Source organism: Neorhizobium sp. BETTINA12A (assembly GCF_023006485.1).
GTDB lineage: Bacteria > Pseudomonadota > Alphaproteobacteria > Rhizobiales > Rhizobiaceae > Neorhizobium.
Window position 1 is genome coordinate 1 of the sequence record NZ_JALBGW010000013.1, and the last position, 56695, is coordinate 56695.

The 56695-nt window shown below is 62.1% G+C and carries 55 protein-coding genes (1 of these 55 cut by a window edge); 26 read left to right on the forward strand and 29 right to left on the reverse strand.

Features of this window, described 5'->3' with window-relative positions; genetic code table 11:
• Positions 1–564: carbohydrate kinase family protein (locus MOV61_RS05965; protein ID WP_247135933.1), on the forward strand; the 564-nt coding region annotated here is incomplete at its 5' end.
• Positions 565–566: 2 nt separating this feature from the next.
• Here the strand turns inward: MOV61_RS05965 and MOV61_RS05970 are convergent.
• From MOV61_RS05970 to MOV61_RS05995, 6 genes are all read right to left on the reverse strand, one after another.
• Positions 567–1568: an ABC transporter ATP-binding protein gene (locus tag MOV61_RS05970; protein WP_247135934.1), complete on the reverse strand. Its 1002-nt coding sequence runs from the start codon at positions 1566–1568 to the stop codon at positions 567–569.
• Between the two features lie 27 nt (positions 1569–1595).
• Positions 1596–2657: a Gfo/Idh/MocA family protein gene (locus MOV61_RS05975; RefSeq protein WP_038547797.1), complete on the reverse strand. Its 1062-nt coding sequence runs from the start codon at positions 2655–2657 to the stop codon at positions 1596–1598.
• Positions 2658–2847: 190 nt separating this feature from the next.
• Entirely contained in the window at positions 2848–3687 is an 840-nt protein-coding gene (locus MOV61_RS05980; RefSeq protein ID WP_038547796.1) for a carbohydrate ABC transporter permease, read from the reverse strand.
• Between the two features lie 14 nt (positions 3688–3701).
• Positions 3702–4652, reverse strand: coding sequence for a carbohydrate ABC transporter permease (locus MOV61_RS05985; protein WP_038547794.1), 951 nt, complete (start codon positions 4650–4652; stop codon positions 3702–3704).
• A gap of 206 nt (positions 4653–4858) precedes the next feature.
• A complete protein-coding gene (locus MOV61_RS05990) occupies positions 4859–6127 on the reverse strand; it encodes an ABC transporter substrate-binding protein (RefSeq protein ID WP_247135935.1) in 1269 nt (422 codons plus the stop codon).
• A gap of 26 nt (positions 6128–6153) precedes the next feature.
• Complete coding sequence (locus MOV61_RS05995) at positions 6154–7068, reverse strand: N-acetylmuramic acid 6-phosphate etherase (RefSeq protein ID WP_247135936.1); 915 nt, start codon at positions 7066–7068, stop codon at positions 6154–6156.
• A gap of 207 nt (positions 7069–7275) precedes the next feature.
• On the opposite strand from MOV61_RS05995, the gene MOV61_RS06000 reads away from it, so the two are divergent.
• The 4 genes from MOV61_RS06000 to nagA are packed head-to-tail and all read left to right on the forward strand — an operon-like array spanning position 7276 to position 11130.
• The gene (locus tag MOV61_RS06000; RefSeq protein ID WP_247135937.1) at positions 7276–8163 is read left to right on the forward strand and encodes an N-acetylglucosamine kinase; all 888 of its coding nucleotides are present in this window, start codon (positions 7276–7278) and stop codon (positions 8161–8163) included.
• Positions 8160–8924: a GntR family transcriptional regulator gene (locus MOV61_RS06005; RefSeq protein WP_046600428.1), complete on the forward strand. Its 765-nt coding sequence runs from the start codon at positions 8160–8162 to the stop codon at positions 8922–8924. The genes MOV61_RS06000 and MOV61_RS06005 overlap by 4 nt, the downstream gene beginning before the upstream one ends.
• Before the next feature lie 17 nt (positions 8925–8941).
• Positions 8942–9973 carry an SIS domain-containing protein gene (locus MOV61_RS06010; RefSeq protein ID WP_247135938.1) on the forward strand — a complete coding sequence of 344 codons (1032 nt, stop codon included), beginning with the start codon at positions 8942–8944 and terminating at the stop codon, positions 9971–9973.
• Entirely contained in the window at positions 9970–11130 is a 1161-nt protein-coding gene (gene nagA, locus MOV61_RS06015; protein WP_247135939.1) for an N-acetylglucosamine-6-phosphate deacetylase, read from the forward strand. The genes MOV61_RS06010 and nagA overlap by 4 nt, the downstream gene beginning before the upstream one ends.
• Before the next feature lie 178 nt (positions 11131–11308).
• On the opposite strand, the gene MOV61_RS06020 is transcribed toward nagA, so the two are convergent.
• The 3 genes from MOV61_RS06020 to MOV61_RS06030 all read right to left on the reverse strand — a co-directional run bounded on the left by MOV61_RS06020 (position 11309) and on the right by MOV61_RS06030 (position 13976).
• On the reverse strand, positions 11309–12721 hold the full coding sequence (locus tag MOV61_RS06020; protein ID WP_247135940.1) for a sensor histidine kinase: 1413 nt from the start codon (positions 12719–12721) through the stop codon (positions 11309–11311).
• A complete protein-coding gene (locus MOV61_RS06025) occupies positions 12718–13395 on the reverse strand; it encodes a response regulator transcription factor (protein WP_247135941.1) in 678 nt (225 codons plus the stop codon). Before MOV61_RS06025 ends, MOV61_RS06020 begins: the two co-directional genes overlap by 4 nt.
• A gap of 71 nt (positions 13396–13466) precedes the next feature.
• Positions 13467–13976, reverse strand: coding sequence for a DUF1993 family protein (locus MOV61_RS06030; RefSeq protein ID WP_247135942.1), 510 nt, complete (start codon positions 13974–13976; stop codon positions 13467–13469).
• A 183-nt stretch (positions 13977–14159) separates the two neighbouring features.
• On the opposite strand from MOV61_RS06030, the gene MOV61_RS06035 reads away from it, so the two are divergent.
• The 4 genes from MOV61_RS06035 (at position 14160) to MOV61_RS06050 (ending at position 18444) form a co-directional block, all read left to right on the forward strand.
• Positions 14160–15230: an ABC transporter substrate-binding protein gene (locus tag MOV61_RS06035; protein ID WP_247135943.1), complete on the forward strand. Its 1071-nt coding sequence runs from the start codon at positions 14160–14162 to the stop codon at positions 15228–15230.
• Positions 15231–15468: 238 nt separating this feature from the next.
• A complete protein-coding gene (locus tag MOV61_RS06040) occupies positions 15469–16413 on the forward strand; it encodes a tripartite tricarboxylate transporter substrate binding protein (protein ID WP_247135944.1) in 945 nt (314 codons plus the stop codon).
• Complete coding sequence (locus tag MOV61_RS06045) at positions 16410–16904, forward strand: tripartite tricarboxylate transporter TctB family protein (protein WP_038547767.1); 495 nt, start codon at positions 16410–16412, stop codon at positions 16902–16904. The genes MOV61_RS06040 and MOV61_RS06045 overlap by 4 nt, the downstream gene beginning before the upstream one ends.
• A gap of 22 nt (positions 16905–16926) precedes the next feature.
• Positions 16927–18444 (forward strand): tripartite tricarboxylate transporter permease, encoded by a 1518-nt coding sequence (locus MOV61_RS06050; RefSeq protein ID WP_247135945.1) that lies wholly within the window; start codon positions 16927–16929, stop codon positions 18442–18444.
• 48 nt (positions 18445–18492) lie between these two features.
• Here MOV61_RS06050 and MOV61_RS06055 read toward each other — a convergent pair whose 3' ends face one another.
• The 8 genes from MOV61_RS06055 to MOV61_RS06090 form a co-directional block, all read right to left on the reverse strand.
• Positions 18493–19422: a glutaminase gene (locus MOV61_RS06055; protein WP_247135946.1), complete on the reverse strand. Its 930-nt coding sequence runs from the start codon at positions 19420–19422 to the stop codon at positions 18493–18495.
• 39 nt (positions 19423–19461) lie between these two features.
• Complete coding sequence (locus MOV61_RS06060) at positions 19462–19974, reverse strand: MarR family winged helix-turn-helix transcriptional regulator (protein ID WP_037080105.1); 513 nt, start codon at positions 19972–19974, stop codon at positions 19462–19464.
• A gap of 2 nt (positions 19975–19976) precedes the next feature.
• Positions 19977–20660 carry an ABC transporter ATP-binding protein gene (locus MOV61_RS06065; protein ID WP_408962356.1) on the reverse strand — a complete coding sequence of 228 codons (684 nt, stop codon included), beginning with the start codon at positions 20658–20660 and terminating at the stop codon, positions 19977–19979.
• On the reverse strand, positions 20660–21409 hold the full coding sequence (locus MOV61_RS06070; protein ID WP_046637895.1) for an ABC transporter ATP-binding protein: 750 nt from the start codon (positions 21407–21409) through the stop codon (positions 20660–20662). The genes MOV61_RS06065 and MOV61_RS06070 overlap by 1 nt, the downstream gene beginning before the upstream one ends.
• Entirely contained in the window at positions 21402–22391 is a 990-nt protein-coding gene (locus MOV61_RS06075) for a branched-chain amino acid ABC transporter permease (protein WP_247135947.1), read from the reverse strand. Before MOV61_RS06075 ends, MOV61_RS06070 begins: the two co-directional genes overlap by 8 nt.
• Positions 22384–23307: a branched-chain amino acid ABC transporter permease gene (locus MOV61_RS06080; RefSeq protein ID WP_210010247.1), complete on the reverse strand. Its 924-nt coding sequence runs from the start codon at positions 23305–23307 to the stop codon at positions 22384–22386. The genes MOV61_RS06075 and MOV61_RS06080 overlap by 8 nt, the downstream gene beginning before the upstream one ends.
• Before the next feature lie 9 nt (positions 23308–23316).
• On the reverse strand, positions 23317–24453 hold the full coding sequence (locus tag MOV61_RS06085) for an ABC transporter substrate-binding protein (RefSeq protein WP_247135948.1): 1137 nt from the start codon (positions 24451–24453) through the stop codon (positions 23317–23319).
• Positions 24454–24595: 142 nt separating this feature from the next.
• Positions 24596–26221 (reverse strand): AMP-binding protein, encoded by a 1626-nt coding sequence (locus tag MOV61_RS06090; RefSeq protein ID WP_247135949.1) that lies wholly within the window; start codon positions 26219–26221, stop codon positions 24596–24598.
• Between the two features lie 164 nt (positions 26222–26385).
• Between MOV61_RS06090 and MOV61_RS06095 the strand changes: the two genes are divergently transcribed.
• Positions 26386–27249, forward strand: a complete 864-nt coding sequence (locus MOV61_RS06095; RefSeq protein ID WP_247135950.1) for an alpha/beta hydrolase — start codon at positions 26386–26388, stop codon at positions 27247–27249.
• On the opposite strand, the gene MOV61_RS06100 is transcribed toward MOV61_RS06095, so the two are convergent.
• Genes MOV61_RS06100 through MOV61_RS06115 form a run of 4 tightly spaced genes read right to left on the reverse strand, consistent with a single transcriptional unit; the run spans position 27246 to position 30739 of the window.
• Positions 27246–27767 carry a winged helix DNA-binding protein gene (locus MOV61_RS06100; RefSeq protein ID WP_247135951.1) on the reverse strand — a complete coding sequence of 174 codons (522 nt, stop codon included), beginning with the start codon at positions 27765–27767 and terminating at the stop codon, positions 27246–27248. The genes MOV61_RS06095 and MOV61_RS06100 overlap by 4 nt on opposite strands.
• 56 nt (positions 27768–27823) lie before the next feature.
• On the reverse strand, positions 27824–28804 hold the full coding sequence (locus MOV61_RS06105; RefSeq protein ID WP_408962357.1) for a TRAP transporter substrate-binding protein: 981 nt from the start codon (positions 28802–28804) through the stop codon (positions 27824–27826).
• 31 nt (positions 28805–28835) lie between these two features.
• The gene (locus MOV61_RS06110; RefSeq protein WP_038547739.1) at positions 28836–30152 is read right to left on the reverse strand and encodes a TRAP transporter large permease; all 1317 of its coding nucleotides are present in this window, start codon (positions 30150–30152) and stop codon (positions 28836–28838) included.
• 2 nt (positions 30153–30154) lie between these two features.
• Positions 30155–30739 carry a TRAP transporter small permease gene (locus tag MOV61_RS06115; protein ID WP_247135953.1) on the reverse strand — a complete coding sequence of 195 codons (585 nt, stop codon included), beginning with the start codon at positions 30737–30739 and terminating at the stop codon, positions 30155–30157.
• Between the two features lie 204 nt (positions 30740–30943).
• Between MOV61_RS06115 and MOV61_RS06120 the strand changes: the two genes are divergently transcribed.
• The 4 genes from MOV61_RS06120 to MOV61_RS06135 all read left to right on the forward strand — a co-directional run bounded on the left by MOV61_RS06120 (position 30944) and on the right by MOV61_RS06135 (position 37434).
• On the forward strand, positions 30944–34570 hold the full coding sequence (locus tag MOV61_RS06120) for a hydantoinase B/oxoprolinase family protein (protein ID WP_247135954.1): 3627 nt from the start codon (positions 30944–30946) through the stop codon (positions 34568–34570).
• 19 nt (positions 34571–34589) lie between these two features.
• Positions 34590–35798: a TIGR03862 family flavoprotein gene (locus MOV61_RS06125; RefSeq protein WP_247135955.1), complete on the forward strand. Its 1209-nt coding sequence runs from the start codon at positions 34590–34592 to the stop codon at positions 35796–35798.
• A gap of 109 nt (positions 35799–35907) precedes the next feature.
• Positions 35908–36627, forward strand: a complete 720-nt coding sequence (locus tag MOV61_RS06130) for a YoaK family protein (RefSeq protein WP_038547731.1) — start codon at positions 35908–35910, stop codon at positions 36625–36627.
• An 18-nt stretch (positions 36628–36645) separates the two neighbouring features.
• Positions 36646–37434 (forward strand): YdcF family protein, encoded by a 789-nt coding sequence (locus MOV61_RS06135; RefSeq protein WP_247135956.1) that lies wholly within the window; start codon positions 36646–36648, stop codon positions 37432–37434.
• 18 nt (positions 37435–37452) lie between these two features.
• Here the strand turns inward: MOV61_RS06135 and MOV61_RS06140 are convergent, their stop codons facing one another.
• Complete coding sequence (locus tag MOV61_RS06140) at positions 37453–37929, reverse strand: hypothetical protein (RefSeq protein ID WP_247135957.1); 477 nt, start codon at positions 37927–37929, stop codon at positions 37453–37455.
• 116 nt (positions 37930–38045) lie between these two features.
• On the opposite strand from MOV61_RS06140, the gene MOV61_RS06145 reads away from it, so the two are divergent.
• Positions 38046–38699 (forward strand): trimeric intracellular cation channel family protein, encoded by a 654-nt coding sequence (locus MOV61_RS06145; RefSeq protein ID WP_247135958.1) that lies wholly within the window; start codon positions 38046–38048, stop codon positions 38697–38699.
• Positions 38700–38705: 6 nt separating this feature from the next.
• Here MOV61_RS06145 and irrA read toward each other — a convergent pair whose 3' ends face one another.
• Complete coding sequence (gene irrA / locus MOV61_RS06150; RefSeq protein WP_038547722.1) at positions 38706–39122, reverse strand: iron response transcriptional regulator IrrA; 417 nt, start codon at positions 39120–39122, stop codon at positions 38706–38708.
• A gap of 316 nt (positions 39123–39438) precedes the next feature.
• Here irrA and fabA point away from each other — a divergent pair, with 316 nt between their 5' ends.
• The 5 genes from fabA to MOV61_RS06175 all read left to right on the forward strand — a co-directional run bounded on the left by fabA (position 39439) and on the right by MOV61_RS06175 (position 42702).
• Entirely contained in the window at positions 39439–39954 is a 516-nt protein-coding gene (gene fabA / locus MOV61_RS06155; protein WP_038547719.1) for a 3-hydroxyacyl-[acyl-carrier-protein] dehydratase FabA, read from the forward strand.
• Positions 39955–40001: 47 nt separating this feature from the next.
• On the forward strand, positions 40002–41225 hold the full coding sequence (fabB, locus tag MOV61_RS06160; protein ID WP_247031890.1) for a beta-ketoacyl-ACP synthase I: 1224 nt from the start codon (positions 40002–40004) through the stop codon (positions 41223–41225).
• Between the two features lie 4 nt (positions 41226–41229).
• The gene (gene fabI / locus MOV61_RS06165) at positions 41230–42036 is read left to right on the forward strand and encodes an enoyl-ACP reductase FabI (protein WP_038547712.1); all 807 of its coding nucleotides are present in this window, start codon (positions 41230–41232) and stop codon (positions 42034–42036) included.
• Between the two features lie 79 nt (positions 42037–42115).
• On the forward strand, positions 42116–42310 hold the full coding sequence (locus MOV61_RS06170) for a type II toxin-antitoxin system HicA family toxin (RefSeq protein WP_247135959.1): 195 nt from the start codon (positions 42116–42118) through the stop codon (positions 42308–42310).
• A complete protein-coding gene (locus MOV61_RS06175; RefSeq protein ID WP_247135960.1) occupies positions 42307–42702 on the forward strand; it encodes a type II toxin-antitoxin system HicB family antitoxin in 396 nt (131 codons plus the stop codon). The genes MOV61_RS06170 and MOV61_RS06175 overlap by 4 nt, the downstream gene beginning before the upstream one ends.
• A 7-nt stretch (positions 42703–42709) precedes the next feature.
• On the opposite strand, the gene MOV61_RS06180 is transcribed toward MOV61_RS06175, so the two are convergent.
• From MOV61_RS06180 to MOV61_RS06205, 6 genes are all read right to left on the reverse strand, one after another.
• On the reverse strand, positions 42710–43717 hold the full coding sequence (locus tag MOV61_RS06180; RefSeq protein ID WP_247135961.1) for a class I SAM-dependent methyltransferase: 1008 nt from the start codon (positions 43715–43717) through the stop codon (positions 42710–42712).
• Positions 43718–43807: 90 nt separating this feature from the next.
• On the reverse strand, positions 43808–45940 hold the full coding sequence (gene pnp, locus MOV61_RS06185) for a polyribonucleotide nucleotidyltransferase (protein ID WP_247135962.1): 2133 nt from the start codon (positions 45938–45940) through the stop codon (positions 43808–43810).
• A gap of 334 nt (positions 45941–46274) precedes the next feature.
• A complete protein-coding gene (rpsO, locus tag MOV61_RS06190; protein ID WP_038547700.1) occupies positions 46275–46544 on the reverse strand; it encodes a 30S ribosomal protein S15 in 270 nt (89 codons plus the stop codon).
• A gap of 151 nt (positions 46545–46695) precedes the next feature.
• Positions 46696–47625, reverse strand: a complete 930-nt coding sequence (gene truB / locus MOV61_RS06195) for a tRNA pseudouridine(55) synthase TruB (protein ID WP_038547697.1) — start codon at positions 47623–47625, stop codon at positions 46696–46698.
• Positions 47626–47637: 12 nt separating this feature from the next.
• Positions 47638–48045: a 30S ribosome-binding factor RbfA gene (gene rbfA, locus MOV61_RS06200; RefSeq protein WP_038547695.1), complete on the reverse strand. Its 408-nt coding sequence runs from the start codon at positions 48043–48045 to the stop codon at positions 47638–47640.
• Between the two features lie 173 nt (positions 48046–48218).
• Positions 48219–49922, reverse strand: coding sequence for a chemotaxis protein (locus MOV61_RS06205; RefSeq protein ID WP_247135963.1), 1704 nt, complete (start codon positions 49920–49922; stop codon positions 48219–48221).
• A 365-nt stretch (positions 49923–50287) separates the two neighbouring features.
• Between MOV61_RS06205 and MOV61_RS06210 the strand changes: the two genes are divergently transcribed.
• The 6 genes from MOV61_RS06210 to MOV61_RS06235 form a co-directional block, all read left to right on the forward strand.
• Complete coding sequence (locus tag MOV61_RS06210) at positions 50288–50617, forward strand: hypothetical protein (protein ID WP_247135964.1); 330 nt, start codon at positions 50288–50290, stop codon at positions 50615–50617.
• Entirely contained in the window at positions 50614–50982 is a 369-nt protein-coding gene (locus tag MOV61_RS06215) for a response regulator (protein ID WP_038547692.1), read from the forward strand. The genes MOV61_RS06210 and MOV61_RS06215 overlap by 4 nt, the downstream gene beginning before the upstream one ends.
• Complete coding sequence (locus MOV61_RS06220; protein WP_247135965.1) at positions 50979–53000, forward strand: chemotaxis protein CheA; 2022 nt, start codon at positions 50979–50981, stop codon at positions 52998–53000. Before MOV61_RS06215 ends, MOV61_RS06220 begins: the two co-directional genes overlap by 4 nt.
• The gene (locus tag MOV61_RS06225) at positions 52997–53512 is read left to right on the forward strand and encodes a chemotaxis protein CheW (protein WP_038591915.1); all 516 of its coding nucleotides are present in this window, start codon (positions 52997–52999) and stop codon (positions 53510–53512) included. The genes MOV61_RS06220 and MOV61_RS06225 overlap by 4 nt, the downstream gene beginning before the upstream one ends.
• Before the next feature lie 24 nt (positions 53513–53536).
• Positions 53537–55243, forward strand: coding sequence for a methyl-accepting chemotaxis protein (locus MOV61_RS06230; RefSeq protein ID WP_247135966.1), 1707 nt, complete (start codon positions 53537–53539; stop codon positions 55241–55243).
• Between the two features lie 186 nt (positions 55244–55429).
• On the forward strand, positions 55430–56695 hold the 5' portion of the coding sequence (locus tag MOV61_RS06235) for a methyl-accepting chemotaxis protein (protein WP_247135967.1). It continues 546 nt past the right edge of the window; 1266 of the gene's 1812 nt are visible here — the first part of the coding sequence; its start codon is at positions 55430–55432; the stop codon falls past the right edge of the window.

Consider the following 56695-nt stretch of genomic DNA (forward strand, 5'->3'; position numbering starts at 1 on the left):
GCCTTCCTCACCCGCCGCGCCGGCCCTGCCCTGCCCGCCACGCTCGACGCGGCGCTCGACTGGGACGAAGCCCGCCACCTGCACATCGCCGAATATGCGACGCTGCACGAGATTCCGGACCTCGTTTCCCGCGCCAAGGAAAAGGGCCTCACCGTTTCGCTCGATCCGAGCTGGGATGCGACGCTGATCTATGACCGCGGCCTGCTGCAAGCCTGCGAGGGAGTCGATCTCTTCCTGCCCAATCTGGAAGAGGCGGAAGCCATCACCGGGTCGGCCGATCCTGAAGCCGCGCTCGCCAAGCTGTCGCCGGCCTTTCCGCTGGTCCTCCTGAAGGGCGGTGCCAAGGGCGCCTGGGCAATGTCGAACGGCCGGATGCTGCATGCGCCGGCGGAGACCGTGCCTGTGGTCGACACGACCGGCGCCGGCGACGCCTTTAATGCCGGCTTTATCGATGCCTGGCTGAACGAGGCGTCGGAAGAAGCCTGCCTCAAGGCAGGCATCCGGTTCGGCAGCCGGGCCGTCCAGGCGGCCGGCGGCGCCAAGCTGCTCGCGAGCGGCGATTAACCTCAAACCATCGCGCGATCGTTGGCGTCAAAGCGGTGCAGGCTTGCCCTGTCCGGCGTCGCGAACACCACGTCGTCGGGCGCATAAGCATGTTCGCCGAACAGGCGGACGGTCAGGAGGCCGGTCGCTTCGGTTTCCAGGTAAACGATCGTGTCGGCACCGAGATGTTCGACATGGATGACCTTGCCCTTCCAGTCGCCGCTTTCGCGGGAGAGGGCGATGTGTTCGGGCCGGACGCCGATTGTCTTGGCGCCGATTTGGCTGAGCTTTTCGGCGGGGATGAAATTCATCTGCGGCGAGCCGATGAAACCGGCGACGAAGACGTTAGCCGGTTTGTTATAGAGCTCCATCGGCGAACCGATCTGCTCGATCGCGCCGGCATTCAGCACGACGATCTTGTCGGCCAGCGTCATTGCCTCGACCTGGTCGTGGGTGACGTAGATCATCGTCGCCTTCAGCCGCCGGTGCAGGCCGGCGATCTCCAGTCGGGTCTGGACGCGCAAAGCTGCGTCGAGGTTCGAGAGCGGCTCGTCGAACAGGAAGAGTTTCGGTTCGCGGACGATGGCGCGGCCAATCGCGACGCGCTGGCGCTGGCCGCCTGAGAGTTCCGCCGGGCGGCGGGCGAGATAGGGGTCGAGCGACAGCATGCCGGACGCCTTGGCGACGCGGGTGTCGATCTCTGCCTTTTCGGTGCCGGCCTGCTTGAGGCCGAGGCCCATATTGTCCTTGACCGTCAGATGCGGGTAAAGCGCGTAGGACTGGAAGACCATGGCGATGCCGCGCTTGGCAGGCGGTGTATTGATGACTTCGGCGCCATCGATCTTGACGCTGCCGCTGGTCGCATCTTCAAGTCCGGCGATGACCCTGAGCAGCGTGGACTTGCCGCAGCCCGAGGGACCGACGAAGATCACGAACTCGCCGTCCTGGACCTCGAGATCTATGCCTTTCAGCACCTCGTGAGGACCGAAGGCCTTGCGGATGGATTTCAGTTGAAGCGAACCCAAGGGCGTTTTCCTTAATAAACCGAGCTTTTAGAGGCGGACGGGTGCGCCGGTGCGCACGCTTTCGTCCGCCGCAAGGCAGATGCGCAGCGACTGGACGGCGTCGTCCATGTGCCGGGTGAGATCGATATCTTCGCGGATCGCTTTCAGCACATAGGCCTGTTCGAGATCGCAGAGTTTCTGGTGATCCGGCTCGCCGGTCATGGCGAGGTCCTCGTCGCGGCGGACGAACTGGCCGTCGGCGCCGGTCTCGGCCGAATGGACGCGGATGACCGAGGTCTTGGTGTGGGTGTCGATATCGTCGGACTTCGCCTTGGCGTCGACGAGGATAGACACCGAACCCTTCGGCGACATCACGTCCTTCACGAAGAAGGCCATTTCCGACATCATCGGACCCCAGCCGGCCTCGTACCAGCCGACCGAACCGTCTTCGAACAGAACCTGCATATGGCCGTAATTGTACATGTCCGGCGCGACCTCGTCGGTCATCCGCAGGCCCATACCCCGCACTTCGACGGCCCTGGCATCGGTGATCTGGCACCAGACATCGACATAATGGACGCCGCAATCGACGATCGGCGGGGTGGTCTGCATCAGCGCCTTGTGGACGTCCCACTTGGACCCCGAGGACTGCTGGTTGAGATTCATGCGGAAGACGTAGGGCGGGCCAAGCTTTCGTGCTTCGGCGATCAGCCGCATCCAGGAGGGATGATGGCGGAGGATATAGCCGACCACGAGTTTGCGGCCGTGCTTTTTCGCCGCCGCCACGACGCGTTCGGCATCGGCTACAGTGGTCGCCAGCGGCTTTTCGACGAACACGTCGCAGCCGGCCTCGAAGGCCATGACCGCATAGTCGGCGTGGGTATCGGAATAGGTGTTGATCGAGCAGAGATCGGGCTTGGTCTCGCGCAGTGCCTGCTCGAAATCGGAAAACATCGGATAGGCTTCGAGCCCGGCCGGCAGGTCGCGCTTCGAACGGTTGACGAGGCCGACGATCTCGAAGCCCGGATTGTCGTGGTAGGCGAGCGCGTGGCTCCTGCCCATGTTGCCGAGACCGGCGACGAGGACGCGGATGGGGCGGGTGGAATTCATGTGTTTGTCTCCTTGTTTGAGACAGCGTGCCGGGTCGCCCCCTCATCCGCCTGCCGGCACCTTCTCCCCGCTGGGGAGAAGAGGATATGCCGCGACGTGGCTATTCCCTCCTCTCCCCTTGGGGAGAGGGTGGCCGAGCGGAGCGGAGGCCGGGTGAGGGCGCGCACCTTGTCCTCACATGCGGACACCATCACTTCACCGCCCCAGACGTAATCCCGCGGATCAACTGCCGCGAGAAGATGACGTAAAGAACCATGACCGGCAGGATCGCCAGCGACAGGGCCGAGAGCACGGCGTTCCAGTTGGTGACGAACTGACCGATGAACATCTGGGCGCCCAGGGTCACTGTCTTGGTCGATTCGCCTGGCGCCAAGATCAGCGGGAACCAGAGGTCGTTCCAGATCGGGATCATGGTAAAGACCGCGACCGTCGCCATGGCGGGGCGCACCAGCGGCAGGACGAGGCGGAAAAAAATCGCGTACTCCGAAAGCCCGTCGATGCGGCCGGCGCTCTTCAGGTCATCCGAAACAGTGCGCATGAATTCCGACAGGATGAAGATCGCCAGCGGCAACCCTTGAGCCGTGTAGACCAGGATCAGCGAGGTCAGCGTATTGACGAGGCCGGCCGCGACCATGCCCTGCAGGATTGCGACGGTGCCAAGACGGATCGGAATCATGATGCCGAGCGCGAGATAGAGCCCCATCAGCGTGTTGCCGCGGAACCGGTATTCGGACAGCGCGAAGGCGGCCATGGCGCCGAACAACAGGACGAGCGCAATCGAGGCGACGGTGACGATCAGGCTGTTCTGGAAATAACCGACGAAATCGCCCTGTTGCAGCACCGTCTGGTAGCCGATCAGACTGAAGGTCGAGGGCGACGGCAGGGCCATCGGCGCGCTGAAGATCGCGCTGCGGCTCTTGAACGAATTAACCAGCGTCAGGAACACCGGAAACAGCGCCACCAGCGTATAGGCGATCAGCGCCAGGTGGATAAACGCGGCACGGACAGGGGCGGAGCGGGCTTTCGACATCGTTCAAGCTCCCTTCAGAACTGGTAGCGGCGCATGCGCCGCTGGATGACGAAAAGATAAAGCGCGACGCCGGCGAGGATGATCAGGAACATCACCGCGGCGATGGTGGCACCCATGGAACGGTCGCCCATCTGGTTCTGGAAACCGAAGAAGGTGCGATAAAGCAACGTGCCGAGAATGTCGGTCGAGCCGTTAGGTCCGGCAAGCGCGCCCTGGACGGTGTAGACCAGGTCGAAGGCGTTGAAATTGCCGACGAAGGTCAGGACCGAGACGATACCGATCGACGGCAGGATCAGCGGCAGCTTGATCTTCCAGAATTGGCTCCAGCCGGTAATGCCGTCACATTCGGCCGCTTCCAGCACTTCATCGGGGATGTTGAGCAGTGCCGCATAGATCAGCATCATCGGGATGCCGACATATTGCCAGACGGAAATCAGCGAGACGGCGATGAGCGCGGTCTCGGCCTTGCCGAGCCAGGGCGCAAAGGCCCATTTCAGGCCGACGAGATCCATCAGGCTCGGCGCGATGCCCCAGATCGGCGAGAGGATGAGCTTCCAGATGAAACCGACGATGACGAAGGAAAGCAGCGTCGGCACGAAGATCGCCGACCGGTAGAAGGCCGCGAACCGCAGGCCGGGCAGCGACAGCATGGCGGCAATCGCGATGCCGACCGGGTTCTGCACCAGCATGTGGATGATGAAGAAGATGACGTTGTTGCGCAGCGCGTTCCAGAAATCGGCGGAAAGACGCGGATCGCCGAACAGCACCTTGAAATTGCTGAGGCCGACGAAGGCGAGCTGGCCCTCGACGATGTTGAAGAGCGACAGACGCAACGTCTCGATCAGCGGCAGGATCATCACCGCCGTATAGACGAGGAAGGCCGGAGCCAGGAAAACGGCGATGTGCCAGCGGGTGGGGCGCTTCACCGGAACCGTTTCGATATCGGCAATTTCGGTATCGCTCATGGTTTTGGGTTCCGGGTTAGAATCTCGACTGAATTACGAAGGAGCCCCTCATCCGGCTGCCGCCACCTTCTCCCCGTCTCGACGGGGAGAAGGGATATGCCGCACCGTTTCCGTGCTTCAAAGGCATCGTGGGGCAAGTCCCCTCTCCCCGCAAGCGGGGAGAGGGTTAGGGTGAGGGGCAGTCTTCGATCGCCAGAGGCGGAGGCTTACTTCGCCGGCTTGTACCAGCTGTTGAGACCCTTCTGGGTTTCGGCAGCGGCCTGTTCCGGGGTTTGCGTGCCGTTGATGACGTTGGCCGAGACACGCCACATTTCGAGGTCGAGGTTCGGTTGGCCACGGCCGACGACGGCAGCACTTGGGCGGATCGTCTGCTTGCAGTTCTGGCGCCAGGAGACGAATTCCTGGGCAAGCGCGTCCTGCATCTTCACCGGCGTCGAGTTCAGGCTGAAGAAGCCTGGTGCTGCGTTGGCATAGAGATCGGCAAATTCCGGCGAAGCGACCCAGGAAAGGAATTTCTTGGCGGCTTCGAGGTTCTTGCCCTTGGCGTTGAGGCCGATGCCGATGTCGTTATGGTCGGAAATGTAGCAGGTATCGCCTGCCTTCTTTACCGGCGGCGGGAAGGCGCCCATCTCGAAATCGGCCTGCGCCTTGAACGGAGCGATTTCCCAGGAACCGGCCGGATAGATGGCGGCGCGTCCGAGCGTGAAGAGGTTCTGGCTGTCCGGATAGGTCTGGGCTTCGAAACCGTCGCCGAGATAAGGCTTCCACTTGGCGAGCGCCTTGTAGGGCTCGACCCAGTCGGCGTCGGTCAGCTTTTCCTTGCCTGCGATCAGTGCCTTGCGGCCGTCCTCGCCCTTCCAGTAGTTCGGGCCGATATTGTAATAGCCCATGGTCGCCGCTTCCCACTGGTCCTTGGTGCCCATGGCGAGCGGGATGTATTTGCCGTCCTTCTTGAATTTTTCGAGGACCGCGAAGAACTCGTCTTCGGTCTTCGGGATCTGGACGCCCACATCCGCAAAGGCTTTCTTGTTGTAGATGAAGCCGTGGATGACGGAAGCCATCGGCACGCAGAACGTGGTCTTGCCGTCGTCAGTGCTCCACGCGGACTTGCCGACGTCGGAGAAGTTGGAAATGCCCGGCAGGTCGTTCAGCGAGGCGAGCTGCCCCTTCTGGAACATGGCGAGCGACAGATCGAACGGACGGCAGGTGATGAGATCGCCAGCGGTGCCGGCGTCGAGCTTGGCGTTGACGGCCGAATTATATTCGGTCGGCGCCATCGGGGCGAAGGTCACCTTGATGCCCGGGTTCTTGGCTTCGAAGGCCGGGATGATCTTCTTCTGCCAGATCGGCAGGTCGTCATTGCGCCAGCTCTCGATGGTGAGGTTAGCGGTCTGCGCGGATGCCCCGGTGGCGGCAAGGCCCGCCGGTGCGAGTACGGTCGTGGCAAAAAGAATGCTTTTCAATATGCGTGTCATGATGTTCTCCCTTTTATATGCGCCTTTCAGGCGCGTTTCATGGAACTCTTGGACGCCTGCAATTCGGCGAGCGCTGCGCGCAGCACATCGCCCGAACGGGCAAGCAAAATCTTTGCGGCTTCCACGTCGGCCGCGCCCGCAGCAAGCAGAACAGCGACCTTCACCGAACCTTCGGCGGTCTCGACCCAAATCCGGGCCTCATCGAAACCGATGCCGGCGATATCGGCCACCATGCGGGCGGCGCGGGCGCGCAGCTTGCCGTTATCGGCGCGCAGATTGATCATATGGCCGTCATGCACATGGCCGAGTTTGACGGCGGCAAGGGTCGACAGCATGTTGAAGGCAATCTTCTGGGCCGTGCCGGCACCCATGCGGGTGGAGCCGGCGACGACTTCCGGTGGCGTTTCGAGCAGGATCGCCGCATCGGCGCCCTCGAACAGCTTTGCGCCGGCATTGTTGGCCATCGCCACGAGTTTCGCGCCGCGGCGCTTCGCGGTTTCGGCGACGGCGACCGTGTAGGGGGTCGAACCACTTGCGGAAACACAGATGACGCAATCGGCCGCCTCAATGATATCGGCGTCACGCTCTCCAAGCGACGCATCGTCTTCGGGACCGCCGGGCAGATCGGCAATGGTGGGAACACCGCCGGCAAACAGGATGGCGATCCGTTCTGGCGGTATGCCGTAGGTACCAGGCAGTTCCATGGCGTCGGCCATCGCCACGAGACCGGCACTGCCGGCCCCGGCATAGACCACCTTGCCGCCGGATTTCAAAGCGGCGGCGATAAGATCGGCGGCCTTGGCGATCGCGGGAATGGCATGGTCGACGGCCTTGGCTGCCGCTTGCTGGCCGGACGCGAGGAGCACGAGGATTTCGGCGGGCGCGAGCGTATCGAGCCCTTCCGCTTTTCCATGTCTCGCTTCGGTGGCAGTTCTGCTCATCCGGCTTCTCCCTCTAACCAAAATGATGCCAAAAAAATACCAATTGTCCAGAAGGAAAATTAACTTTTATGAACGGATCGATAACTTCTGCGAAACATACGGAAAATATGGTAATATTTTCAGATATATGGAACCTGCTGCTTGGGATTTTTGAAATCATGCTTGGTTATTGGTACTTTTTTGGTATTATTTACCCCGGAGGTACCCATGGCGGATTATTTTATCGGAATCGATGGCGGCGGGACAAGTTGCCGTGCGGCCCTGGCCGACAAAAACGGCAGGATTCTCGGCCGCGGCAAGAGCGGGGCCTCCAATATCCTGACCGACCCCGATACCGCCCTGAAACACATTACCGAGGCGTCCCGCCTCGCTTTTGCCGAAGCCGGGCTTGAGCCGGACCTTTCCGCCACATCCGCCGTGCTCGGCCTTGCCGGCAACAATGTCGGCGATGCGGTGAGTTATGTGCAGGCACGGCTGCCTTTCAGACAATCGGACATCGTTTCCGACGGCGTGATCGCGCTTCAGGGCGCGATCGGCGACGCGGATGGCGCGATCGGCATCGTCGGCACCGGGACGGTCTATATCGCCCGGCACCACGGCCGGCTTCACTCGGTCGCCGGTTGGGGTTTCCAGGTGAGCGATCTCGGCAGCGGCGCCCGGCTCGGCCAGCTCGCGCTGCAGGAAAGCCTGCTCGCCTACGACAATATCCACCCGATGTCCGGTCTGTCGAAGGCCATTCTCGCCGAGTTCGACGGCAATCCGGAAAAGGTGGTCGATTTCGCCCGGCTGGCGAAGCCCGGCGATTTCGGGCGCCATACGCCCAAGGTGTTCGACTTCGCGCGGCAGGGCGACGAGGCGGCTATCCGCATTCTGAAGACTGGGGCAACGGGCATCGACGAGGCGCTTGACGCCGTGAACCGTATCACCCGGGGGAAGGGCCGGCTCTGCCTGCTCGGCGGGCTTGCGCCGCTTTATCCCGAATATCTGGCCGAGCGGCATCGCGCCCGGCTTTCCGAACCGCTCGCGGACGCTCTGACGGGCGCGGTGGCGCTTGCGGTCAAGACCTATGGGGCGCGGACGGAGCTTCGCGCATGAACCAGACGCTCGCCGCCATCCTGCCGCTCGACGGCCTGCAATCGGCGGGCACCGGGCCGCTTTACCGAAAGCTGCGCCAGAGCCTGGAAGATGCGATCCGCACCGGCAAGCTCGGTCATGGCGACGCCCTGCCGGCCGAACGCGATCTCGCCGATTATGCCAATGTCAGCCGCGTCACGGTGCGCAAGGCCGTCGACGATCTCGTCAAGGATGGATTGCTGACCCGCAAGCACGGCTCCGGCACGTTCGTGGTCAAACCGATGTCGCGCGTCGAGCAGCCGCTGACCCGGCTCACCTCGTTTACCGAGGATATGGCGCGACGCGGGCTGGTGACGCGATCCGAATGGCTGGAGCGCGGGCTTTTCCACCCGTCGCCCGAAGAGATGATGATGCTTGGCCTTGCGCCAGGAGAAAAGGTTGCGCGGCTCGGGCGCCTGCGCCTCGGCAACGACATGCCGCTTGCAATCGAACGCGCCAGCATTTCGGCCAATTTTCTGCCCGATCCTTCGGCGGTGACCAATTCGCTCTATGCGGAGCTCGGAAAAAAGGATGCCAGGCCGGTGCGCGCCATACAGCGGATATCCGCCTGCAATATGAAGAACCCGGATGCCGGGCTGCTGGCCGTGCCGGTCGGTTCCGCCGGGCTTTCGATCGAGCGGGTTTCCTATCTGGCGTCCGGCCGGGTGGTGGAGCTGACCCGTTCGCTCTATCGCGGCGATGCCTATGATTTCGTGGCCGAACTCTCGCTCGGCGAAAACTGACCTTCGAGGACGATGTTATGCTGACCAATATGACGAACATGCGCAAAGAGATCGACGAGATTCCGGAAGCGGCAGCCCGCCTGCTCGACGGTTCTGCGGCCGAGCTTGCCGCAGCCGGCCGCGCGCTGCGCGAAAAGGACCCGGCCTTTCTGATTACCATTGCACGCGGCTCCTCCGACCATGCGGCAACCTTCATCAAATATGCGGTCGAACTCACCGCCGGCCGACCGGTCGCCTCGCTCGGGCCATCGCTCGCCTCGATCTACGGCGCCAGGCTGAAGCTCGACGGCGGTGCGGCAATCGCCATTTCCCAATCCGGCAAGAGCCCGGATATCGTCGCGATGGCAGAGGCCGCGACCAAGGCCGGCGCCGTCACCGTGGCGCTCACCAATACGCTCCCCTCGCCGATCGCCAGCGCTTCCGCTTATGCGATCAACATCAATGCCGGACCCGAACTCGCCGTCGCAGCAACCAAATCCTTCGTCAACTCGATCGTCGCAGGCCTTGCGCTGCTGTCGGAGTGGGTCGGCGACGAGGCGCTGAAAGCCGCCATTCGCGACCTGCCGGAGCATTTCGAAAAGGCGGTCAAGCTCGACTGGAGCGATCTGGCTAACGAACTCGGCGATGCGGAATCCCTCTACATGCTCGGCCGCGGCCCGGCTCTGGCGATCGCCAGCGAGGCGGCGCTGAAGTTCAAGGAAACCTCCAATATGCATGCCGAAGCCTATTCGGCGGCCGAAGTACTGCACGGCCCCGTGGCGCTGGTCGAAAAGCGTTTTCCGGTCGTCACCTTCGCGGCGCGCGATGCCGCGGAAGCTTCAGCGATCGAGATCGCCGACAGCCTGGCGGCCAAGGGCGCGCTCGCGTTTGCGACCTCCGACAAGGTCAAGGACGCCCACAGGCTGCCCTTCGTTGCAACCGGTCATCCGATCACCGACGCGCTGACGCTGATCCTGCCCTTCTACGGCTTCGTCGAAGCGTGGTCGCGTGCCAAGGGCTTCAATCCGGATGCGCCTGTCGCACTCAAGAAGGTGACCGAGACGCTATGAGCACGCGAAAGGCCATTACTGGCGCCCGCATTTTCGACGGTACCTTCTGGCATGAGGATGCCGCGCTCATCTTTGCGGACGGTAGGATCGAGGCGATCCAATCCATCGCCAAACTGCCGGAAGGCATCGAGCGGATCGATGCCGGAGGCGGGCTGATCGTGCCCGGCTTCATCGACCTGCAGGTGAACGGCGGCGGCGGCGTGCTGCTGAACGAGGAGCCGACGCTGGCGGGTCTTCGGCAGATCTGTGCCGCGCATGCCAAGTTCGGCACGACGGCGCTGCTGCCGACGCTGATCACCGACACCTACGAGATCACGTCCAGGACGGTCGAGGCCGGCAAACAAGCGAAGGCCGAGGGCGTGCCGGGCTTTCTCGGCCTGCATCTCGAAGGCCCGCATCTTTCCGTCGCGCGCAAGGGCGCCCACGATCCGCAGCTGATCCGGCCGATGGAGGAGAAGGACATCGCGCTGATGCTCTCCTGCAAAGGCGTGTTCGATGCGATGATGATCACCATCGCGCCGGAAAACGTGACGGTGGAGCAGGCGGCACGGCTGGCGCAGGCCGGCTTCATGGCGAGCCTCGGCCATACCGACACGACCTACGAGACCGCCAGGGCCTATGCGGAGGCCGGCGTTCGTACCGTCACCCATCTCTTCAATGCCATGAGCCCGCTCAGCCATCGCCAGCCGGGCGTCGTCGGCGCCGCACTCGATATCGGTTCGCTCTATGTCGGGATCATCGCCGACGGCATCCATGTGCATCCGGCTGCGATGGGCGTCGCGCTGCGGGCCAAGAACGGACCCGGCAAGATCTTCATCGTCACCGACGCGATGTCGACCATCGGCACGGACATGAAGAGCTTTACGCTGAACGGCCGCGAGATCCTGCGCCAGGACGGGCGCCTGACGCTCGCCGACGGCACACTGGCCGGCGCCGATATCGACATGATCTCATCGGTCCGGTTTGCGCACGAGGCGCTCGACCTGCCGGTCGAGGAGGCGTTGCGCATGGCATCCACCTATCCGGCGGAAGCCGCTTACCTTTCCGACCGCAAGGGGGCGCTGAAGCCCGGCTTCGATGCGGATTTCGTGGTTCTCACCAACGACCTCGGCATGAAGAGCACCTGGATCGGTGGAACGAAGGTTCATCAGGAATAGGTGTAAGGCCAGCACCGGACGTTGCCCCTCATCCCCCTGCCGGGACCTTCTCCCCGCACGCGGGGCGAAGGACGCTGGAGCGCCGACAGTGCCACAAATCCCTTCTCCCCGTTTTAACGGGGAGAAGGTGCCCGGCAGGGCGGATGAGGGGCAATTGCCTCGCCAATGCTTTGAGAAGTTAGCCGGCTACGGAAAACCGTATCTCGACCTTTAAACCCCTGCCCTTGCGGCCGTCCGCAAGGGTCATCTCCGCCCCGTGCAGGCGGGCGATCTCCTCGACGATCGGCAGGCCGAGGCCGGTGCCCAGTTTATCGGAGCGGTCACCGCGATCAAAGCGCTTGAGCACGGAAGCTCGTTTCTCCGGCGGAATGCCCGGGCCGTTGTCTTCCACTTCGAGAACCGCAATGCCGTTTTCCGGTGTGACACGGACGGTCACCTCGGCGCCGTTTCCCGCATAGAGCAGCGCATTGCCGATCAGGTTCTTCATCAGTTCGCCGATCAGCAGCGGCTCGGCAGAGATCATGATTTCCCCCTCCCCTTCGAAACCGAGGTCGATACCGGCATCGGCACCAAGCGGCACGTTGTCGGCCGTCGCACCGCGCGCCAACGCGGTCAGGTCGACGCGTTGCATCGAAGCCGATCGCGTGGCCGCATCGATCTTCGCCATCAGGAGAAGCTGGGCAATAATGCGCTCGGCATCCGCCACCGCCTCGTCCGCCTTGCGGGCAGCCTCCTTCACCTCGCCAAGTTCGGTGGCGCGGTCGGCGAGCGCGAGCTGAGTGCGGATGATGGCGAGCGGCGTGCGCAGCTGATGGCTGGCATTGCCGGTGAAATGACGTAATGCCTCAAGCGCGCTTTCCAGCCGAACCATGAAGGAATTGACCGTGTCGACAAGTCCCTGCACCTCGTTCGGCACCCGCTCGCTGATCGGGTGAAGGTCGTCCGGGCTGCGTTCGGCGATCGCTTCGCTGAACCGGTAGAGCGGCCGGAGCGACAGCGTCACCGCTACCCAGACGATGATCGCGGCGCCGACGATCATGAACAGCAGGCGCAGCGCCGAGCGGATCAGGATCGTCTGGGTCAGTTGCTGGCGGGCGATGGTGGTTTCCGCAACTGTCACTGTAAAGGGCACGGAATTGATGCCGGTCGAGGCGGAGCGCGCAAGGGCGGCCACGCGGATCGGCTCGCCGCGGAACGTGGCATTCTCGAAGGCGGCCGCCTGACCTTCCCGGCGCGGGATCGACGGCAGCGTCTGGTAGCCGGTGATGAATTTTCCGGGCGGCCCGTCGACGCGGTAGAAGACGCGGTCCTGGGCTGCCGAGGTCAGCATTTCCAGGGCCACATAGGGAATGTCGACTTCCAGCGTGCCGTCTTCGGCGACGATCACCCGCTCGGCGATCGCCAGTGCGGAACCGGCGAGCACTCGGTCGGACACCTCGTTCGCCGTATCGATCGCTTCGTCCCAGGTGTCGGCCATGGCGATCGTGCCGATCACCGCCGTCGAGACGAGAAGCCAGGCGAGCAACCGGCGGCGCAGGGAATAGGCGGCAATCAGCGGGACGGGTTGGGCGCCGTGGGAGACGGATGTCATGCGGTCGGTGCCGTGGTTTCGAGATAATACCCGATGCCGCGAGCGGTCTTCACCGTGAGCCCGTGCGGGGCGAGACGCCGGCGCAGGCGGCTTACATATTGCTCGATGGCATTGGCGGACAGGTCGTCGTCGAAGCCGGTCAGCGATGCCATGATCGCATCCTTGGAGACCACCTTGCCGGCGCGCAGGAAGAGCAGCTCCAGAAGCGCCACCTCCCTTGCGGGGAGGTCGAGGGTCACACCCTGGCTCGAAAAGGTTCGTGAATTCAGGTCGAAGGTGACGCCGCCGTAGTTGACGATCGAGCTTCTGAGGCCCGCCTGGCGGCGCAGCAGCACGCGGATGCGCGCTTCGAACTCGGAAATGTCGAAAGGCTTGATCATGTAATCGTCGGCGCCGAGATCGAGCCCCTTCACCCGCTCCTCGGGCGTGCCGCGGGCGGTCAGGATCATCACGGCGGCCTTGTTCGCCCTGGCCCGCATGGCGCGCAACACGTCGAGCCCGTCCATTTCCGGCAGGTTCAGATCGAGGATGACGAGGTCATAGGTTTCAGCAGCGGCGACTGCTTCCGCCGAAGCGCCGTCGGCAACCGCGTCGACCGCATAACCGGTGCCGCGCAGGATCGTCGACAGCCCTTCGGCCAGCGCCTGATTGTCCTCGACCAGAAGAATACGCACGAAATCTCCCCGCTTCCGCAGATGATTATAAACGCGGAAGCGGCGATGTCACTGAGGCGCTGACGACCTTGTTACTGCGAACGGCCGATATAATCCATCTTGCCGATCGGAACGCCCTTGTGGCGCAGGATGGCATAGGCCGTGGTTACGTGGAAATAGAAATTCGGCAGCGCGAAGCCGAGGACGTAGCTCTTGCCGGTGAACTTCGTCTCGCCGCTGCGGGTCTTGACGATCACCTCGGCATCGTCGCGATTGACCATGGTGGCCGGATCGACGCTGTTGAGAAAGGCCACGGTCTTTTCGATCCGGGCATGCAGGTCGGCGAAAGTCACTTCTTCGTCGGCCATCGGGATATTCTCGATCTGCCCGACGCGGACCGGCACGAATTTCGCGGTGTCGCTGGCGCGCTGGATCTGGGAGATCAGCGGGTACATGTCATCGACCAGCCGGGTCTCCAGCAGTTCCTTGTGGGCGAGGCCCTTTTCATCGGCGAAAGCTTCGCCCTTTTTCAGGATTTCCGTGAGGTTGCCGAAAGCGCGGATGAAGACCGGCACTGTGACATCGTAGAGCGTAAGCGACATGGGGCGAGACCTTTGGTTGCTGACAAGACGCCGGGACTTCCGGCGCAAAAAAGACCGCCCACAGGTAATGATCCGGTATCGGAAAACAAGCTGGCGGACGGTTGCATCGAGGTCCCTGTGGCGGGAATGTTACGGAGTTCCGGTTGGCTTGTCGCGGCCGTTGCAGTGGGGCATTGTGACCATATGAAAAGGCTGCTTTTCCTACTCCTCTGTCTTGCCCTTTGGCCCAGCTTTGCAGCGGCAGACACGACGCTGTTCCGGGCGCTCTCCGGGCGGGACGATGCGCCCATGCTGACGGTCTATTCGTCGCTCGACGAGCCGCTCGCCAAGCCGATGATAGCCGGCTTCCAGACGGCCAATCCGGATGTCGCGGTGCGCTACGAGGACATGCTGACGGGCGAGATCTACGACCGGATCGTGGGCGAAACCGATGCCGGCAACAAGACGGCCGACTTTGCCTTCTCGTCGGCCATGGACTTGCAGGTGAAGCTTGCCAATGACGGCTACGCCCAGCGTAGCGACCTGCCGATGAGCGGGCAATGGCCGGGCTGGGCCAACTGGCGTAATACGGCCTACGCGCTGACTTTCGAACCGGCCGTGTTCGTTTATCATAAGCCGAGCTTCAAGGATTCCCCGCCGCCCTCGACCCGGGCGGAACTGGTCGAATTCCTGCAGAAGCGGGGCGATGCCGTCTACGGTCGAATCGGCACCTACGACATCGAGCGGTCCGGCGTCGGTTTCCTGTTCATGGCGCGCGACCAGGAACAGTTCGGCGATATCTGGTCGGTGATCCGGGCGATGGGCGCTGCGGGTGTGAAACTCTACTCGACCAGCCAGGCAATCCTGGAGCGCGTCGCCGACGGGCGGTTCCTGCTCGGCTACAACATTCTCGGCTCCTACGCTGCCGACTGGGCTTCCCGTCATCCGGATGTCGGGATCGTACTGCCGAAGGATTACACGGTGGTGATGTCACGTATCGGCCTTGTGCCGCAGGCCGCCGCCGCGCCGGATCTCGGCAAACGTTACCTCGAATTCTTCATGTCGAAGGAAGGCCAGACGATCATGGCCCGCGAACTGCAGATCCCGGCCGTCAGCCCGGAAGTCGCCGGCAACAACACCGCCACGACGCTACGGGAGATGTTGGGCGGGCAATTGAAACCGGTTCCGGTCAGCCTCGGGCTGATGGTTTATCTCGACCAGGTGAAGCGAGCACGGCTGATTTCCCGCTGGAACGAAGTCCTTCGGCTGCAATAGCCACAAAATTCGGCGGCTGCGGGCCGAAACCCCTTGCCAAATCGCAAGTCCGCGAAAGATGTCAGGTAGATGTCAGCTTGATATGCTGGCTTAGGGCATTCGGCCCCCGTGGAGGCGGGGACCCGATTCACGATGGGAGGACATCGGACGAGCGATTCTCGCTTTCCGCTTCAATCTCCCTCGTTTCGCCAAAACAAGCATTTCGCGTCGGATCAAGACGCCAACGGAGGATCGACCCTTGAAACATTTCTTGCTTGCTTCCCTTCTCGCGGGCGCAATCGCACTTCCGGCCGCCGCGGCCGACTATTCAATCATGGCGCCAGCCGCCCCCGGCGGCGGCTGGGACCAGACTGCCCGGACCATGCAGACCGCTTTGCAGACTGAGAAGATTTCCAGCAAGGTGCAGGTTATGAACGTTCCCGGCGCCGGCGGCACGATCGGCATCGCCCAGTTCGCCAGCCAGCAGAAGGGCAATCCGAACGCCCTGATGGTCGGCGGCTACGTCATGGTCGGTGCTATCCTCACCAATAAGTCCCCGGTCACGCTGAAGGACGTTACCCCGATCGCCCGCTTGACCGGCGAATACGAAGTCGTCGTCGTTCCGGCTTCTTCCGACATCAAGTCGATTGCCGATCTGACCGCCAAGCTGAAGGCAAATCCGGGTTCGGTTTCCTGGGGCGGCGGTTCGGCCGGTGGTACGGACCACATCACGGCCGGTTTGATCGCCAAGGCCGCCGGCGTCGATCCGACGAAGGTCAACTACATCGCGTTTTCCGGCGGCGGTGAAGCACTCGCCGCCATCCTTGGCGGCCAGGTCACGGCCGGCATCTCGTCCTACGGCGAGTTCGAAGGCCAGATCAAGGCCGGCACGCTTCGCCTCCTCGCCATCTCCTCCGAAAAGAAGGTCGAAGGCATCAATGCCCCGACACTGAAGGAAGGCGGTCTTGACGTCGTGATCCAGAACTGGCGCATGGTCGCCGCCGCTCCCGGCCTGACCCCCGAGCAGAAGAAGGCTGTGACCGCCGACGTCGAAAAGCTCGCCAAGTCCAAGACCTGGCAGGACAACCTGAAGACCAAGGGCTGGATCGACACCTATCTCTCCGGCCCGGAATTCGACGCCCAGCTCGCCAAGGACATCGCTGCCACTGAAACCATCCTGAAGGACATCGGACTGGTCAAATGAGCCTCGACAACAACAAAACGACCACCGAGCAGCGCCGCCCCGATTGGGCGGCGCTTGTTATTGCCGCCATCCTCGTTGCTGTCGCTGTCGTCATCTTTCTCGACGTCTCGCGGCTGAGGGATATGGGCGGCTATAGCCAGGTCGGCCCGGCCACAGTTCCGGACTGGATCGCCTTTGCGCTGATCGGACTTGCCGTCTGGACGGTCTTCGCCGCCTTTCGCCGCGATTTCCCGGCGAGGGAAAAACAGGAGCTTGGACCTGTCGCATGGGTCGTCGCCGGCCTGCTGGCGCAGATGATCCTCATTCGGATCGCCGGGTTCTCGATCGCCACGGGCACGCTTTTCGGCCTTGCGGCGGCAGGTTTCGGCGCGCGCAGACTGTGGATCAGCATTCCGGTCGGCATCGTCATCTGTCTCGCCATCTGGTGGCTGTTTGCCGGCGTTCTGCAACTTTCGCTTCCGGCAGGCCCGCTGGAACACCTGATCCAGTGATGCGACCCTTGAGAGCAAGATCATGACCACATTCGAATTTCTTCTCCAGGGGCTCGTATCGGCAATGGAGCCGATGAACCTCTTTTACGCGCTGATCGGCGTGACGCTCGGCACTGCCGTCGGCGTGCTTCCCGGCATCGGTCCGGCAACGACGGTCGCCCTGCTTCTGCCGGTCACCTACCAGCTGGATGCGACCGGCTCGCTGATCATGTTTGCCGGCATCTATTACGGCGGCATGTATGGCGGCTCGACGACGTCGATACTCCTCAACACGCCGGGTGAAAGCGCCTCGATCGTCACCGCGCTCGAAGGCAACAAGATGGCTCGGGCGGGACGTGGCGGCCCGGCTCTTGCGACGGCGGCGATCGGATCGTTCGTCGCCGGCCTGATCGCCACCTTGGCGCTCGCCTTCATCGCCCCCTATATCGTCAAGCTGGCGCTGGTCTTCGGTCCGCGCGAATATTTTGCGCTGATGGTTCTGGCCTTCGTCACAGTATCCTCCGCCTTCGGCAATTCGACGCTGCGCGGCCTCACCTCGCTGTTCATCGGACTTGCCCTGTCGCTCGTCGGCATCGACCAGCTGACCGGCCAGAACCGGCTTTCCTTCGGCGTGCCGGACCTGCTCGATGGCATCGAGGTGACCACGATGGCGGTCGCCATGTTCGCGATCGGCGAGACACTCTATATCGCCGCCCAGGGCGCATCCGCACCGGACAGGATCGAGGCGATCAAGGGCTCGGTCTGGATGACGTCGCAGGACTGGGCGCGTTCCTGGAAAGCCTGGCTGCGAGGCACCGTGATCGGCTTCCCGATCGGCGCGATGCCGGCCGGGGGTGCCGAGATCGGCACCTTCCTCTCCTATGCGACCGAAAAGCGGCTTTCCAAGCATCCGGAAGAATTCGGCAATGGCGCGATCGAAGGTGTCGCCGGTCCGGAAGCGGCCAATAATGCATCCGCAGCCGGCACTCTGGTGCCGCTCCTGACCCTCGGGCTGCCGACCTCGGCGACCGCGGCGATCATGCTCGCAGGCTTCCAGCAATACGGACTGCAGCCGGGTCCGCTTCTGTTTGTGACCAACCCGCAGCTCGTCTGGGGCCTGATCGCCTCGCTGTTGATCGCCAACCTGATGCTGCTGGTGCTCAACCTGCCGCTGGTCGGCCTGTGGGTGAAACTGCTGACCATTCCGAAGCCGTGGCTCTACGCGGGCATCCTCGTGTTCGCCACCCTCGGCACGATCGGCGCCAACCCGTCGGTCTTCGAACTCAGCATGCTGCTGGTCTTCGGGCTGGTCGCCTACATCATGCGCGTTTTCGATTATCCGATTGCGCCGGTTATCGTCGGCCTCATTCTCGGGCCGCTCGCCGAACAGCAGCTCCGCCGTGCCCTCGCCATCAGCCAGGGTGACGTGACGGTGCTGGTCACCTCGCCGATCGCCGCCGTGCTGCTGGGCGTGGCAGCACTTGCCCTCATCCTGCCGCTCGTCCTGCGCGCACGGGGACGCGGCGATGCTCTTTCGCAGATGGCAGCCAGCGAAGACTGATCATAACGCTGCCAGCAGACTGAAAGCCCGGCTCCGGCCGGGCTTTTTTTATTGGCCGAACACCGACCAGCCGGTTCGGGTGGCCAGCATTTCCAGCGCCAGCGAACCCAGCAGCGAATTGCCGTTGTGATTGAGGCCCGGCGACCAGACCGCGACGGAGGCCTTGCCAGGTGCTACCACCATGATGCCGCCGCCGACCCCGCTCTTGCCGGGCAGGCCGACACGGTAGGCGAAATCACCCGATCCATCATAATGGCCGCAGGTCAGCATCAGCGCATTGATGCGCCTCGCCCGCTGCTTCGAGACTACCGTGTGCCCGGTCAGCGGATTGCGGCCCGATGCGGCGAGGAAGAGGGCCGACTTGGCAAGCTGGGTGCAGGTCATCGCCAGCGCGCAGTGGTGGAAATAGACACCGAGGACATGTTCGACCGGATGATCGAGCTTGCCGAAGGAGCGCATGAAATTGGCGAGCGCGAAATTGCGGAAACCCGTCGCCTGCTCCGACTTCGCCACTTCCGGATCGATGGCGATCGAATCGTCATCTGCCAGGTAGCGCACAAAACGGACGATCTCGCCGATCGCCTCGCGCGGCGTGTGTCCGGCAAGGACGAGATCGCTGACGGCGATGGCGCCGGCATTGATGAACGGATTGCGCGGCTTGCCTTCCTCGTGCTCGAGCTGGACGATCGAATTGAAGGCGGAGCCGGAGGGCTCACGGCCGACACGGTTCCAGGTGGTCTCGCCATGTTTGCCGAGCGCGAGCGTCAGCGTGAAGACCTTTGAGACACTCTGGATCGAGAAGGGTTCGTCGCAATCGCCGGCCTTGAAGACCTGACCGTCGACATCGATGATCGCCATCCCGAATTTCTTCGGGTCGACATGGGCGAGCTGCGGGATGTAGTCGGCCACCTTGCCTTCCCCCAGACGCGGCGTCAGCTTCGCATGGATCTCATCGACGATCGCCTGCAGGTCTGCCATTTCCTAACCCCGAATTGTTGCGCCCGGAGACGAGCCTTACTATTCGAAGGCGCTGCCGGAAAGGTGGTTGCTGGCGGAAGCTTTCACCGCGCCGATCTCCGACCACAATGAGGCGATCATCGCCGGGTCGACATCGGCCATGATGTCGCGCAGCCAGCCTTCGTGAGCGGCGGCCATGGCGACAAAAAGCTCGGTACCGGCGGGCGTTAGCTTGGCGACGGTGACGCGGCGGTCGCCATCCGGCGTGACCCGCTGCACGAAACCGTCCGTCTCCAGCCGCTCCACCAGGCCGGTGACATTGCCGTTGGTGACCATGGTTCGCTTCGAGAGTTCCCCTAGTCTGAGGCCATCCGCTTCGCGATAGAGCTGCGCCATCAGATCGAACTGGGGAAGCGTAGCACCGAACTCGGTGCGGAGCCGGCGGCGGATTTCCGTGGTGATCAGCTTGGTGGTGGAAAGCATGCGCAGCCACAGCCGCGTCTCGGGCTTGTTCTTCCCATGCGGGCCATGGGCGATCAGTTCCAGGTCGGCGCTTGCCGCTTCCGCTTCCATGCCTATACCCCGAGATATCGATCCTGCAGTTCCGTCGTCAGGTCCGCGGGCCTGCCGCTCCAGGCGCTTCTTCCGTTTTCCAGGATGACGCAGCGGTCCGCAACCGGCAAAAGCTCCGAAAGCGTCTTATCCACCACGAGGATCGACAAACCTTCGGCTTTGAGCCGCCGGATAGCCTTCCAGATGTCCTGGCGGATGACCGGGGCAAGGCCTTCGGTCGCCTCGTCGAGAATGAGAAGCCGCGGGTTGGTCATCAGGGCGCGGCCGATCGCCAGCATCTGCTGTTCGCCGCCGGAGAGGGATCTTGCCATTTGCGTATGCCGCTCCTCAAGCCGGGGGAACAGTTCGTTGACGCGTTCCAGCGTCCATTGGCCGGGCCGGGCGGCAGCGACAAGGTTTTCATGAACCGTGAGATTCGGAAAACAACGGCGGCCTTCCGGCACCAGGCCGATGCCGAGCTTGGCGACATGATGCGGCCGCTTGCCCTTGGTATCCGTGCCGCCGATCTTCACGGCGCCTGATCGCGGCGGCGTGAGGTTGCAGATGGCGCGGATGGTTGTCGTCTTGCCCATGCCGTTACGGCCCATCAGGGCGACGGCCTCGCCTTCGGCGACTGCGAGGTCAACGCCGAACAATGCTTGGCTGGCGCCATAAAATGCTTCGATCTTTGTTACATCGAGCAGCATCAGGCGTGGTCTCCGAGATAGGCGGTGCGCACCGTAGGATCGCGGCGGATCTCCTCCACCGTGCCGGTCGCAATGATGCGGCCGTAGACGAGCACCGAAATCCGGTCGGCGAGTGCGAAAACCGCATCCATGTCGTGCTCGACCAGCAGGATCGGCGCTTCATGCCGCAGGGTATCCAGAAAGTGGGTCAGCGATTTCGAGCCTTCCGGCCCCATGCCGGCCATCGGCTCGTCGAGCAGGAAGGCTTTCGAGCCCAGCGCCAGCGCCATGGCGATTTCGAGCTGCCGGCGCTCGCCATGGGAAAGCTCGGCGGCGGGAATGCGGGCGCGGGCCGTGAGCCCGACGCGTTCCAGCATCGCCATTGCCGTGTCGATCAGCGACCTGTCGCGCATGACGGGCTTGAAAAAACGGAAACTCGAGCCCTGCTTTGCCTGGACCGCCAGCATGACATTGCGCAGGCCTGAGAAATCCGGCGCGATCGACGAGACCTGGAAGGTGCGGCCAAGCCCAAGGCGGGCGCGTTCGGCAACCCCAAATGAACCGATATCCTGCCCGGCAAAACGGATCGAGCCGCTATCCTGCCGGAGCGTGCCGCAGATCTGGTGGATGAGCGTCGACTTGCCGGCGCCGTTCGGGCCGATCAGGGCATGGATCTCACCGGGGCGCAGGTCGAGCGTCACACCATCGGTCGCCCGGAGCGCGCCGAAATTCTTGACGAGATTGGAGATCTGGAGAACCGGCTCAACCATGTTTGGCCTTTCCGGCAAGCAGGCCCAGAAGACCGCCGCGCGCAAACAGTACGACGACGAGGAGGATGAGGCCGAGGAAGAACTGCCAGCGCTCGGTGAGGCCGCCGAGCGCAAATTCGAAGACGACGTAGAGTGCCGCACCCGCGAGCGGCCCGGACAGCCGGCCGGTGCCGCCGAGGATGATCAGCACGATCAGTTCGCCCGACATGTGCCAGGAGAGCATGGACGGGCTGACGAAGCGGTTGAGATCGGCAAACAGCGCGCCTGCAAGGCCCGTGACCGCCGCCGAGATCGCAAAGCCGGTCAGCCGGATGCGGTAGGGCTGGATGCCGACGGTCGCGACACGCACCTCGTTCTGCCGCGCCGCCTGCAGCGCCGTGCCGAAACGCGAGGCGCGAATCAGCGCGAAGAGGCTGAGCGCCAGCAGCAGGACGACATAGCAGATCAGGAAGAAGGTCAGCGGCCGCATGGTGTTGACGCCCGGAAACTGGTTGCGGACGAGGAGCGACAGCCCGTCCTCGCCGCCATAGGCCGGCCAGGAGATCGCGAAATAATAGACCATCTGGGCAAAGGCGAGCGTGATCATGATGAAATAGACGCCCGAGGTACGAAGGCTGATCGCGCCGATCGCCAGGCCGACAAGGCCCGAGACGATCACGGCAACGATCCAGATCACCCACATCTGCTTGGAGCCGGAAAGGCCGAACAGCAGCGGATCGCCGGAAAAGGCGTGAGCCGCCAGAATGCCGGCGACATAACCGCCGATACCAAAGAAGGCCGCGTGGCCGAGCGAGACGAGACCGCCGAGGCCGAGCGCCAGATTGAGGCCGGTCGCGGCGAGCGCGAGGATGGCGATGCGGGTCGCCAGTGTGATGTAGAATGGCTGGCCTAGCGCGTTCGCCGCAAAGGGCACGGCGAGCAGCATTGCCGCCAGAACGAGGTTGATGAGGTTTTCGCGGGTCACCATCATGATCTCACGCATGCGCCGCGGGGAAGAGGCCGCGCGGTTTGACCGCAAGAATGACCGCCATGACGATATAGATCAGCATCGAGGCTGCCGCGCCGCCGATCATGCCCGCCTGCGCCGGGGCGACGAACAGCGCCAGGATCTTCGGCAACAGGAAACGTCCCATCGTATCGGTGACCCCAACCAGCAGCGCGCCGAGCAACGCGCCCTTGATCGAGCCGATGCCGCCGATGACGATGACCACGAAGGCGAGGATCAACACCGGCTCGCCCATGCCGACCTGCACCGACTGCAGCGCGCCGACCATGGCGCCCGCAAGACCAGCAAGCGCCGCGCCGAGCGCGAAGACGACGGTGTAGAGCGTGCGGATATCGACACCTAAAGCACCGATCATCTCGCGGTCGCTTTCGCCGGCGCGGATGCGCATGCCGAGGCGGGTCCGGGAGATCAGCAGATAGAGCCCGAACGCGACGATCGCGCCGGCGAGGATGATCGCCAGACGGTAGACCGGATATTCCGTGCCGCCCGGCAGCGCGACGGCGCCCTGCAGAAGCGGTGGGATATCGAGATAGAGCGGGAAGGAGCCGAACAGCCAGCGTGTGCCTTCCGAAAACATCAGGATCAGCGCGAAGGTGGCAAGCACCTGGTCGAGATGGTCGCGGTCGTAGAGCCTACGGATCACCACGAGTTCGACGATCGCCCCGGCGGCGGCGGCCGCGGCGAGGCTGGCGATCAATCCGATCCAGAACGAGCCGGTCCACGCCGCTACGGTGGCGCAGGCAAATGCGCCGACCATGTAGAGCGAGCCGTGAGCGAGGTTGATCAGGCCCATGACGCCGAAGATCAGCGTCAGCCCGGCAGCCATGAGAAACAACATGACGCCGAGCTGCAGGCCGTTGAGCAACTGCTCGAGAGCAAGTGCCAAAGTCACAGGCGGACCTTAGATCTTGCAGTCTTTGGCATAGGCATCGCCATGATCGGCGAAGATCTTCTCAACCGTCTTGTTGGTGATGACGCCGTTCTGCTTCACCACTTCCGTCAGGTAGATGTCCTGGATCGGATGCTGATTGGTGTTGAACTTGAATTTTCCACGCGGGGACTGGATGTCGGCCTTCTTCAGTTCGGCCCCGAAGGCATCGGCATTCTTGATGCTTGCCTTGGACGCGGCCGACAGGATGAGCTGGGCTGCGTCATAGGCCTGGACGGCATAGATGGACGGCAGGCGGTTATATTCCTTCTGGAAATCCGCCAGGAACTTCTTGCTTGCTGCGTTGTCGAAGTCCGGGGCCCACTGACCGGACGCCTTGGCGCCGATCGCCGCATCGCCGATTGCCGGCAAAACGTCCTGGCTGAAGGAGAAGCCCGGGCCCATGACCGGAATTTTGACGCCCGACTGGGCGAACTGCTTCATGAAGGCGATGCCCATGCCGCCGGGCAGGAAGACGAAGATGCCGTCGGCGCCGGAGGCGCGCATCTGGGCGATTTCGGCAGCATAGTCGGTCTGGCCGACCTGGGTGTAGACCTCGGCTGCGAGCTGACCCTTGTAATAACGCTTGAAACCGGTCAGCGAATCCTTGCCGGCCGGATAGTTCGGGGCGAGGATGAACATCTTCTTGTAGCCCTTGTTGGCATATTCGCCCATGGCTTCATGAAGGTTGTCGTTCTGGTAGGCGGCGTTGAAATAGAGCTTGTTGCAGTTGGCGCCGGCAAGCGCTGCAGGCGCCGCGTTGGTCGACACGTAGAACTTGCCCTGTGCCACCGCACTCGGGGCAACGGCCATCAGCAGGTTCGACCAGACGATGCCGGTCAGGATATCGACCTTGTCGCTCTGGATCATCTTGTCGGCGATCTGCACGGCCAGTTCCGGCTTCTGCGCATCGTCTTCGGTGACGACGGTGATGTCCTTGTTGCCGGCGTTCTTGATCGCCAGCATGAAACCGTCGCGCGTATCGATCCCGAGGCCGGCGCCACCACCCGAAAGCGTGGTGATCATGCCGATCTTCAGCGGCTCGGCGAAAGCCATGCCGGTGGTGCTCATGCTCAGCGCCAAAGTGGCAGCAGCAAGCATTTTCTTCATGTGACGAACTCCCGTTTGTTTTTGTGTTGTTCCCGATGCCTTCGACGGACTTGGACATCCGCCGGGTCTTCTTTGTCTTCCACATTTGCGTGGAAACTTCCACTCTACATGTCAGGCGAAATTCAACCGCCAATCGCCATGGTTAAGCCGAGGGCTTCTGCTTCAGGCGGAAGCGCTGGATCTTGCCGGATTCCGTCTTCGGCAGGGCCTCGGTGAACACGATCGAACGCGGATATTTGTAAGGCGCGATGACCGCCTTCACATGATCCTGCAGAAGCTTGACCATCAGTTCGCCTGGTTCGGCGCCCTTCGCCAGAACCACATGCGCCTCGACGATCGTGCCGCGCGCCTCGTCCGACACGCCGATCACGGCGCATTCGAGCACCGCCTCGTGCTTGAGGAGGGCCGCCTCGACCTCGGGACCGGCGATATTGTAGCCGGCCGAGACGATCATGTCGTCGGAGCGGGCGGCGAAGTGGAAATAACCGTCCTCGTCCTCGACGAAACTGTCGCCGGTCAGGTTCCAGCCGTCCTTGACGTAATCTTCCTGGCGGTCGTCGGCGAGGTAACGGCAACCGATCGGCCCCTTGACCGCCAGCTTCCCGATCGTGCCGCGCGGCACCTCGTTCATGTCGTCGTCGACAACGATCGCCTCGTAGCCGGTGAGCGGCTTGCCGGTGCTGGCCGGCTTTGAATCGCCGAGACGGTTGGAGATGAAGATATGCAGCATCTCGGTGGCACCGATGCCGTCGAGGATCGGCTTGCCGGTCTTCGCCACCCATTCGTCGAAAACGGGAGCTGGCAGGGTCTCACCGGCGGAAACGGCAATGCGCAGCGACGAGAGATCGGCGCCGGCATCCATTGCCGCCAGCATGGCGCGATAGGCGGTCGGCGCGGTGAAGCTGATCGTCGCTTTATAGGTCTCGATGATCTCGATCATCTTCGCGGGCGTGGCCTGCTCCAGAAGGGTCGCAGCCGCGCCGAAACGCAGCGGGAAGACCGCGAGGCCACCGAGCCCGAAGGTGAAGGCGAGCGGCGGCGAACCGACGAACACGTCGTCCGGCGTCACATCGAGCACTTCCTTGGCATAGGCGTCGGCGATGATCAGGATATCGCGGTGGAAATGCATGGTGGCCTTCGGCACGCCTGTGGAACCGGACGTGAAGCCGAGCAGGGCGACGTCGTCGCGGCCGGTCTTTACCGACTCGAAACGCACCGGCTTGTTCAGCGCCGCCCGATCGAGCTCGGCGTCATGATTGGCGGTGCCGTCGAAGCCGATCACCTGTTTCAGGAACCGGCTTTCCTTGGCGCAGGCGACCAGTTCGTCCATCAGCCGCGTATCGCAGAGCGCGATCGAAATTTCCGCCTTGTCGATGATCTTGGAAAGTTCGCCGGATCGCAGCATCGGCATCGTATTGACGACCACCGCGCCGGCCTTGGTCGCGGCCAGCCAGCAGGCGACCATGGCCGGGTTGTTGGCGGAACGGATCAGCACCCGGTTGCCGGGCTTCAGTCCGTAATCCTCGGTCAAGGCGCGAGCGATGCGGTTCGTCCAGTCGGACAATTCCTTGTAGGTGCGGCGGCGGCCGTTGCCGATGAGTGCGGTGTTGTCTCCGAAGCCGCGCTCGACCATGCGGTCGGTGAGTTCGACGCCCGCATTCATCCATTCCGGATAATCGAAGCCATCAAGCCTGATTTCCGGCCACTGATCCGGCGGCGGAAGATTGTCGCGGGCAAACGTATCCAGATGGCCTGACGGTCCCAGCATATTTTCGTTCCCAAGCGTTTTTTATATAGCGGCTTTTTGCCTTTCGCCCAGCAAAGCACTGCTTTCCCTCGGTTGCAAGAGAGAAAGTTTAAGTTTGTAATAATTTTCCTCCGACGCTTTTTGAAGCTGCGACGGGCTTCCAAGCGGGCTGATGCGGTGACAGTATGGCGTTCGAAATCAAGCGGATCGAAGGGAAAGTGAAGATGCGTCATCGGATCAGCGACTGGGACAATGCCTATGCGAACGGCATCAACATTCCCCAGGGCGACCGTTGGCCGGCAGCATGGGTGGAGCCGGCACGACTTTTTCGCGAGACGCTTTTCGCAGCGGGCCGCGCCAAGCTCGGTCTTTCCTATGGCGAAAGACCGCGCAACCGCTTCGACCTTTTCCTGCCCGAAACCGAACCGGCCGGCCTTGTGGTTTTTGTCCACGGCGGCTTCTGGATCGGCCTCGACAACAGTTATTGGTCGCAGTTTGCCAGGGGTTCGGTGGAGCGCGGATATGCCGTCGCCATGCCGATGTACACGCTGGCCCCGGAAGGCCGCATTTCCAGCATCACGGTGGAAATCGGCAAGGCGATCGAAGCTGCCGCAAAGGACGTGGCGGGACCGATCCGGCTGATCGGCCACTCGGCTGGCGGCCATCTGGTGACGCGGATGATTTCCGCCACCTCGCCGCTTCCGGAGGCGGTCCGCAGCCGTATCGCCAAGGTCGTTTCGCTGTCCGGCCTGCACGACCTGCGACCGCTTCTCAAGCTTACCTCGAATGCCAAGATGCGGATCGACGCGGAAGAAGCGCAGGCGGAAAGCCCGGCACTACTGGAGCCGTTTGCAGGTGCTCGGGTGACCTGCTGGGTGGGAGCGGGCGAGCGCGCCGAATTCATCCGCCAGAACGCGCTGCTTGCCAGCATCTGGAAAGGGCTGGGCGCCGAGACGGAGGCCACCGAGGAGCCGGACAAGCATCACTTCAACGTCCTCGACGGGATGGAAGATCCCGCCCATCCGCTGATGGATGCGCTGTTTTCCTAAAGCGAAGCCGCCGCGCGGGCGGCCTGGTCGTAATGGCCGGACAGCGCGCGCAGGCGGGCAGCCATCGCCGACAGGGTTTCTCCCGAAACCTCGGTGGCCAGCACCGATTTGACCAGCAACTCTTCGCGCACCGCCGCATAACGCCTGCAGGCTTCGGCGCCCGCCTCCGCCACCATGACCAGCTTTTCCTTGCCGCGGCGGCCGGATTTGATCAGCTTCAGGCGCTCGAGTTTCTTCAGCGCGTAGGTCACCACATGCGTGTCCTCGATGTTGAGGACCAGCGCGATATCGGCGAGCGTCTTTGCCTTGTTGCGGCTGTTGATGTTGTGCAGCACGAGGATATCGATCGGCGACAGATCCGGTACGCCGGCTGCCGACATGCAGCGCACCATCCAGCGGCTGAAGGCGTGGTTCAGCATGATCATGCCGAACTCGATTTCCGACAGCGCCGGCAATGCGCCGCTCGCCAGGTGCCCGGAGGATACGATCGGGCCGAATTCACTCTTTTCCGATACCATGATTTCTCCTCCCGGGACGAGCGCGCCGCAGACGGGTGCCTGCGGCGCCCCTCAAATCACATCTTCTTGTAGGCGTCCAGAATGGCGGCGCCATCAGCGCCGGCCTTCTTCGACCAGTCCTCGGTCAGCTTGGAGCCGACATCGGCCAGGCCCTTTTTCAGGTCGGCACTCGGTTCAAGAACCTTCATGCCGTTCTTCCTGAGGGTTTCCATGTAGGCGGCGGTCTTTTCGGCACCGAGCGCCCAGCCGCGAGCTTCGGCGGCAGCCGCGGCATCGGTGACGGCCTTCTGGACGGCCGGATCGAGTGCTGCGAAGGCGGCCTTGTTGACGAAGATGACGTTCTTCGGGATCCAGGCCTGGGTATCGTAATAGTGGTTCAGCGATTCCCAGATCTTGCTATCGACGCCGGTGGCGCTCGAGGTCATCAGGCCGTCGACGACGCCGGTTGCGAGAGCCTGCGGCAGTTCGGCCGCCTGGACCGTGACCGGCTGGGCGCCGACGAGATCGGCGATGCGCGACGTACCGACGTTATAGGCGCGCCATTTCAGACCCTTGAGATCCGTCGTGCTGTTAACATCCTTCTTGGTGAAGATGCCCTGGGGTGGCCATGGCGTTGCATAAAGGAGCTTGAGTCCCTGGGCGTCTAGCGCCTTTTCGACCGCCGGCTTCGAGGCGGCATAGAGCTTCTTCGATGCGTCGAAGCTGGTTGCCAGGAACGGCACGACGTCGATGCCGAAGACCGGATTTTCGTTCTCGTGCAGCGAGATCAGCACTTCGCCGGCCTGGGCCTGACCGGTCTGGACAGCCCGCTTGATATCCGGCGCCTTGAAGAGCGAAGCGTTCGGATGAACGGTGATTTTCAACTTGCCGCCGGAGGCCGTTTCGACGTCCTTGGCGAACTGCATCAGGTTCTCGACATGGTAGTTCGCCGGCGGATAGGCGGACGGCAGGACCCAGGCCGTCTGGGCGAGCGCCGCACCGGAGGCTGCCAGCAAGGCCGCCACTGCAATGCCCGGGCGAACCAGATTGGAGAGCAATTTCCTCATTTCAGTTCCCTTTTCTCTCTAGTTATCCCGGGAAAGCCATTTTCGGCAGAAACATCACGATATCCGGGAAGATCGTGAGGATGGCGACGGTCGCCAGAAGCAGGAAGAAGAATGGCAGTGCGGCGCGCGCAACCGTCAGGCTGTCGCGCCCGCTCATCGTCTGGAGGACGAAGAGGTTGAAGCCGACCGGTGGCGTGATCTGCGCCATCTCGACCATCAACACCAGGAAGATGCCGAACCAGATCAGGTCGAAACCGGCCTGCTGGATCATCGGCAGCACCACGACCGTGGTCAGCACGATCATGGACAGGCCGTCGATGGCGCAACCGAGCAGCACATACATAAGCGTCAGAACGGCAATCAGCGCATAGGGGCTAAGCTGGAAACTGTCGACCCATGCCGCAAGAGCGTTGGGAATGCCCGTATATCCCATGGCAATCGACATATAGCCGGCTCCTGTGAGGATCAGCATGACCATCGACGTCATGCGGGTGGCGCCCAACACGCTGTCGATGAAACTCCTCCAGGTAAGAGCCCTCTGCGATGCAGCGATGACGAGGGCGCCCAGGACGCCCCATGCCGCGCATTCGGTCGCCGTCGCCCATCCGAGCATCAGGGCAGAAAAAACCGTGAGAATCAGCAACGCCAGGGGGATGAGGTTCAACGTCTCCTTCAGCTTGGTCGGAAAAGACGTCTTCGGGGCAGGAGCGGGGCTCTTGTCCGGGTTCATCAGCGACCAAACGACGATCGCACCCATGTAAAGGATCATGACGATGACGGCCGGAATGAGACCCGCCATGAACATCTGGATGATCGAAACATTCGCTGCGACAGCATAGACGATCATTGGAATGGACGGCGGCACCAGAAAACCAAGCGTGCCCGCGCCGGCGAGCGATCCCAGGCTGATGTTTTCGTCGTAGCCCCGCTTCTTGAGTTCGGGCAAGGTGATTTTCGCCACCATTGCGGTCGTTGCTGCGGACGAGCCTGAGACCGCACCAAAAAGCCCGCAGCCAAGCACGTTGACGTGAACGAGACGTCCCGGCAGCCAATTCAGCCAAGGCGACAGGCCACGAAACATCTCATCCGAGAGCCGCGTCCTGTAGAGGATTTCTCCCATCCAGATGAACAGGGGCAAGGCTGCGAGGCTCCAGGATGCGCTGCCGCTCCAGGCATTGGTGGCCATGGCGGCGCCGATCTGGATGCCGGCCGGGGCGAACTGCATTGCGATGAAGCCGCATATCAGCAACGCGATGCCAATCCACACTCCGCCCATAAGGAGGATGAGCATCGCGCCGAGAATGAGACCTGAAATCTCCACCAGGAAAGTGGTATCCATCTTCAGACTCCACTTTCCATGACGCGCTCGATGATCTCTTCCTTGGTCTTCGGCACCGGCTTCTCGTAACGCGGCATACCACCGAACAGGAGGTGGAGAAGTTCGTCAACGAAGGCGACTTCCAGGATGACCAGACCAAGAGACATGCCGATCTGGGGAATCCAGAGCGGAACCGGAATGACCCCCTGCGAGACATCGTTGAATTTCCACGAGGTCAATGTCATGTCCACGGCATACCAAGCGAAATAACCGACAGCCAAAGTCGCAATAGCTGTACAGGCGATTTCAAGCGCCCGCCGCGGCGCACCGCCGATCCTGTCGATCAGCAACCCCATGCGGATGAGTTCGGCGGACCGGAAGGTATGAGCAAGCGGCAGAAAGGCCGTCGCTGCCATGCACCACGCGGTAAAGTCGTCACCAGCGGGAATATCGACGCCCAGCGGCCGGCCGGCCGACAGGGACAGCATGATTGCGAATGTCGCAACCAGAAATGCGCCTCCCAGATAACCAGCGGCGAGATACAGGCCGTCCAGCGCTCGTCGAAGGAATTCCGGAAGAATGCTGTGGCGGCGATCAACGGAGGACATGGATCGGCCTCCCGTAACAGGATATGAAAAACGGCATGGTCGGCTCCCCTCGGTTGCCGGTTATCCGGGTGTAGCTCTTGGTGGCTTCCTGCCCGTTCAGCGAGCATGATGCTTCAATGTGCATTTTCCTGTCAACTAATCATTGACGTTTTATCGACGAAATGTTTTCGTTATCGCCTATCGAGTTTGATTTGAGGGCGGAACATGACCGAAGCTAAGTGGGATTTCTGGATCGATCGCGGCGGCACGTTCACCGACATCGTCGGCCGGAAGCCGGACGGATCGCTTGTCGCCCATAAAGTCCTGTCCGAAAATCCGGAAGCCTATCGTGATGCGGCCGTACAAGGGATTCGCGAACTCCTGGGCGTGCCGGCCGGCACTGCCATACCCGCCGATGCCATCGGCGCGGTAAAGATGGGCACGACAGTCGCCACCAATGCACTGCTGGAGCGCAAGGGCGAGCGCACGCTGCTGGTGACGACCCGCGGCTTCCGCGATGCGCTGGCGATCGGCTATCAGGCCCGCGCCGACATCTTCGCCAAGAAGATCATCAAGCCCGAACTGCTCTACAAGCACGTGGTCGAGGTGGATGAACGCGTCCGCGCCGACGGCACGATCGAAGCTGCACCGGATGCCGCAACGATCCGCGCGCAGCTGCAGGAGCAGTATGACGCCGGCTTCCGCGCCGTCGCGATCGTCCTGATGCACGCCTATCGGTATCCGGCCCACGAACAGCTTGTGGCAGGGATTGCCCGCGAGATCGGCTTCACGCAGGTTTCCGTCAGTCACGAGGTTTCGCCGCTGATCAAGCTGGTCGGGCGCGGCGACACGACCGTGGTCGACGCCTATCTCTCGCCGATCCTGCGTCGCTATGTGGAACAGGTTGCCGGTGAACTTGGCACTGGGCTCGACGTCGCCGACAAGCAAGGTGCGCAGCTGATGTTCATGCAGTCGTCCGGCGGATTGACTGCGGCGCGGCTATTCCAGGGCAAGGATGCGATTCTCTCCGGCCCCGCCGGCGGCGTGGTCGGCGCGGTCGAGACCTCGCGGCTGGCCGGCTTCAACCGGATGATCGGCTTCGACATGGGCGGTACGTCGACCGACGTGTCACACTATGACGGCGAGCTGGAACGCTCGTTCGAAACCGAAGTCGCGGGCGTTCGCATGCGCGCGCCGATGATGTCGATCCATACCGTTGCCGCCGGCGGCGGTTCGATCCTGCATTTCGAGAATGGCCGTTTTCGCGTCGGCCCGGATTCGGCCGGCGCCAATCCTGGCCCGAAGGCCTATCGCCGCGGTGGACCTCTGACCGTTACAGACGCCAACGTCATGCTCGGCAAGCTGTCCCCAAAGCTGTTTCCGGCGATCTTCGGACCCAACCGCGACCAGCCGCTCGATGCGGATGCCGTGCGCTCCGCCTTCGAGGATATGGCCAAGGTGATCGGCGACGGCCGTTCGCCGGAAGAAGTGGCTGATGGCTTTCTGGCGATCGCCGTCGAGAACATGGCGAATGCGGTCAAGAAGATCAGCGTCCAGCGCGGCTACGACGTCACCCATTACGTGCTGACCTGCTTCGGCGGCGCCGGAGGCCAGCATGCCTGCCTGACGGCGGATGCGCTCGGTATTTCGACCGTGATGATCCATCCGTTTTCGGGCATCCTGTCGGCCTATGGCATGGGGCTTGCGGATATCCGGGCCACACGCCAGCGCACGGTATCTCACGAGCTTACGGCCGCGCTGGAGACGCTTGAGGCAACCCAGGACGAGCTGACCGCCAGCGTGCTGGAGGAAATGGCCTCGCAGGGCGTTTCCCGGGCAGATACCGAAGTCCTGCACCGCGCACACCTGCGCTATCAGGGCACGGATACGACTTTGCCCGTAACCGTGACCGACGCCGCCGACATGACGGTCGCCTTCGAGACGGCGCACAGGAAACAGTTCGGCTTCATCTTCGAAAACCGAGAGATCATTTTCGAGGCCTACGAGGTCGAGGCGATCGGCGGCGGCGCCGATTCCGACGAACCGGAATTCGAATTGGACGATAGCGCGCCAACGGCGGCTGAACAGACAAAGTTCTTCTCCGGCGGTGCATGGCGCGAAGCGCCAGTTTATCGGCGCGCCGAGATCAAGCCTGGATCGCGCGCCAACGGCCCGTGCCTGATCGTCGAGCCGCATCAGACGATTGTCGTCGAAGACGGCTGGGCTTTCGAGATCACCGGGTTGAACCATGTTGTTCTGAAGCGCGTTGCGGAACTCTCCCGCGCCAAGCCGATCGGCACCCAGGCCGATCCGGTGCTGCTCGAAGTGTTCAACAACCTGTTCATGTCGATCGCCGAACAGATGGGCGTGACGCTGCAGAACACCGCGTCTTCGGTCAACATCAAGGAACGGCTGGATTTCTCCTGCGCCGTCTTCGATGCGGATGGCGCGCTGGTGGCGAACGCCCCACATATGCCGGTGCATCTCGGTTCGATGGACCGCTCGGTCGAGAGCGTCATCGCTCAGAACCATGGCAGGATCCGCCCCGGCGACGTGTTTGCGTTGAACGCGCCCTATAACGGCGGCACCCACCTGCCGGATATCACCGTCGTTACGCCGGTCTTCGATTCCGAGGGTAGACACATCCTGTTCTACGTCGCCTCGCGCGGACACCACGCGGATGTCGGCGGCACCGCGCCGGGTTCGATGACGCCGCTTGCGACCACTGTCGACGAGGAGGGCGTGCTGTTCGACAACGTGCTGCTTGTCGATCGCGGCCGGTTCGACGAGGCCGGCATCACCGATCTCCTCTCCAACCACCCCTACCCCGCTCGCAACGTCGCGCAGAACGTCGCGGACCTTCGCGCCCAGATCGCCGCCAATGAAAAGGGCGTGCACGAAATGCGCAAGATGATCGCGCAGTTCGGGCTGGACGTGGTGCGGGCCTATATGGGCCACGTGCAGGACAATGCGGAGGAGAGCGTCCGCCGCGTCATCGAAAAGCTTGGCGATTCTGAATTCACGTACCCGACCGACCAGGGCAGCGTGATCCAGGTGAAAATCACCGTCGACAAGGCCAAGCGCGAGGCGACTGTCGATTTCACCGGAACGAGCCCGCAAAAGAAGAACAACTTCAATGCACCGGAACCGGTCACCCGGGCCGCGGTGCTTTATGTCTTCCGCGTCATGGTCGAAAGCTCCATTCCCATGAACGCGGGATGCCTGCGGCCGATCCGGATCATCGTGCCGGAAGGGTCGATGCTGAAGCCGCAATATCCGGCGGCGGTCGTCGCCGGCAATGTCGAGACCAGCCAGCATGTGACCAACGCGCTGTTCGGCGCGCTCGGGGCGATGGCGGCAAGCCAGGGCTCGATGAACAACCTCACCTTCGGCAATGCGACCTACCAATATTACGAGACGCTGTGCTCCGGCTCGCCGGCCGGCGTGTTCAACGACGGGACCGGTTTCGAAGGCACGGACGCGGTGCATGTGCACATGACCAATTCCCGCCTCACCGACCCGGAAATCCTGGAAACCCGTTATCCGGTGCTGCTCGAAGATTTTCACATCCGCGACAATTCCGGCGGCAGGGGTAGGTTCTCGGCCGGCAACGGCACGAAACGCACCATACGTTTCCTCGAAAAAATGGATTGTGCCATCCTTTCCTCGCACCGGACGATCAAGCCGCACGGGCTTGAGGGCGGCGAAACCGGCGAGCTTGGCAAGACGACAGTACGACGCCTCGACGGCACGCTCGAAGAGCTTGGGGGCTGCGCCCAGACGATCATCGAGGCGGGCGAAGCGGTGACCGTCCAGACGCCGACCGCCGGAGGCTATGGCAAAGCGGACTGATCTGCCTTAACCGGGAGGCATGACAAAGCAGATCGCGATCATCGGCAGCGGCCCGACAGCGCTGATGGCGGCGGAAGTTCTCTCCGCCTCCGGCCATTCCGTGACCGTCTACGAGGCGATGCCGACCTTCGGGCGGAAATTCCTGCTCGCCGGGAAATCCGGGCTGAACATCACCCATTCGGAAGATTTTTCAAAGTTCGCGGCGCGTTTCGGAAGCGCCTCCGCTCGACTGCGCCCTGCCCTCGAGGCATTCACGCCGGGCGACGTGCGGGCCTGGGCGCTGGGGCTTGGCACGGAAACCTTCGTGGGGACCTCCGGCCGCGTGTTTCCGACGGTTATGAAGGCCTCGCCGCTCCTGCGCGCCTGGCTGCGGCGGCTGGAGGCGCAGGGCGTGATGCTCAAGACACGGCATCGCTGGGTGGGGTTTGCCGAAAACGGTTACCGGTTCGAAACGCCGGAAGGGCCGGTCACCGTCCGGCCCGATGCCGCTCTTGTGGCACTGGGCGGCGCCAGCTGGCCGCGGCTCGGCTCGGATGCCGCCTGGGTGCCGTGGCTGAAGGATAAGGGCGTTGAAGTCGCCGATCTGCAGCCGGCCAATTGCGGCTTCGATGTTGCCTGGAGCCCGTCGTTTCACGAGCGGTTTGCCGGCGAGCCACTGAAATCCGTTTCGACCACTTCGGACGCCGGCACATTCCAGGGCGAATTCGTGATCTCCGGGCAGGGGATCGAAGGCAGCCTTGTCTATGCCCATTCAGCAGCGCTTCGGGACCGGCTTTTCTCGCAAGGCCAAGCGACATTGACCGTCGACCTCGCACCCGGCCGCACGCTGGAGCGACTTGGTCGCGACCTTGCCCGGCAAGATGCCAAGGCGAGTTTCTCCAACCGCCTGCGCAAGGGAGCAGGGCTGGAGGGCGTGAAGAGCGCTCTGCTTCGCGAGCTTGTTGGCGATATCAACCGCATGTCCCCGGAGGAACTGGCGAGGCTGATCAAGTCTCTGCCGATCCCGGTTGTCCGCCCGCGACCGATCGCGGAAGCGATCTCATCCGCCGGCGGCATCGCCTGGAGCGACCTTGACGAAAACTACATGCTGAAACCGCTTCCGGGCCTTTTCGCCGCCGGGGAAATGCTCGACTGGGAGGCCCCGACGGGTGGCTACCTGCTGACCGCGTGTCTTGCGACGGGCCGGGCCGCGGCAAAGGGTATCGATGCCTGGTTGGACCCGAGATAGGACTCGCTTCGGGACGCTATTTGCGATTTCTTCTCCACTTATCCGACATTGTCCTAGATCAACGCCTCAAGGCGTGATTCGCGCAGATTTACGCGGAAGAAGGGGCTCCATGAGCAGGGAAAGACGAAGACGCATCATCCGCAGGCGGCGGACCGTGACAGGCCTTGCGCTGGTTGCCGCCATTTCCTTCGTGGCGGGCATGACGGATGCGGTGGGCCTGTTGCTCTCGGGCGACTTCGTGTCCTTCATGACCGGCAACACGACCCGCGCAGCCATCGCCTTCGCCGACGGCGACTATAGCCATGCGATCATCCTGTTCATCGCGCTCTGGGTCTTCATCCTCGGCAACGCGCTCGGCATCGTGCTTGCCTATACGGTGTCGGCGCGCCGCACATTCGTGGTGCTTGCAAGCGTCTCCATCCTGCTTGCCGCCGCCTCGACCGTCCCCGACGCGGGGGGGTATCCTCGGCTGCAATTCTATCTGGTCGTGTTGTCGATGGGCATGATCAACGCGACGGTCGAACATATCGAAGGGCTGCCGATCGGCCTCACCTACGTGACGGGGGCGCTTTCCCGCTTTGGCCGCGGCATCGGCCGCTGGCTGATCGGCGACCGCAACCCGACCGGTTGGCTGATCCAGACGGTTCCTTGGACCGGAATGGCATGCGGCGCGGTGACGGGCGCTTTTTTGACGAAATATGCAGGCAGCCATGCGCTCTGGATCGTTTCGGTTCTGGCCCTTGCGGTCGCATTGGCGACGACACTTCTGCCGCGCCCGCTGCACCTGCATTTCCAGCAGCCGATCGCCTCAGCCCGCCGCCGCGCCTGATCTTTCCGAAAGTTTTTGATGTTCCTGCTTTCAAAACTCTTCTGGGTCTTCGCCCAGCCCCTCTCGCTTGCTTTTCTCCTCTCCGCCCTTGCCACAGTTCTCATCACCGTCGGCTGGCGCCGGCTTGGCGTCCTTGCTGGGCTGCTGACCGCGCTGGTGCTGTTCGTGACGCTTTTTACCACGACGGGCGCAGTGGCGCTGCAGGCGCTGGAAGGCCGCATTCCAAAGCCGATGCAGGAACCCCAGTCGGTTTCCTGCATGATCGTGCTCGGCGGCGTGCTTGAAAACGAGGTGACGACCGTGCGCGGCGGCATCGAGCTCAATCAGGCCGCCGACCGGTTCGTGGAGGCTCTGCGGCTCGCCCGCAATCATCCGCAGGCACGCATCCTGATTTCCGGCGGAGACGGTTCGATCAGCGGCGCCTACGAAGGAGAGGCGCAGGCTGCGGAACGGTTCTTCTCCGCCTTCGCCATCCCGGCCGATCGACTGGTGAAGGAGAATACGTCTCGCACGACCTATGAGAACACAGTGAATTCGGCCGGGCTTCTGAAGGCTCAGGGGCTCGAACGCTGCCTGCTGATCACCTCCGCCTTCCATATGCCGAGATCGATAGGCCTGTTCCGGGCCGCCGGAACGGAGGTGACGCCGTGGCCGGTCGATTACCGCACCAGCGGCATCGTCCGCCTGTCGCTGGATTTCACCCAGCCGGCGCTGAATGCGCAGCTGACGACGACTGCAGCCCGCGAGTGGATGAGCCTGACGGCCTATTATCTCACCGGGCGGATCGGCGAGATCTTTCCGAAATAAGCCCTCTGCCGGGCCGTTCTATTTTTTCGACAGGATATTGAAATCAAGGCCGCGTACCCTGACGCGCATTTCGCAGGGCGCGGCGTCGGTGCGACCGCAGAAGCGGGGATGCATCGTCAACTCGAAGACCATGTTGCCGAAGTACTGAACGAAATCGTAGTGATAAAGCTGGGCAGTGGCGACCATGACGTAGCCGCCTTCCTTGATCTGCACATAAAAATTGTAGCGGCAGCCTTCACTGGCGCAGCGCGGTCCCCTCACCCCGTCGCAGGTTACTTCGGATTGGTTGGAAACGAGATCGAGCATGCCGTCGTTGTTGATGTCGAAGCGCTTGATGAAGGCCGGGCCGAAATCGACGGTCTTGCACTCCTTGCGGAAGTAGTCCTTCTCGTAGATTTCCGGATCGCTGAAACGCTGCGGCTGCTGAGCAAAAGCAAGTGTGGGCGCAAACACCAGGACGAGCGCCTGCACGACAATGATCAAGAGCTTTTTCACTGGCGGACCTCTGCAAATTCATCTGTTCACGGCGTGCGTCGAAGGATGACGCACGCAACGATCGGCGGCTATGCTAACGGCCCGCACTTGCGCGACGCTGGATCACAAGGTCTGACATGTCTCTGCTGACGATACTCGACTATGCCGGCATCGCGCTTTTTGCTGCGACAGGCGCGCTTGCCGCTTCGCGAAAGCAGCTCGACCTCGTCGGCTTCCTGTTTTTCGCGGCGGTCACCGGGCTCGGCGGGGGAACGCTCAGGGACATCCTCCTCGGTCGCACGCCGGTCTTCTGGGTGCTGGACCCGACCTATATTCTCATCTGCGTCATCTCGGGCGCCTTCGTGTTCTGCACCGCGCATCGGGTGGAATGGCGCTTTCGCCTGCTGATCTGGCTCGACGCGATCGGGCTTGCCGCCTATAGCGTGCTCGGTGCAGCAAAAGGTCTCGCCGCCACCGGGTCGCCGACGATCGCGATCGTCACCGGAGCGTTGACAGCCGCCTTCGGCGGCATCCTGCGCGACCTTCTCGCCAACGAACCCTCGGTTCTGCTTCGGCCGGAAATATACATCACCGCCGCCCTCGCGGGCGCCTGCGGGTTTACCGCGGCGAATGCACTCGGCCTGCCGGTCTACGCAAGTTCGGGGCTGGGCGCGGCGCTCGCCTTTGGCCTGCGCGGTGGCGCGATCCACTATGGCTGGACATTGCCACGGTACAGGCCACGTCCCGGACGGGACCAGGACGAAGCAATCAAAGGAAAGAAAAGGCCGTGAGAGGCGTCAGCTTTTCTTTTCGCGCAGACGGATGATCACATCCACATGAGCGATTTCCATGCCTTCGGGAGCTTCCGGAAGGTTGTCGATCTGCAGATTGCTGACCGGAATGTCGAGCACCTGATTGCGGCCCTCGACGAAGAAGTGATGGTGATCGGAAATATTGGTGTCGAAATAGGTCCTGGCGCTTTCAACCGCGAGCACGCGGATGAGACCGGCTTCGGTGAACTGATGCAAGGTATTGTAGACGGTCGCGAGCGAAACCGGGACGCCGGCAAAGGTGGCTTCCTCGTGCAGTTCCTCGACGGTCAGATGGCGGTCACCCTTGGCGAACAACAGGTCGGCAAGCGCAATACGCTGCCGCGTCGGACGCAGGCCGCAATGGCGCAGTCTCGTCTCGATGTCCGTAATGGCTTCTGCCATAATTACCCGTCAACTCCTGCCGTTTCACGCCAATATCAGGTATCTTGACTTTCCGATATAACTTTTACGGACGGTAGTTTCAATAGTTTCCGGAGGATACCTGCGGCGAGAGCGCCAAAAACGCGCAATTTCGCTACAAGCCTCTGGTTTGCGCCTGTAGCTTCCTATATGCGGACCAGAACAAACGCATGTTCCAGCGGCTCGGCTGCCATCCCCAGGCGGAGCGCAAGTTCATCGTTACGCTTCAATTCCGACCGATCTTGCAATACGCTGCTGAAACAAAAGGTCTAAGGTTCAACGGGGGGAACGGAAATTTATGGCACCCAGGCAGTCCAGCTTCTCTTACGAAGAACTTCTCTCTTGCGCCCATGGTGAGCTGTTCGGACCAGGCAATGCGCAGCTTCCGCTGCCGCCGATGTTGATGGTCCACCGCATCACCGATATCTCGGAAACAGGCGGAGCTTTCGACAAGGGTTATCTCCGCGCCGAGTACGACGTACGACCGGACGACTGGTATTTTCCCTGCCATTTCGAAGGCAATCCCATCATGCCGGGCTGCCTCGGTCTCGACGGCATGTGGCAGTTGACCGGGTTTTTCCTCGGCTGGCTCGGCGAACCCGGACGCGGCATGGCTCTGTCGACCGGCGAAGTGAAGTTCAAGGGCATGATACGCCCGGATACCAAGCTGCTTGAGTATGGCATCGACTTCAAGCGCGTCATGCGCGGCCGCCTGGTGCTCGGCACCGCCGATGGCTGGCTGAAGGCGGATGGCGAAACCATTTACCAGGCGACGGACCTTCGTGTAGGCCTGTCGAAGGAAAAGGCCGCCTGATCCTGCGTGGCGGCCAAAGCAGAACAAGCAGAAAAGGTTTTGATGAGATGAGACGGGTAGTTGTAACGGGTCTCGGTATCGTATCCTCGATCGGGAGCGATGCCGCCGAAGTCACCGAATCCTTGCGTCAGGCAAAGTCCGGCATTTCCTTCTCTCCCGATTTCGCCGAGCACGGCTTCAAGTGCCAGGTCTGGGGCAAGCCGACGCTCGACCCGACCGATCTCGTCGACCGCCGCGCGATGCGCTTCCTTTCCCAGGGCGGCGCCTGGAACCATGTCGCCATGAAACAGGCGATCGCCGATTCCGGTCTCGAAGACAAGGATATCGGCGAGAACGAGCGGACCGGCATCATCATGGGCTCCGGCGGCCCCTCCACCCGCACATTGATCGAAGCCGCCGAGATCACGCTCAAGAACAACAGCCCCAAGCGGATCGGCCCGTTTGCCGTGCCGAAGGCGATGTCCTCCACGGCGTCCGCGACGCTCGCCACCTGGTTCAAGATCCACGGCGTCAACTATTCGATCTCGTCCGCCTGCTCGACATCCGCGCACTGCATCGGCAACGCTGCGGAGATGATCCAGTGGGGCAAGCAGGACGTGATGTTCGCCGGTGGCCACGAGGACCTCGACTGGACGATGTCGAACCTGTTCGACGCCATGGGCGCCATGTCCACCAAGTACAACAACAATCCCGACAAGGCCTCCCGCGCCTATGACGTCGACCGCGACGGTTTCGTCATCGCCGGCGGCGCCGGCGTGCTGGTTCTCGAAGAACTCGAGCATGCCAAGGCCCGCGGCGCCAAGATCTATGCGGAAATCGTCGGCTACGGCGCGACGTCGGATGGCTACGACATGGTCGCCCCCTCGGGCGAAGGCGCGATGCGATGCATGCGCCAGGCGCTGGCGACCGTGAAAGGCGATATCGACTACATCAACACCCACGGCACCTCGACGCCGGTCGGAGACAGCAAGGAGATCGGCGCGATCCGCCAGGTCTTCGGTGACAAGATCCCGCATATCCAGTCGACCAAGTCGCTGACCGGCCATTCGCTTGGCGGCGCCGGCGTGCAGGAATCGATCTACGGCCTTTTGATGATGCAGGAACGCTTCATCGGCGAAAGCGCCCATATCGAGAACCTGGACCCGGAATTCGAAGGTGTGCCGATCGTCCGCAAGCGGATCGACGACGCCAAGATCGATACGGTTCTTTCCAATTCCTTCGGGTTCGGCGGCACCAACGCCACGCTCGTCTTCCAGCGCTTTAACGGGTAAATCCATGACCGGAATCATGCAGGGGAAACGCGGCCTGATCATGGGGGTCGCCAATAATCACTCCATCGCCTGGGGGATTTCGAAAGCCGTCGCAGCGCAAGGCGCCGAACTCGCCTTCACCTTTCAGGGCGAAGCGCTCGGCAAGCGGGTCAAGCCGCTCGCAGCCGAACTCAATTCCGATTTCGTGGTGCCTTGCGATGTCGAGGATATCGCCTCGGTGGACGCGACCTTCGCGGCGATCAAGGAACGCTGGGGCAAGCTGGACTTCCTGGTGCATGCCATCGGCTTTTCCGACAAGAACGAGCTGAAAGGCCTCTACGCCGACACGACGCGCGAGAATTTCAGCCGCACCATGGTGATTTCCTGCTTCTCCTTCACCGAGATTTCCAAACGGGCGGCGGACCTGATGATCGATGGCGGAACGATCCTGACGTTGACCTATGGCGGTTCGATGCGGGTCATCCCGAACTACAACGTCATGGGCGTTGCAAAGGCGGCGCTGGAAAGCTCGGTGCGCTATCTCGCCGCCGATTACGGCCCACGCGACATCCGCGTCAACGCAATCTCGGCAGGCCCCGTGCGCACGCTTGCGGGTGCGGGCATTTCCGACGCGCGCGCGATCTATTCCTGGAACCAGAAGAACGCGCCCCTGCGTCGCACGGCCACCATCGAGGATATCGGCGGCTCGGCCCTCTACCTGCTCTCGGACCTTTCCCGCGGCGTGACTGGCGAAATCCACTACGTGGATGCCGGCTACAACATCACGTCGCTGCCGAGCCTCGACCGGCTGCGGAACGCGGATTCGGAATGAATAAGATGCGCATAATAATGCGCATCTTGATCCCTCATCTCGACCGCGCTATGTTTTTCGCATAGCAAAGGCGTGCCCCGTGGAGCGGAACAGTCACAAGATCATCGCGAGGCTGAAACGCGACGGTTACGAACTCATCTCCGTAAAAGGCTCACACCACAAGCTCCGCAAGGGTGCGCAAACCATCATCGTTCCGCACCCGAAGAAAGACCTGCCTGTTGGGACCGCGCTTGCGATTGCCAAGCAGGCTGGATGGGTTGAGGTAGACCGATGAAATATTTCATTGCGCTCGTGCATAAAGACAGCGACAGCGCTTTCGGCATCAGCTTCCCCGACCTGCCGTCGGTTTTTTCCGCGGCCGATATCGAGGATGACCTGACTGCGAATGCGATCGAAGCGCTTCGGCTCTGGGCGGAAGATGACGCACTACCGGCTCCCTCCTCCTATGAAGAACTAATGTCCCATAGCGAGATTCGCGCAGAACTCTCCAAGGGAGCGTTCCTGGCGCGTATTCCCTTCATCGAGGATGATACACGCGTCGTGCGTGCCAACGTCACTTTTGAAAAAGGCATGCTCGACGCGATCGACGCGGCCGCAAAAGAGCGCGGGCTGACGCGCTCAGCCTTCCTGGCCAGCGCCGCTCGCAAGGATATCGAGGCGGCTTAGGATCGGCTTACTTCTTCGCCCATAGAACCTTAAAGCGGGCGTTGCGGCAAGTCTCGCCGCTTTCGCGGAAACCTTCGGCCAGGACCGGCTCGTAGGTCAGGCCGCGATTGGCGACCAGCATCAGGCGGCCGCCGTTCTTGAGTGCCGCGGCGGCAGTGCGGATCATCGTCTTGCCGAGTTCCGGATCCGTCGCCTGCGCCTCGTGGAACGGCGGGTTCATGATGACGAGGTCGTATTTTTCCTTCGGCGGCTCGGCGCCAAGGTCCTGCCAGTAGAAACGGGCGTTGAGATCCGGGCAGTTGCGCGCGATGTTGCGCTTGGCAAATTCCAGTGCCTGGTAATCGGCTTCGAAGAGATCGATGCGGTTTACACGCTTCGACTTTTCCGCCAGCATCACCGAGAGATACCCCCAGCCGGCGCCGAAGTCGGCGGCGTTGCCGTCGAAATCGGTCGGCAGACGGCCTGCGAGCAGTTCCGAGCCTGCGTCCACGCGCTCGTGGGAGAACATGCCCGGTGCTGCCTCGAACCGGGCGTCGATCACCACGGTCGACTTCTTCAGCGCCTTGATCGCAGCATCGGCATTGGCGGGCCTGGCGAACCATATGGCGACGCCATGATATTTCGGAGTGTAGTCGAGTTCTATGCCGAGCTTCAGGAGCGTGTTGCGGAGCGGCTGGATGCCATCTTCCTTACCGCCAGCCACGATGATGACGCCGCCTGTTCTGACACGCTCAAGAGCCTCGGCGACACGGTTCTCGTTCTCGCCGCGATGCTTGCCGCAGAGCACCAGCCCAAAATCGTAACCGTCGCCCTCGGCCTCGGGAAAGGCGCCGTCGCGCAAGGTCCGGAACAGCGGCCGGAACGGCTGCACCGCGGTGATTTCCGCCGCAAACCCCTCGGGCAAGGCATTGCCTGCCTCGGCGCCCAGGAAGAGCACGCGCTCGCCTTCGCCGGGCATCGGAACAGCCTCGGTGTCGAAGGGATGGAACAGGGTTTTCAAGGCGTCTCGGCTCATGGCTGGTCTCGTGGGTTCGTCTCGTGGCAGCAGATAAACAAAAGGCGCGGAAGAGCTTCCGCGCCTCGATGTCTCGGGAAGACGAAGGCCTTATTCGGCGGCTTCGCCTTCAGCCTTCTTGACTTCCTGGCCGGTGGCTTGGTCGACGACCTTCATCGACAGGCGAACCTTGCCGCGCTCGTCGAAGCCCATCAGCTTGACCCAGACCTTGTCGCCTTCCTTGACGACGTCCTGGGTCTTGGCAACACGCTCGGAAGCGAGCTGCGAGATGTGCACGAGGCCGTCGCGGGCGCCGAAGAAGTTTACGAAAGCACCGAAGTCGGCGGTCTTGACGACCGTGCCTTCATAGATAGCGCCAACTTCCGGCTCGGCAACGATCGAGTGGATCCACTTGCGGGCGGCTTCGATTTCCTTGCCGGAAGACGAAGCGATCTTGACGGTGCCGTCGTCCTCGATGTTGATCTTGGCGCCGGTCTTTTCGACGATTTCGCGGATGACCTTGCCGCCCGAACCGATGACTTCACGGATCTTGTCGACCGGGATGTTCATCACTTCGATGCGCGGTGCGAATTCGCCGAGCTGGCCGCGGCTCTCGGTGATGGCATTGGCCATTTCGCCGAGGATGTGCTTGCGGCCGCCCTGTGCCTGGTTGAGCGCGACCTTCATGATCTCTTCGGTGATACCGGCGATCTTGATGTCCATCTGCAGCGAGGTGATGCCGTCGGCAGTACCCGCTACCTTGAAGTCCATGTCGCCGAGGTGGTCTTCGTCGCCGAGGATGTCGGAGAGAACGGCAAACCGTTCACCTTCGAGGATGAGGCCCATGGCGATGCCGGCAACCGGCTTGGCCAGCGGTACGCCGGCGTCCATCAGCGCGAGCGAGGTGCCGCAGACGGTCGCCATCGAAGACGAGCCGTTGGATTCGGTGATTTCGGAGACGACGCGCAGCGTGTAGGGGAACTGCTCTACCGTCGGCAGCATCGGGCGGATGGCGCGCCAGGCGAGCTTGCCATGGCCGATTTCGCGGCGGCCCGGGGAGCCCATGCGGCCGGTTTCACCAACCGAGTAGGGAGGGAAGTTGTAATGGAGCAGGAAGCGCTCCTTGTACATGCCGGTCAGGCTGTCGACGTACTGTTCGTCTTCGCCGGTGCCGAGCGTGGCGACAACGATCGCCTGGGTCTCGCCGCGGGTGAAGAGGGCGGAACCGTGGGTGCGCGGCAGGATGCCGACTTCCGAAACGATCGGGCGGACGGTCTCGAGATCACGGCCATCGATGCGGCTCTTGGTGTCGAGGATGTTCCAGCGAACGATCTTGGCCTGCAGGTGCTTGAACACGGCGCCGATGACTTCGGCATTGTACTTCGGCTCGACGCCCTCTGGGAAGAAGTGGGCCTTCACCTTCGCCTTGACGGCGTCGACGGCTGCGTAACGGTCAGCCTTCTGGGTGATCTTGTAGCCTTCGCGAAGTTCGGCTTCGAAGTGCTTGAGCATTTCGGCTTCGAGCTCGGAATGATCTTCCGGTTCGAACTCGCGGGGTTCCTTGGCGGCGACTTCAGCGAGCTTGATGATCGCGTCAATGACCGGCTGGAAACCGCGGTGGCCGAACATGACGGCGCCGAGCATGATGTCTTCGTTGAGTTCCTTGGCTTCGGATTCGACCATCAGGACGGCATCGCCCGTACCGGCGACGACGAGATCGAGAACCGACTCGTCCATCTCGTCGAGATGCGGGTTCAGGACGTATTCGCCGTTGATGTAACCAACGCGGGCGCCGCCGACCGGGCCCATGAAGGGAACGCCGGAGAGCGTCAGCGCAGCAGATGCCGCAACCATCGACAAGACGTCCGGATCGTTCTCAAGGTCGTGCTGCACGACGGTAACGACGACCTGGGTATCGTTCTTGTAGCCTTCCGGGAAGAGCGGGCGGATCGGACGGTCGATCAGGCGGGAAACCAGCGTTTCCTTTTCCGACGGACGACCTTCGCGCTTGAAATAGCCGCCCGGGATCTTGCCGGCGGCATAGGTCTTTTCCTGGTAGTTGACGGTGAGCGGGAAGAAATCCTGGCCAGGCTTCGGAGCCTTGGCGGAAACAACGGTCGCGAGAACGACGGTCTCGCCGTAGGTTGCGAGAACCGCGCCGTCAGCCTGGCGGGCGATCTTGCCCGTTTCCAGCCTCAGCGGGCGGCCGGCCCATTCGATTTCGACGGAATGAGTATTGAACATATGTCTTGTCCTTCAATGCGGGAGCACACGCATCGCCGATATCAGGCGTAGCGTACAGTCGACCGCAATCAATGTGACACATCATGGGCAAGACAACGGGAGGCTTTGCATCACCGGCATCCTGGAAAGGAGCCGCGGCTAAAGCCCCGAGGGCTTTGGCCGAAAGCATCCGGCAATCCTGCCCCATGACAGGTCAACGGTTTGTTTGGCAGATCCGGCCCATCCGGGTCTGCGGGCAGTCACCACGCGAACTAGGGCGTAGCGCAAACATTTCATCGGACCTTGGCCCGAATAAAGAACCGGCAGGCGCTCCAAGAGCGCCCGCCGGAAATTTTTAGCGGCGAATACCCAGAGCAGCAATGATCTTGCTGTAACGGGCCTCGTCCTTCTTCTTGAGATAATCAAGAAGCGAGCGACGGGTGGAAACCATGGTCAGAAGGCCACGACGCGAGTGGTTGTCCTTCTTGTGATCCTTGAAGTGACCCGTCAGGTTGTTGATGCGTTCCGTCAGGATTGCGACCTGAATTTCCGGAGAACCGGTGTCGCCTTCGACGGTTGCATATTCCTTGATCAGCGCAGTCTTGCGCTCGGCAGTGATCGACATCTTACGATCCTTTCGTAAAGAGGAGAACGAGACGCCAGAAGCCGAGATGTCGTTCAGCTTCGGCCATGAATGCAGTAGGATGCCTATAGGCTCCTGATGCTGGCGCTGCCTATAGACCATTCACGTTGCAATTGGAAGAGGCGTCCGCCGATCAGCCGAACACCCGCTTCGGCCGGAATTCGCCCTGGCCGATCTCGCCGATGGCGATCAGCTTGCCGCGCACCGTCGCATAGGCCTCGGCCTCCGCAAGCGGCGCATCGCGGCCGCGCAGAATGACCGGGTTGCCCATTTTCAGCCTGTGCGCCTGATCGTCGGTGACGGGCAGATGCGGCAGGCTGGACAACGCTTCGGCAGTGTCGATCAGGAACTCATCGAGCGCCGCCAGGCGTTCGTCGCGGTCCTCGATCTCCTCAAGCGCCACGAGATCGGCGAGCGGAACCATCTTTTCCTCGGCGAACGGCGCGACGAAGGTGCGGCGCAGTTCGGAAATGTGACCATAGCAGCCGAGATCGCGGCCGAAGTCGCGGGCCAGCGCGCGCACATAAGTGCCCTTGCCGCATTCCACCTCGAAATGCGCCTTGTCCGCGGTGACGCCGAGCAGCGTCAGCCGGAAGATCTCCACTTCGCGGGAAGGGATATCGACCGTCTCGCCATCGCGAGCGAGGTCATAGGCCCGTTCGCCGGCAATCTTGATCGCCGAGAACTGTGGCGGGATCTGGCTGATCGTGCCGGTGTATTTCGGCAGCAGATCGCGGATGGACTGTTCGTCGGGACGCATATCCGAAGCGGCTGTGACTTCGCCTTCGAGGTCGTCGGTCGAACGCTCTTCGCCCCAGCTGACGGCGAATTCATAAATCTTGCGTCCGTCCATAACGTAAGGCACGGTCTTGGTCGCATCGCCGAGCGCAATCGGCAGCATGCCGGAAGCGAGCGGATCGAGCGTACCGGCATGTCCCGCCTTCTGGGCGTTGAACAGCCACTTGATCTTGGAGACGGCCTCGGTCGAGCCGAAATCGACCGGCTTGTCGAGGATCAGCCAGCCGGAAATCGGGCGGCCCTTTGGTTTGCGGGGTTTTGACATGCGTTCTCTTGATTATTCTTTGTCTTCATTGCCGCCATCGAGATCCCGCTGGACCTCCGGCGAGCGCAGCAGCTCATCGATCTTCTTATAATTGTCGAAGCTGGTATCGTCGCGGAAGCGGACTTCCGGCATGTATTTCATCTGCCGGAGTTGACCGCCGATACGGCCGCGAATGTATTTGGCGTTGCGGTTCAGCGCCTCGATGATTGCCGCATGATCCGGCAGGCCGAGGGGTGTCACGTAGGCCGTGGCGACCTTAAGGTCTGTCGACATGCGCACTTCGGACACCGAGATCACGGTCTTTTCGATGAGGTCGTCGCGCACTTCGCCGCGTTGCAGGACCTGGGTTATGGCGGCGCGGACCTGTTCGCCAACGCGAAGCATGCGCTGGGAGGGCGCCGAGGATGTTGGCTTGCTCATTGTGTTTCTCTTCTAGAGCACTTGCGGGGTTCGTCCCGTATTCCAAGCGCTGCGTCAGTAAAGGCGGTCACATGACCCAGGCGCACCCAAAGGTCAAGGCGCGGCCTTCGCTTTATCTTAACAGGACAAGCCGCTGAATGCAGCCCCCGCCGGTCCGCGCAGGCGCCGGCCGATCAGAACAGGGCATCGTCGATGTCTTCATCCGACATGGTGGTGGCGGCAGCCGCGGCGACCATCGGCGGCGCCGTGCCAAGCACCGCGGCATGCAATTCGCGTTCGGTCACCATCGTATAAAGACGAGCAATACGGCCACCGACTTCCGCGAGCGCCTCTTCAAGGCCCGGCGCTTCGAAGACGTCCTCATCGAGTTCCATCTCGTCGGCACAGGCGCGCAGCACTTCGCCGAGTTCGGCGTTGAAGTTCAACCGGGCGAGCGCGATATCCATTTCGCCGACGGCCGTCCTGCTCTGATCGCCGAGCGCCAGCATCTGGGCATCCATCCGGTCGCCGACGGAGCGGATATTCTCAAGCGCGTTTTCGAGGCGCTGATCGAGGCTTTGTTCACCTTCTTCGCCATGCACGCTGGTCAGCTTGTTAGCGGCGATTTCGAGCGTCTGGAGTTCAGTCAGGATCTTTTCAGCCGTTCCGTCGAGCGCTGCTGCAAAGTTGCGCAGTTCGGCGGTCACGACATTTATAGCCTTGCCCTCTTCGCCTATCTTGCTGCAGCGCAGGTTGGTATTGAGTGCCATATAATGAATGTCGGTGCGCACGATCTGGACAGTGCCGATGCCGTCGAGAAGTTCCCTGACGGTGTCGCTGGTCGCCCGGCTGAGTTCGCCGGCGCGATGGGCGACATCCTCGATTTCGCGCACGGCGCCGCGAGCGGCGGCCACACCGGTCTCCAGTTGCCGGATCGCATTGTTGTTGTTGCCGCTGTCGGCATCGGTCATCGCCGCACGAAGGGCCTCGATCTGCGACAGATCGGACCGGAAGCTTGCGACGATGGCGACGATCTTTGCAGTATCGCGTTCAAAGTCGGAGATCGATTGATTGAGCTGCAGCGAGACGAGCTTGCGGATGATCAGAGACAGGCTTTCGCGCTGGCCGCCGGTTAGTTTTGCGGCCCCAGGCGCTTCCAGATAATCCGAAAGGATGCGCAGGCTCGACTGGCAGTGTTCAATACGCTGGCGGGTGATATCGCCGACCTGCATGGCCGACAGCGTCGAGGCGAGCTTCGACTGGATGCCGCTTGCGACGGTACGCACCCTTGCTGCGCGCTCGACGAGCAGTTTGCGGTGTTTGCCGATCTCGGCCGCGCCGTTGGAGAGTCCGGAAACGATTTGCGGCACCGTTTCGTCGTAGCTCGCCAGGATCGCCTTTCCCTTGATCATCACTGGCCCTAGGCCATGGCCGAGGGTGCTCAGCTTGCCGGCCAGATCGTTGACCTGGCGTGACCCCTCCTGGATCTTTGCGAGAATCTCTTCCGCGAAGCCCGCAAAATCGGCAATACCGGCCCCGGTGATCTTGGCAGTCACGGCGAAGGTGCGCAGATAGCGCAGCGTTTCCTGCATGTCCTCGATCTGAGGCCGGAGTTTTCGTTCCGCGGAGGCGATTTCCTGGAAGCCGACCTGGCGTCCGGATTCGAGCCTGGTCAGGTGCGACAGCCGCTCGACCGTGGTCTTCAGCTCGGTCATCGTGGCGTTTGCCGTTCCTTCGTCCAGCGAACCGGTCAACTGGTCGAGGGAGGTGATCAGCTTGTTCAGCACATCGAGGATCGACAGGAGCGCCGCGCCGCCATCGAGAAAACGCTCCTCAATACGCGAGCGTGCCGTTTCCATCCGGTCGACGAAGGCGAGAACGCCAGTCGAGCTACTCACGATGTCAAAAATGGATGCCCTGACAGCCACTTTGCCTCACCTTTCAGGTCCCCACGGGACCTCTGCCTGCTGAAGATACGACGATGAACTCGCCTGCATTGTTTTGGGACAGTTCCGCGCCAGCAAGTTCGGGCACGGTTTTGTCCTGCGCGAGAACTACTCTGAGGGACGATGAGTTAATTCCCGCAGAATAGCGGCGGTCGTTTGCGACTTGTGGTTAATTTTCCCGCTCATTAGCGCGGCAAAATGCAACCTATCAGTTTTGTTTCGTGAGAAATGGCCATGGTCGGTTAACTCCGCATTAACGATGCAAGTCCACATTCGGCCAGCTATTTCAGCGTTTTCGGAATTATATTGAGGTAAGAATGCCTGCTTCCGATGTTCAAGAGGATTACTTTCGCCCGCCGCAGAACCTGACTGTTCGCACGATTGCAACCGTGCAGCGGGAAATGCTGCAGTTTCTGGACAAAACCGCGTCCGCAACCATCGAACTCGACGATGATTGCCAAGTGGACATCAGCTTCATTCAACTCATGGAAGCGGCGCGCATCTACGCCGCCGCAGCCGGAAAGCAAATCGCGTTAGCCCGTCCCGCCAGCGGCCCAACGCTCGATGTCTTGAAGCGCAGCGGCTTCCTCGACGGGATGTCCGCTGAAGACCTGAAATTCTGGCTTCATCAAGGGGGTATTCAATGAGCGCCAGCATCTTAACAGTCGACGATTCCGCCAGCATCCGGCTGACGACGCGCGTCGCCCTCAGCAATGCCGGATACCAGATCACGGAAGCAGTCGACGGCATGGACGGCATCGCCAAGCTTAGCGCCAGCCAGTTCGACCTGATCGTCACCGATCTCAACATGCCGAACATGGACGGCCTGACGATGATCCGGGAACTGCGCAAGATGCCGGCCCATATGGGCGTTCCGGTCATCTTCCTGACGACGGAATCCGACAACGACATCAAGCAGGAAGCCAAGGCCGCCGGTGCCACCGGTTGGCTCACCAAGCCCTTCGACCCGGAAAGCCTGGTCAAGATCGTTCGAAAGGTACTCGGCAGATGAGCTTTCCCGATCCTATCGCGGTTTTCAGGACAGAGGCTGCCGAGCTTCTGGAACAGATCGAAGCTGGGCTTCTCGACCTGAACGTAAACCTCGGCGACAAGGATCAGGTGGACGCGGTCTTCCGCGGACTCCACACTTTGAAGGGATCGGGAGCCATGTTCGGCTTCGATGCCCTGGCTGCTTTCACCCATCATTGCGAGACGGCGTTCGACCGCGTCCGCAAGGGCGAAGTTCCTGCAACACAGGAGCTGGTCACGGCGGTTCTCGAGGCCAAGGATCACATGCGTGCCCTGGTCGACACGCCGAATGGCGACCATGAGGCGACTGGCGAAGCGCTTCTCGCCAGTCTGCGCGCTGCCGTCGATGGCGCCAACAACGCCGGGTCTTCCGGTTCCGCCAAAACTGCTCCGGGCCAGAACCATTTCAAGATCCGCTTCAGCTTGCCGCAGAACGCAATGGCAAACGGCACCAATCCGCTGCCGCTTCTCGACGAACTGCGCGAGCTCGGCGAGTGCCGGATCGTGGCAGACCGCTCTGCCATCCCATCGCTCGACCTTCTCGCGCCAACCGATCTCTATGTCTCCTGGGAAGTCGAGCTTCTGACCACCCAGCCGCGGTCTGCGATCGACGATGTATTCATCTTCGTCATGGACGAGATGCAGCTCGAAGTCATAACCGTCGAGACTTCGGTCGCCGCCAAGGCACCGGCCAAGACGGAAGCCCCGGTTACAGCATCGCAGCCCGCCGCGGCACCCCAGCCTGCGGCGGCACCGGTTGTCGTCCTGCATGCGGCTGCACCTGCGCCGATCGCTGCAGCTCCCGTCGAGACGAAGCAGAACAAGGCGTCCGAAAACGTCCGCGTGCCCGCCGAAAAACTCGACGAGTTGATGGACCGGGTCGGCGAACTCGTCATCGCCCAGTCGCGCCTCAGCCAGCTTGCAGGCGGCAGCGGCGATCTGCAGCTGCGGGCCGTCTCGGAAGATGTGGAACGCCTTTCAGGCGAGCTGCGCGATACGATGATGGTGCTGCGCATGGTACCGGTCGCGCATCTCTTCAGCCGTTTCCGCAGGCTGGTGCACGATCTTTCGCATGAAACCGGCAAGACGATCGAACTGGTCACCGAGGGCGAAAGCACGGAAGTCGACAAGAGCGTCATCGAACGCCTGGCCGATCCGCTGGTGCATCTGGTGCGCAACTCTTGCGACCACGGTCTCGAGACCCCCGAGGAACGGCTTGCCGCCGGCAAATCACAAGCGGGGCATATCTTGCTTTCCGCCCGCCAGCAGGCCGGCGAAGTCATTATCACTATCAAGGACGACGGTCGCGGCATCAACCGCGAACGGGTGCGCGCCAAGGCGGAATCCTCCGGCCTCATCCCGCCGAATGCCAGCCTCACCGATCAGGAACTCTACCAGCTGATCTTCCACCCCGGCTTCTCGACAGCCCAGACGGTCACCAACCTTTCAGGCCGCGGTGTCGGCATGGATGTGGTCAAGCGGACCATCGATGCACTCCGCGGCACGATCAACGTTGCAAGCCATCCTGGCGAAGGTTCCGAGATTTCGCTGGCGATCCCTCTGACGCTCGCGATCATCGACGGACTGCTCGTGCGGGTCGGCGACGGCCGCTATGTCATCCCGCTCTCGGCGGTCGAGGAATGCCTCGAGCTCTCGATTGAAGAAGACATGCGCTCACGCGGCCGCAGCTTCATCTCGCTGCGCGACAGTCTCGTGCCATTTCTCAGGCTTCGCGATCTCTTCCGCACCGGCACCAAGCCCGACCCCTTCCAGAAGGTGGTCGTCATCTCGACAGGTTCCGAACGGGTCGGCCTGGTCGTCGACCAGATCATTGGCGATCACCAGACGGTCATCAAGGGCATGTCGAAACTGCACCATGACGTCGCCACTTTCTCGGGTGCGACCATCCTCGGCGACGGGGACGTGGCGCTGATCCTCGACGTCGGTCATCTGGTGGCCGAGGGGCAACAACAGGAGGCGCATCTGCGCGCGGCCGGATGAACGAAGCAGTCAGAAAGATTTCTCAGGACCTTTGGGGCGGCCGCGACGAGCTGGAAGTCCTGACATTCGACATCGCAGGCGAAGTTTTCGCGCTGGAAGCCTTCATTGTGCAGGAGATCCTCGATCTTCTGCCGGAGACCATGGTTCCGGGCGCCAAGGCCTTTGTCGGCAGCGTCATCAACTTCCGCGGCAAGGTCATCCCGCTTGCCGATATCCGTCTCGCATTCGGCATGGAAGCGACCAAGCCGACGATCGACAGCCGCATCATCGTCATCTCGATCGAGATCGACGGCGAATCGGTTCTGACGGGCATCCGCACGGACAAGGTCCACGAAGTGACAACGCTGCTTCGCACCGCCGGCGAGCCGCCGCCGAGCGTGGGGATGCGCTGGCGACCAGATTTCATCGATTGCCTCGTCAAGCGGGGGGCGGAATTCATCATCCTCCCGAACCTCCAGGTGATCTTCTCCGCCCAACACGACCATTCCGCGACCGGGGCCTCCCACGGTTGATCACCCTTTTGATGGACTCAAAAAATGCACGCTTCAATCAAATTTAAGCTGGCTTCAGCATTCGGTTTCATCATCATCATGCTGTTGGCGACTGCTACCTATGGCATTTTCAGCCTCAGTAGCCTGAACGACACGCTCGAAAATGTGCTGCAGGGGCCAGCCCTGCGACTGAAACTCGCCCAGAATCTGAACAACGAGCAGCTTCAGCAGATCCGCCAACAGAAGAACCTGCTTCTGGCGGCGAATCCCGGCGAGATACAGGGATATATCGCGAAGAGTGACGAGGCCCGCCGTGTATTCGATGAGACGCTCAAGGCGGTTGAAGCCCGCGCGACCGAACAGGGCAAAGTCCTTTGGGGCAAGCTCTCCGCCTTCACAGCGGAATTCCGCAAGCAGGATGACCACATCCGCACCCTGATGCTGGGTGGAGATACAAGCTCGGCACTGCGTATTTCAACCACTGAGGCACGCACCGTCACCAACGAGATCGATGCTTTGCTCTCCGACGTGGTCAAACTCGAAGAAGGCCGGCTCGACGACGCCAACAAACAGTCGGATGTGGATTATGCTCAGACCCGACTGATCATGATCTCGGTCGCGGCAACCGCTTTCCTGATCGCCTTGCTGGCCGCCCTCTGGATCGCCCTTTCGATCAACAAGGGCCTGCGCAATGCGATCGGGGCAGTGCAGAACGTCGCCGACGGCGACCTGACCCGCTTCGCCGCCATCTCCAGCAGGGACGAGATCGGTGAACTGCTCGGCTTCGTCAACACCATGATCGAGCGCCTGCGCGGCGTCGTCGGCGATGCGCTCGCCGCTTCCGACAACGTCTCCTCGGGCAGCCAGGAACTGTCGGCAAGTTCGGAACAGCTGAGCCAGGGCGCCACCGAACAGGCCTCGTCGGCCGAAGAAGCATCCGCCTCGATGGAGCAGATGGCGGCCAATATCAAGCAGAACGCCGACAACGCCGCGCAGACGGAAAAGATCGCCCGCCAGTCGTCGCGTGACGCCGAAGCGTCGGGCCAGGCGGTAGGACGCGCCGTCCATGCAATGCGCACGATCGCGGAAAAGATCTCGATCGTCCAGGAAATCGCCCGTCAGACCGACCTTCTCGCTCTGAACGCCGCGGTCGAAGCCGCACGTGCCGGCGAACACGGCAAGGGTTTTGCGGTCGTCGCCTCGGAAGTCCGCAAGCTTGCCGAACGCAGCCAGGCTGCCGCCGCCGAGATCAGCGCGCTTTCAGGTGAGACCGTGCAGGTTGCCACCGAAGCCGGCGAGATGCTCAACAAGCTGGTGCCGGACATCCAGAAGACCGCCGAGCTGGTCTCGGAAATCTCCGCCGCCTGCCGTGAGCAGGATGTCGGTGCCAGCCAGATCAACGAAGCGATCCAGCAACTCGACAAGGTGACCCAGCAGAACGCCGGCGCCTCTGAAGAAATGTCGGCGACTTCGGAAGAACTTGCCTCGCAGGCAGAAGAACTGCAGGCCTCGATCGCCTTCTTCCGGGTGGATCAGTCCGGCAGCAAACAGGCCAAACAGGCAAAGCGCGCTCCGGTCGCCTCCACCGCCCGCAAGCCGATGGCAAAACCCACGCAGGCACGCGCTGCGGGACAACACCACAAGGGCGACCATTCGGTCCTCAGCCAGCAAGCCCGCGCCAAGGGTTTTGCCCTCGACATGTCGATGGGCGGGCCGGATGCCGATGACGCGGACTTCCGCGAAAGCGCCTGAGGGAACTGAACCGATCCCGGATTGACAGGAATTCGGGATCGTCTCTTGCATGTAGGCGGGAGAATATCCGGGCAACCGGACTATCGCAGAAGGGTGAATGTATCGGTCTTCTCGTTTTCAACCGCGTCCCCCCGCCTGGAGGGACGCATCGACTGATGCACTTCATTGCCTTGAGGGGATAGGGCTATGCGATTTACGATCAAAGCCAAACTGACATTGGCCTTCGGCTTTCTTGTCAGCATGCTGGTTGGTACGGCCGGCTACGGAATATATAGCCTTGGCGCCGCCAATGAGGCCATGACTTACGTCACGGACGTCGCGGCGACGCGGCTCGATAAAGTCCAGCAGATGAACATCCTGTCGCTCAATCGCATCCGCGCGCAGAAGAACATGCTGCTTGCCACCTCGCCGCAGGAGATCGAAAAGTTCCTCGGCGACGGCGACAAGCTGGAGTTGCAGTTCATCACGCTGCTGAACGAACTGGCTTCGACCGCATCGGCAGACCAGAAGCCGTTCTGGGATGAAACGCGCGGTCTCGCGACGACCAACCAGGCTGCGAACGACAAGGTCGATGCCGCCGCCAAGCGCGGCGACATGCAGCAAGCACTCGCTCTCTCGGCTGGAGAAAGCCGCAAGGCGATCACCGAACTCTCCGCGCAGCTGGATGAATCCGTCCAAATCAATCGCGACCGGATGCAGAAGGCCAATGATGAAGCCGAAGCCACCTATTGGACCACGCGCAGCCTGATGATCACAATCGCGGTCGTTGCCGTCATTACGGCAGCGGCGACAGCGTTCTGGATCGCCCTGGGCATCGGCAGAGGCCTTACCAAGATCATGGGCGTCGCCCGGGCCGTGTCGATCGGCGATCTCAATCAGAACGTCGAAATCAAGACAAATGACGAGATCAAGGATCTGGTCGATACCATCAACACGATGACGGCCAACCTGCGCAACACGGCGACCATTGCCGATCAGATCGCCAATGGTGATCTGACCGTTTCACCGAAACCGCTCTCCGACAAGGACACGCTCGGTCTTGCGCTTGAAAGCATGGTGGAACGCCTGCGCGGCGTGGTCGGCGACGCTCTTTCGGCGGCGGACAATGTCTCTTCGGGCAGCCAGGAACTGTCGGCAAGCTCCGAGCAGCTGAGCCAGGGCGCCACCGAGCAGGCCTCATCGGCCGAAGAAGCTTCCTCTTCGATGGAGCAGATGGCAGCCAACATCAAGCAGAACGCCGATAACGCCGCCCAGACGGAAAAGATCGCCCGCCAGTCGTCGCGTGACGCCGAAGCGTCGGGCCAGGCCGTCGGACGCGCCGTCGGTGCCATGCGCACGATTGCCCAGAAGATCTCGATCGTCCAGGAAATCGCTCGCCAGACCGACCTTCTTGCTCTGAATGCTGCGGTGGAAGCCGCCCGTGCCGGCGAACACGGCAAGGGTTTTGCGGTC

Excerpts from the sequence above, each read along its gene's own strand:
- MOV61_RS05975 (WP_038547797.1), bottom strand. The coding sequence starts at position 2,657 with ATGAATTCCACCCGCCCCATCCGCGTCCTCGTCGCCGGTCTCGGCAAC.
- MOV61_RS05980 (WP_038547796.1), bottom strand. The coding sequence starts at position 3,687 with ATGTCGAAAGCCCGCTCCGCCCCTGTCCGTGCCGCGTTTATCCACCTG.
- MOV61_RS05985 (WP_038547794.1), bottom strand. The coding sequence starts at position 4,652 with ATGAGCGATACCGAAATTGCCGATATCGAAACGGTTCCGGTGAAGCGC.
- MOV61_RS05990 (WP_247135935.1), bottom strand. The coding sequence starts at position 6,127 with ATGACACGCATATTGAAAAGCATTCTTTTTGCCACGACCGTACTCGCA.
- MOV61_RS05995 (WP_247135936.1), bottom strand. The coding sequence starts at position 7,068 with ATGAGCAGAACTGCCACCGAAGCGAGACATGGAAAAGCGGAAGGGCTC.
- MOV61_RS06000 (WP_247135937.1), top strand. The coding sequence starts at position 7,276 with ATGGCGGATTATTTTATCGGAATCGATGGCGGCGGGACAAGTTGCCGT.
- MOV61_RS06005 (WP_046600428.1), top strand. The coding sequence starts at position 8,160 with ATGAACCAGACGCTCGCCGCCATCCTGCCGCTCGACGGCCTGCAATCG.
- MOV61_RS06010 (WP_247135938.1), top strand. The coding sequence starts at position 8,942 with ATGCTGACCAATATGACGAACATGCGCAAAGAGATCGACGAGATTCCG.
- nagA (WP_247135939.1), top strand. The coding sequence starts at position 9,970 with ATGAGCACGCGAAAGGCCATTACTGGCGCCCGCATTTTCGACGGTACC.
- MOV61_RS06020 (WP_247135940.1), bottom strand. The coding sequence starts at position 12,721 with ATGACATCCGTCTCCCACGGCGCCCAACCCGTCCCGCTGATTGCCGCC.
- MOV61_RS06030 (WP_247135942.1), bottom strand. The coding sequence starts at position 13,976 with ATGTCGCTTACGCTCTACGATGTCACAGTGCCGGTCTTCATCCGCGCT.
- MOV61_RS06035 (WP_247135943.1), top strand. The coding sequence starts at position 14,160 with ATGAAAAGGCTGCTTTTCCTACTCCTCTGTCTTGCCCTTTGGCCCAGC.
- MOV61_RS06045 (WP_038547767.1), top strand. The coding sequence starts at position 16,410 with ATGAGCCTCGACAACAACAAAACGACCACCGAGCAGCGCCGCCCCGAT.
- MOV61_RS06050 (WP_247135945.1), top strand. The coding sequence starts at position 16,927 with ATGACCACATTCGAATTTCTTCTCCAGGGGCTCGTATCGGCAATGGAG.
- MOV61_RS06055 (WP_247135946.1), bottom strand. The coding sequence starts at position 19,422 with ATGGCAGACCTGCAGGCGATCGTCGATGAGATCCATGCGAAGCTGACG.
- MOV61_RS06060 (WP_037080105.1), bottom strand. The coding sequence starts at position 19,974 with ATGGAAGCGGAAGCGGCAAGCGCCGACCTGGAACTGATCGCCCATGGC.
- MOV61_RS06065 (WP_408962356.1), bottom strand. The coding sequence starts at position 20,660 with ATGCTGCTCGATGTAACAAAGATCGAAGCATTTTATGGCGCCAGCCAA.
- MOV61_RS06070 (WP_046637895.1), bottom strand. The coding sequence starts at position 21,409 with ATGGTTGAGCCGGTTCTCCAGATCTCCAATCTCGTCAAGAATTTCGGC.
- MOV61_RS06075 (WP_247135947.1), bottom strand. The coding sequence starts at position 22,391 with ATGCGTGAGATCATGATGGTGACCCGCGAAAACCTCATCAACCTCGTT.
- MOV61_RS06085 (WP_247135948.1), bottom strand. The coding sequence starts at position 24,453 with ATGAAGAAAATGCTTGCTGCTGCCACTTTGGCGCTGAGCATGAGCACC.
- MOV61_RS06090 (WP_247135949.1), bottom strand. The coding sequence starts at position 26,221 with ATGCTGGGACCGTCAGGCCATCTGGATACGTTTGCCCGCGACAATCTT.
- MOV61_RS06095 (WP_247135950.1), top strand. The coding sequence starts at position 26,386 with ATGGCGTTCGAAATCAAGCGGATCGAAGGGAAAGTGAAGATGCGTCAT.
- MOV61_RS06100 (WP_247135951.1), bottom strand. The coding sequence starts at position 27,767 with ATGGTATCGGAAAAGAGTGAATTCGGCCCGATCGTATCCTCCGGGCAC.
- MOV61_RS06110 (WP_038547739.1), bottom strand. The coding sequence starts at position 30,152 with ATGGATACCACTTTCCTGGTGGAGATTTCAGGTCTCATTCTCGGCGCG.
- MOV61_RS06115 (WP_247135953.1), bottom strand. The coding sequence starts at position 30,739 with ATGTCCTCCGTTGATCGCCGCCACAGCATTCTTCCGGAATTCCTTCGA.
- MOV61_RS06120 (WP_247135954.1), top strand. The coding sequence starts at position 30,944 with ATGACCGAAGCTAAGTGGGATTTCTGGATCGATCGCGGCGGCACGTTC.
- MOV61_RS06125 (WP_247135955.1), top strand. The coding sequence starts at position 34,590 with ATGACAAAGCAGATCGCGATCATCGGCAGCGGCCCGACAGCGCTGATG.
- MOV61_RS06130 (WP_038547731.1), top strand. The coding sequence starts at position 35,908 with ATGAGCAGGGAAAGACGAAGACGCATCATCCGCAGGCGGCGGACCGTG.
- MOV61_RS06135 (WP_247135956.1), top strand. The coding sequence starts at position 36,646 with ATGTTCCTGCTTTCAAAACTCTTCTGGGTCTTCGCCCAGCCCCTCTCG.
- MOV61_RS06145 (WP_247135958.1), top strand. The coding sequence starts at position 38,046 with ATGTCTCTGCTGACGATACTCGACTATGCCGGCATCGCGCTTTTTGCT.
- irrA (WP_038547722.1), bottom strand. The coding sequence starts at position 39,122 with ATGGCAGAAGCCATTACGGACATCGAGACGAGACTGCGCCATTGCGGC.
- fabA (WP_038547719.1), top strand. The coding sequence starts at position 39,439 with ATGGCACCCAGGCAGTCCAGCTTCTCTTACGAAGAACTTCTCTCTTGC.
- fabB (WP_247031890.1), top strand. The coding sequence starts at position 40,002 with ATGAGACGGGTAGTTGTAACGGGTCTCGGTATCGTATCCTCGATCGGG.
- fabI (WP_038547712.1), top strand. The coding sequence starts at position 41,230 with ATGACCGGAATCATGCAGGGGAAACGCGGCCTGATCATGGGGGTCGCC.
- MOV61_RS06175 (WP_247135960.1), top strand. The coding sequence starts at position 42,307 with ATGAAATATTTCATTGCGCTCGTGCATAAAGACAGCGACAGCGCTTTC.
- MOV61_RS06180 (WP_247135961.1), bottom strand. The coding sequence starts at position 43,717 with ATGAGCCGAGACGCCTTGAAAACCCTGTTCCATCCCTTCGACACCGAG.
- pnp (WP_247135962.1), bottom strand. The coding sequence starts at position 45,940 with ATGTTCAATACTCATTCCGTCGAAATCGAATGGGCCGGCCGCCCGCTG.
- rpsO (WP_038547700.1), bottom strand. The coding sequence starts at position 46,544 with ATGTCGATCACTGCCGAGCGCAAGACTGCGCTGATCAAGGAATATGCA.
- truB (WP_038547697.1), bottom strand. The coding sequence starts at position 47,625 with ATGTCAAAACCCCGCAAACCAAAGGGCCGCCCGATTTCCGGCTGGCTG.
- rbfA (WP_038547695.1), bottom strand. The coding sequence starts at position 48,045 with ATGAGCAAGCCAACATCCTCGGCGCCCTCCCAGCGCATGCTTCGCGTT.
- MOV61_RS06210 (WP_247135964.1), top strand. The coding sequence starts at position 50,288 with ATGCCTGCTTCCGATGTTCAAGAGGATTACTTTCGCCCGCCGCAGAAC.
- MOV61_RS06215 (WP_038547692.1), top strand. The coding sequence starts at position 50,614 with ATGAGCGCCAGCATCTTAACAGTCGACGATTCCGCCAGCATCCGGCTG.
- MOV61_RS06220 (WP_247135965.1), top strand. The coding sequence starts at position 50,979 with ATGAGCTTTCCCGATCCTATCGCGGTTTTCAGGACAGAGGCTGCCGAG.
- MOV61_RS06225 (WP_038591915.1), top strand. The coding sequence starts at position 52,997 with ATGAACGAAGCAGTCAGAAAGATTTCTCAGGACCTTTGGGGCGGCCGC.
- MOV61_RS06230 (WP_247135966.1), top strand. The coding sequence starts at position 53,537 with ATGCACGCTTCAATCAAATTTAAGCTGGCTTCAGCATTCGGTTTCATC.